Raw genomic sequence first — 54,826 nt, 5'->3', positions numbered from 1 at the left:
GCGCCCCACCCCCCCCCCCCCCCGCCGCCGGCGCCGCGGCGCCCCGCGGCCCCCCGGGGGGCCGCGGGCCGGGCCCCCCCCCCCCCGCGGGGGGGGGTCCCCCCCCGGACCCTAGCGGCGCAGCGCCGCCGGGTCGATGTCGAGCGTGATCGGGTCGTCGAGCGCGGTGGTCTCGCCGACCTGGACGACCCGGTTGACGTAGCCGCCGCGCTGGAGGCGGCCCAGGTGGAGGCGCGGGACGGGGTCGAGTTCGACGCGCCAGTAGTGCGGCACGCCGGCGGCCGCGTACAGGCTCGGCTTCAGCGCCTTGGCGACGGCCCGGGTCGAGGGCGAGGGGATCTCGATGGCGACCACCACGCCGCCGGCGTCGAGGGTGGCGGCGGATCCCGCCGCCGCGGCCGTGTCGGCCAGCACCAGGTCCGGGACGAGCAGGCCGTCCGGGACGGCGACCCTGGGCGATTCCAGCACCTCGAACAGCTGCGGTTCGCCGTCCGCGTCGATGGCGGCCCCCAGGAGCATGGCGAGGCGCAGGCCGGCCCACCGGTGCGGGACCTCGGGGGCAGGGCCGATCAGGAGGGATCCCCCGACGAGCTCGACCCGTCGGCCCGCGTCCTCGGGCAGGGCGAGGACGTCCTCGACGCTCCAGGGCCCGGTGTGATCCGCGCCGACAACTCCCACGACTGTCGTCCTCTCGTCCGGTGATGGTTCCCATCCTCCCCCGTGGACGGCCCCGGCGGGCACCGGCCCGCGACGGTCAGGGCGCGCCGACCACCTGGCCCGCCCAGGAGAGGCCTCCGCCGAAGCCGAGCAGGAGAACGGGGCCGCCGGTGGGGAGGGCGCCGCGTTCCACGAGCTTGGCGAGGGCGATCGGCACGGAGGCGGCCGAGGTGTTGCCGGAGTCGACGACGTCGCGGGCGACCACGGTGTGCTCGGGGAGGCCGAGGGGGCGCAGGGCCGCCTCGATGATGCGCAGGTTGGCCTGGTGGGTGACCACGCCGGCGAGGTCGGCCGGGGTGAGGCCGACGCGGGCGCAGGCTTCGCGGGCGAGGTCGGGCAGGGCGGTGGTGGCCCAGCGGAAGACGGTCTGGCCTTCCTGTTCGAAGGTGGGCTGCCACGCCCCCTGCAGGCGGACCGCGTCGCCGCGGGTCGGGTCGGAGCCCCACACCACCGGGCCGATCCCGAACCCTCCGGCGGCCGCTCCCCCGGCACTGAGCACGGCCGCCCCGGCCCCGTCGCCCAGCAGGACGCAGGTGCGCCGGTCGGTCCAGTCGGTGACGTCGGACATCTTCTCCGCGCCGATCACCAGGGCGTGCCGGGCCGCGCCGGCCCGCAGCGCGTGGTCGGCGACGGCGAGGGCCGTACAGAACCCGGCGCAGCCGTTGTTGAGGTCGAACGCCACGGCGGACGGGATCGCGAGCCGTCCGGCGACCTGGGCGGCGATCGACGGGCAGCGGTCGACCGCACTGCAGGTGGCGACGGTGACCAGGCCGATGTCGGCGGGGTCGAGTCCGGCGGCGGCGAGGGCCTTGGCGGCGGCGGCCGCGGCGAGGTCGGTGACCGATTCGTCGGGGGCGGCGATCCGGCGGGTGGTGATGCCGGTGCGCCGCCGGATCCACTCGTCGCTGGTGTCGACCATGGCCGCCAAGTCGTCATTGGTCAGGACGCGTTCGGGCTGGTGGTGGCCGAGGGCGCGGATTCGGGGTGCGGGCGTCGTGGTCACGGCGGGCTCCTTCTCGTCTGGTCCGCCGCGAATATAGCAACCGACCGGTCGGAAGCTAAAGAGCGGGCCGCGGACTAGGATGGTCCGCATGAGTCCCAGGAAGTCCGCCGCCGAAGCCCGCCGCACCCGCGAGCGGATCGTCGGCCGCTCGGTCGCGATCGCCTCCGTCGACGGCCTGGACGGACTCACCCTGGGCCGCCTCGCCGCCGACCTGGAGATGAGCAAGGCGGGCGTCCTCGGCCACTTCGGCACCAAGGAGGCCCTCCAGCTCGCAGCACTCACCGAGGCCTCGGCGATCTACACCCGCCTGGTCTGGGAGCCCGCCGCCGACCTGCCGCCCGGCCTCACCCGCCTGCGGGCGGTCTGCGAGCACTGGGTGGACTACCTGGAGACGGCGCGCGACGTCTTCCCCGGCGGCTGCCTCTTCACCACCGCCTCGGTCGAGTTCGACGCCAGGCCGGGCCCGCTGCACGACGCCGTCCGCCGCCTCCAACTCCGCTGGCGCCGCGTCCTGCTGACCGACCTGACCACCGCCGTCGTCAACGGCGAACTCCCCGCCGACACCGACCCCGAGCAGCTCTGCTTCGAACTCGTCGGCCTCTACCTCGGCCTCAACCAGTCCATCCAGCTCCTCGCCGACCCCCACGCCCCCACCCGCACCCGCCGCGCCCTCGACCGCCTCCTCACCCCACCGCCCCGCTGACCGCCGCTCACGGCGGGAGGTGGACGTGGACGGCCGGTCCGCCGTCCGGGTTCGAGTCGGCGGACGCGGTTGCGCCGGGGGCGCGGGCGATGGAGGCGACGATCGACAGCCCGAGGCCCACCGATCCCGCGTGGTGGCGGCTTCGAACACCGACTGGAGGACGTGCAGGAGCGAACCGCGCCCCGGCCGGTCATACTGACGGCGGCGCCCACTGCCGACCACCGAACGCACGGCCGAGGCCGCCGCTCCGCCGGGACGGACATCCCCCAGGGATCACGCGAAAGGCCGTGGGAGCCATGACCCATCTCGCAACCGAGTACCGACCGAAGCGCCAGGACCTCCGCAGCCCGGACGTGCTCGACGTCGTCGTCCCGCCGGACGGCCGGCAGATCACTCAACTACGAGCCATCACACGCGAGTTCGTGCGACGCAGCAGCACTGCGAGTGACACGCACGTCGAAGACGTCCTTCTCGTCGTCACCGAACTCGCGACCAACGTGCTGCGCCACACCGGCCGCCCCGGACGCCTGGTCGTCATCGATCGCACCGACGGGACGGAGATCCGCGTGAGCGACTCCAGCCGACACCTGCCGAGGCCTCAGCCTCGTTCCTTGCGGCTCACCTCGGGGCGGGGACTGGTCCTCGTCCAGAACGTCAGCACCCTCGTCGCGGTCACCCTGGACCCCGGCGGCGGGAAGACGATCAGCGTGCAGGTGGCCGACACCGGCCGCCGGGCTACCGCGGCCTGACGGCCGGGCCGGCCCCGCCCCACCCTGAAAGGCCCGCTCGACGTCACCGGCACGGCCACGATCCCCGACACGGGGTACTCCTCGCCGCGCATGGAGAACAGGGCGATGTCACCGCCGGTCGGAGCGGGTGAGCGCTCGCGCACCCCGTCGCCGGTGCCGCGCCGGAGCTGGGGGGTGCACGCCGTGGCTGTCGGTCGCGGTGTCCAGCGTCCGCCGGGACAGCCCGGTCAGCGGTGGTCGACGAGGCGCTTGAGCTTGCCGACCGAACGCTCCAGGGTCTCGGGGTCGACGATCTCGACGTCCGCGGTGACGCCGACGCCGTCCTTGATGCCCCGGGCGATCGCGGTCGCGGCGGCCTCGCGCTGGGGCGCGGAGGCGGCGTGGCGGGCTTCGACGCGGACGGTGAGGTGGTCCATCCGGCCGCGGCGGGTGAGCACGAGCTGGAAGTGGGGGGCGACGGCGGGCTCCCGCAGCACGATCTCTTCGATCTGGGTGGGGAAGAGGTTCACCCCGCGGAGGATGATCATGTCGTCGCTGCGGCCGGTGATCTTCTCCATCCGCCGGAAGGCGGGGCGGGCGGTGCCGGGGAGCAGGCGGGTGAGGTCGCGGGTCCGGTAGCGGACGACCGGCATGGCCTCCTTGGTGAGCGAGGTGAAGACGAGTTCGCCGGACTCGCCGTCGGGCAGCACCTCGCCGGTGATCGGGTCGACGACCTCCGGGTAGAAGTGGTCCTCCCAGATGTGCAGGCCGTCCTTGGTCTCCACGCACTCCTGGGCGACGCCGGGGCCGATCACCTCGGAGAGCCCGTAGATGTCGACCGCGTCGATGCCCATCCGCTCCTCGATCTCACGGCGCATCTCCTCGGTCCAGGGCTCGGCGCCGAAGATGCCGACGCGCAGCGAGGTGCTGCGCGGGTCGACGCCCTGCCGTTCGAACTCGTCGAGCAGGGTGAGCATGTAGGACGGGGTGACCATGATGATCTCCGGCTGGAAGTCCTGGATCAGCTGGACCTGGCGGGCGGTCATGCCGCCGGAGGCGGGGATGACGGTGCAGCCCGCCCGTTCGGCGCCGTAGTGGGCGCCGAGGCCGCCGGTGAACAGGCCGTAGCCGTACGAGATGTGGACCTTGTGGCCGGGGCGGCCGCCGGCCGCGCGGATGGAGCGGGCGACCACGTTGGCCCAGGTCTCCAGGTCGCCCTCGGTGTAGCCGACCACCGTGGGCTTGCCGGTGGTGCCGCTGGAGGCGTGCAGCCGGCGGACCTGGTCCATCGGCACGGCGAACATGCCGAAGGGGTAGTTGTCGCGCAGGTCGCGCTTGCCCGTGAACGGGAAGCGGGCGAGGTCGGCGAGGCTGCGGCAGTCGTCGGGGTGGACGCCGGCGGCGTCGAACGAGCGGCGGTAGAAGTCGACGTTGCGATAGGCGTGTTCGAGAGACCAGCGGAGTCGGGTGAGCTGGAGGTCGGCCAACTCGTCGCGGTTCATCTGCTCGCTGTCGTCCATGGTCACTCCCTGCAACCTGACCGAAAACCGACCGATCGTTCGGTAGCTGGCCACTCTAGGGTACGGCGCACCGGCATGCCAGGGTCGTGTGCGGAGTGCTGCCCCCGCGACCACCACCGGCCTGCCCCACCGCGGCCCGTCACGACGGGGACGGTGGGCCACCGAAGGGATGCGGCATACGGACGAGACCCCGTCGGCCGTCGGTCGATGCCGACGCCCACGGCGGTCCTGTCCTGCCACCCGCAGGGTCGGCCCCGGGATGGTGGCGTTGCGTGTTCAGGCGGCGGTGAGGGTGGTCAGCTTGCGCAGCGGGGAGAGGGCGGTGGGGATCCAGACGCAGGCCAGCACGGTGGCGGCGAGGGCGAGCGCACAGCGGGTGCCGGTGACGGCGGCAAGGACTCCTGCGGTGGCGGCGCCCAGGGCGACGGCGGCGGTGAACAGGACCCGCATGGTGCCGTTGACCCTGGCCATGAGGTGGGCGGGGGTGGCGTCCTGGCGGAACGTGGTCATCAGGACCGAGTCGAATCCCACCTTGAGGACGACCACGGCCCAGGCCGCGGCGGCGATCGGCGCCGGAACCGGGCGGCCGATCAGCGGCAGGACGAGGGCGAGGGGTGCCACGGCGAGGCCGACGAGCAGGGCGGCCCGGCCCGCTCCCAGCCTGGCGGCGAGCCGGACAGCGCCGAGCGCCCCGATCAGGCCGCCGACCCCGCCCGCCCCCAGGAACAGCCCCAACGTGCTTTCGCTCCAGTGGAGTTCGTTCAGGGCGAGGACCGGGAGCAGGGTGGTGGTCCCGGCGATGCCGATGTTGGCCAGGCACCCGGAGGCGAGGACGGCGCGCAGCACGGGCCGGCGGACGACGAAACGGACGCCGTCGGCGATCTCCCGGGCGAGTGACGCGCCCGGGGATGGTGCGGCGGGGCGCTCACGGACGCCGAGGGTGGCCAGCCACGCGGCGGACCACAGGTAGCCGGCCGTCATCGCCAGGAGCACGGTGGGCGGGGTCAGCAGGCCGGCGGCCCAGCCGGCCAGTGGCGGCCCGGCGATCAGCGCGGCCTGCGCGATGGTGGCCGATCGGGCGTTGGCCCCGGCGAGCAGCCGGCCAGGGGCGATGTCCTTGACGATGCTCTGGGCGGCCAGGTCGAAGAAGACGGTCGCGGTGCCCTGCAGGAGCACGACGGCCAGCAGGTGGGCCATGGTCAGGCGGTGCGCCCAGGCTGCCAGGGGAAGGGTGGCGAGTGCCACGGCGCGCACCAGGTCCGCACCGATCATGACGGGACGGCGCGGGACCCGGTCCAGCCAGGCCCCCACCGGGAGGCCCAGCAGGACGAACGGCAGCGTGAGCGCCGTCTTCAGGAGCGCGGTGCCCTGTGCGCCGGCGTGGAGCACCGTCACGGCGGTCAGCGGGACGGCGGCCTGTCCGATCTGCGAGCCCCACAGCGCGACGCCGGTGGCGGCGAGGTAGCGGGTGCGGTTCCGGTCCGGCGCGGCGGTGTCCGCGCAGCTCTCGGCAGCGGGGTGCGTGTCCGGGTCCGTAGTCGTGCCGCCGGCTGCGGCTGTGGTGCTGCGGCCGCGCGGTGCGCCGCGGCCGGTCTCGATCGTGTCCGTCATGGCGGGAAGCGTCGCGGACACCGTCCGGCCCCTCAACGGATTCGGCCTAGGATGAATCCTCGTGCCGACCGTCACCCTGTCCTTGGACGCCTCGGATCTGGCCCACCTGCGCTGGGCCGTCTCGCCGGCGTGGGAGCTGACGGCCTCGGTCCGGGCGCTCGCCAGGCCTGCGGACCGGGCCGTCCACATGCCCTGGCTGTCCGCTCACCGCGCCGACCCGCTGCTGACCGGGCGGTCCGCCGCGCGCGAGCTCACCGTGGCGTCCCCCGGCCACCTGCCGGGCTTCCTCGCCCCGACCCCGCACTCGCCGCTCACCGGGCTCGACGAGGAACTCGGCCAGGTCCGCGACACCCCCGCCGAAGTCGTCCGTCAGGACCTGACCGCCGTCTTCGGGGAGCTCCTCCCGGCGCGGCTGGTTCCGCTCGGACGCGCCCCACGACGCGAACTGGCTTCCGTGACGGACGAGTTGCGCCGCTACTGGGACCGTGCGCTGGCGCCGACCTGGCCGCGGATCCGCGCCCTCCTGGAATCCGACATCCACCACCGGGCCCGCGTCCTGACCGACCGCGGCCCCGCGGCCATGTTCGCCGACATCCACCCGGGCCTCGCGTTCGATCCGGCCGGCAGCACCCTGCGCATCGCCCTGCGCCGCTCCGTCCCGACGGACACCCACCACCGACTGAACGGGCGCGGCCTCGTCCTGGTGCCGTCCGCGTTCGCCTGGCCCGACCTGCACGTCAAGACCGCCCTGCCGTGGACGCCGGTGATCCGCTACCCCGTCCGCGGAGTCGGCACCCTGTGGGAGGCCGCGCCGGACGCCACCGACCTGGCGGCGGCCCTCGGCGCCACCCGCGCCAGGCTCCTCGACCTGCTGGACACCCCGGCCTCCACCCTCGAACTCGCCCACCGCACCGGCCTCGCAGCAGGCGGCGTGTCCGCCCACCTCCACCGCCTCGCCGCCGCCGGACTCGTCGCACCTCACCGCACCGGCCGCACCGTCCTTTACGCCCGGACCACGCGCGGCGAAGCCCTCTACCGCTGACCCGGCCGGTGCGTCCGGCCCGCACCGCCCCTGATGCGCGGGCCGCCGCACTCCCGCCGTCAGGAGGCGGACGCCCCACCGGAAGCGGCCGCCCCGTCGGGCCCCGCCCCGGCCGTGGCAGGGGTCTCCCCCCGTGCCAGGCGCAGCGTCCCCACGTACGAGACCACCACCGCGACGATCACGACCGGCATCACGGTCAGCCCCTCGACGCCGAGGAGCAGGGTGGCCAGCAGGACGCAGGTCATCGGGAGCCGGAGCATGGCCACGCCCATCGCTCCCACGCCGATGGCGAAACCGGTGGTGACGTCCAGGCCGGGCAGGTGGGACATGGCCAGTCCGCCCGCGCCGCCCACGAACAGGGACGGGAAGACCGGGCCCCCGCGGAAGGCGCTGAGCGATGCGCTGTAGGCGAGTGACTTGAGGACGACGAGGAGCAGCAGCGTGCCGACCGAGAACGTGGCCTGGTTGGCCAGGAGCGGACCGATCGTGGTCTCGCCCGAGAAGAGCACGCCGGAGATCGGCTTGCCGGAGATCGTGGTGTAGAGCAGGGCGATCGCCCCGATGAGGGCGCCCGTCAGCGCCGTGAGGGGCAGTCGGTGCCGCTGGATGTGCGGGCGCAGGCGCAGGGCCGTACGGCGGATCGCCGTGCCGAGGACCGGGGCGGCCAGGCCGACGAGGACCGCCCAGCAGAACGCGGCGACGGTGGGCCGGTCGGCGGCAGGCACGTGGGTCAGGGACAGGGAGTAGGTGCCGAGGCCGGTCCAGGAGTCGAGGCCGGTGAAGATCAGTGACCCGATGCCGGCCGCGAGCAGGCCGGGCACGAGGACGACGCCGAGCATCGGACCGGCCAGCCCGGAGGCCTCCATCAGCAGGAAGGCCCCGAGCACGGGGGATCCGAGGAGTTCGCTGATCGCGGCGAAGCTGCCGGCCGCGCCGATCACGGCGAGGGCGTTGGGCTGCGCGTCGCGTTTGATCAGCCGGACCGCGCCGACGGCCAGGCCGCCGCCGAGTGCGATCAGCGGGGCCTCCGGTCCGAGGACGACGCCGAGGCCGAGTGAGGCGATCGCGGCCAGGGCGACGGAGGGCACCGCGGCGATGGACGGCGTGCCGCCGGTCTTGAGCCCGTCGGCCGGCTCGTGTCCGCCTCGTCCGGGAAGGTACTGGATGGTGAGAGCGACCAGGACACCCGCGACGGCGAGCACGGGCACGGCCCACCAGTCGGGCGTGTCCTTGAAGCCCAGACCCTTGGGCAGGTCGTTGTAGACCAGGGACTGGAGTTCGGAGACGAGGGCGAGGAAGCCGTACGCGATGGCCGAGATCGGAACGCCCAGCACCCCGGCCATCACCAGCAGGCCGAGGTAGTTGCGGCTCCGGACGATCGCGAACGGATCCTGCGGGGCCACAGCGGGTTCGGCGGGCATGCGCATCGTCTCCTTGGCATCCGGCCCACCCGGGAACCGGTCGGCGGTCCTGGCCGCCGCGCGCCGCTGGCCAGGTGTCCCCCGATCATCGCCACGCCGCCGAGCCCCGGGGGAAGCGCCACGCCGGTGGGCCGCCTCCCGACCAGGTCGACCTCGCCTTCAGCATGCAGGTGTCGGCCGGCATCACCCGCAAGGTCCCTGCTGTCGCCTCCTGGGCACCGGAGCGGCTCGACGTGCTCGCCGTCGGCCTGGACGCCGCGATGTGGCACAAGGCCTGGGCCCAGCGGTGGCAGCCCGGCCAGAGCGAGGGAGAGCCGCTGGGCGGCGGCTTCAGCCAACCGCCCGCGGTGGCCTCCTGGGGACCCGACCGGGAGCTGGCGGGCGAGCCGGTCGCGCAGGTGCTGTCCGATTCGGGCACCGAGACGAGTACGCCGCTCGACGTCCGGGCTGAGCCGATCGGTCACGGCATGCCGGGCCAGGTCTGTACGGCGGCCTCCTGACCGGTCCGCGCGCCGGAGCCGAGGCCCGGCCCCGATCAGCCGGAGCGCAGTGGCCGGGGTCCCGTGAGGTGGGCTCACGGGACCCGACCGGTAGGAGGTCAGCAGCTCCGGGAAGTTGGTACGGCTGCTCTGCGCGGCTGCCCGGTGATTTCCGTGGGCCCACGGCGGCGGGGAGCCGGACCGCATGGGCGGTGCTGGGTAGACCTGCGGCTGCGGGACTTCGGCCGCCTGCAAGCCGTGTGCGGGAGGGTTGCGCTCGCCTGCGGCCACCTGCTGACGGGCTGTTCGGGCATCAGCGAAGCACCCGTTCCGGTACTACTGGCTCGTCAGACCGGCTCGCCATCGTCGCGCGGCTTCAGGCTGGTCTTCACGCGCGTGCGGAGCCGTCTCGATGGTGTGCAGAAGAGTCCAGGCCACACCGAAGCACAGGTCCTCGCCGAAGCACTCCGCCAGAGCGTGCGCCTCCTCATCGGTCACCGGGCGAGGGATGCGACCCAGCAGATCCGCGGCGTGGTCGATGGCAGCCTCGACAACCTCGTCCGGTCGGTCATCGTCCTCGGACGGGAGTTTCCCCAGCGCAATGAACTCGGCGACTTCCGGACGGATCACGGGACACCTTCCTGCCCTGGGGATGGAACCGGGGTGGCGGCCCCGCCGCACAGTGGTGGACGGGAGCTGTTCTCCTGCGTGATCACGATACGGCTGAAGTACCGAAGAGTCCCTCAGGGGCGGTCTGCCGTCCGGGCGCGGAGGAGGCCGTCGAGGAAGGGGCTGCCGAAGACGCGGTGGGGGTCGTGGCGGTCGAGGGCGGTGACGGCTTCGTCCCAGCCGGGGTGGCCGGGGGTGCGGAGGCTGTCGGGGATGGTGCGGGCAAGCATGTCGGGGTCGGACCAGGCGGCGGTGTCGGTGTAGGCCCAGCCCTTGGACCATTCGACGCGCAGGCCGGCCCGGGTGTCGTCGAAGGTGCGAAGGAGTGCCTGTTCGAGGTCGCGGCAGAAGCGGTGCAGGGCGGGCGTCCCGGGCAGGCTGAGGACGTCCAGCCAGAGGGCGGTGTCCCACTCGGGGTGGTCGGGGTGGGGGCGGAGCGCGGACAGGAGGGCAGGCTGCGCGCCGGGGATGCCGGTGGCGGCGGGGTCGTCCAGGCCGGTGGCCCGGATCTCGACGGCGCCGTTCACGGGGTACTCGCCGCGCTGCTGGTATTCGGTCAGCAGGCGTTCGTACTGGGCGGCGAACTCGCTGACCGCCCACTGGAGGTCGGCCCGCCGGAGGTGGATCGCGTAGCCGTTGGCAGTGACCCGCAGGGTGGTCGGGCGGACGTACTGGAGCAGCGCCCGGGAAGGGCCCCAGAGGTCGGAGCGCAGGCCGTCGGCGAGCAGGTGGGTGAGGACGTCACCGGTGAGCAGGCTGCGCAGCAGGCCGCTGGAGAGCAGGACGTCGGTGAGGTCGCCGGTGAGGCCGATCTTGGTGATCAGGAACTGGAGTTGGCCGAAGGTGGGAGCCAGCCCCCAGGCGCCGGAGACCAGTTGGCCGGCGAGGTCGGCCACGGGCTTGGGGATGTTGTCGGAGAACGGGTAGTTGTACGGCTCGGTGACGGTCCGGGCGGCGAACGGGCGGGTGGGGGTGACGCGCCAGGTCTTCAGCCAGGGGTGGGAGGTGAAGGCGTACCAGATCGCCTCGGCCCGGCCGTCCTGGTCGAGGAAGTCGGCGAAGGTGCGGTTGCCGGGCGCCCCGGGGGCGGCGAAGAGTTCGTCGGCGGGGATGTCGACGCGGCTGACGCAGCGCAGGTTGCGGTCGGCGCCGACCCGGAGCACCACGTCGGTGAGGAAGGCCCGGCCCAGTTGGACCAGGAGGGCGCCGCTGTCCGCCTCGGTGCGGTCGAACTCTCGCAGGACGTAGCGGCCCCGGGTCTCGTCCCAGACCGCGGCGGTGAGCGAGACGACCTGGTTGGAGAGCGAGCCGTAGCCGTGACCGGCGGGCGGGGTTTCGCCGGCGGCCGGGACGGCGGTGCCGTGGCCGCCGATGGCGAGGACGCCGCCGACGGTGAGGTCGCCGGGCGCGGGGCAGGCGGTGACGCCGAGGCCGTGGCCGGCCAGGTGGGCGAGCAGGTCCTCCATCGCCGCGCCGGTCTGCACCCGGACGGTCGGCGCCCCGGCCACCGAGCTTCCGGTCAAGGCGACGACGGTGAGGTGCTGGGTGGTGTCGACCAGCAGCACGTTGGCGGAGGCGGGGGTGCCCGGGGCGACGGTGAGCGGCGACCAACCGTGCCGGTGCCCCTGGGGGCGCAGCCGCCAGCCGGCGCGGCGGGCCCAGTCGGCCAGCGCCGGGACCTGCTCCGGGCCGGTCGGCGCGCAGACCCAGAGCGGGTCCGTCCGGATCTCGCCGGCCCAGTTCTCGTACACCCGCTGGTAGGGCGTCAGGCCGGCCGGGAGCCCTTCGGGCGCGGCGCCGATCGCCTGCGCGCTGTCCGGCCCCAGGGTGCCGCGCAGCACCCAGGCTGCGGCGCCCGCGCCGAGGGCGGCGAGGGTCTGGCGTCGGGTCGGTCGGTCGGTCACGCTGCGCTGTTGGTCCGTCACGCGACGACGCTACCAAGGGAGATCGAGTCCCGGCCCGGATTCCGCCGCGCCGAGGCCGGCCGTCCCGGTGCCCGGACGCTCGAGGGCGGGGAGGCAGGGTGGTCGCCGGGCGGGGTGTCAGCCGGACGCCGGTCGGCCGGTCGGCGGCGGTGTTCGAGGAACCGACTACGTGGACCTTGCCGGTCCGACCGCCCCTGGAACGTCCGAGCAGGGCAGCCTTCAAGCGGAGCTTTCGCCCGCGTCCAACACGCCGGCGCTCGTCCCGATCCGGAAGGAGGGCATGCGGGTCGGGTTGTGCGCAGGCCCGGTCAAGGTGGTGAAAAGAACTTGTAACGTTCGACCCCTTCCCCTCCTGAGTGAACATCTGACACATTGCGCCCACCCTTACTTGTCATGGGCGCGACCGAATGGTCTGCGCCATCTGGTCCTCGGAGGACGACGACTTGTTCTCGCTCATATCCAGCCGGCTGACCCGCTCGGCCGTGGCCGTCGCCGCGCTCGGCACGGCCGCGGCGCTGATCGCCCCCACGGCCGCGGCCGCACAGCCCGCCGCCGCCCCGGCGGCCCCCGCACCGGCCGCCGCCTGGGCGGCCGGCACCCGGGCCTACCTGGTCGTCACAGCGCCGGGTGACACCTCCGCCGTCCGCGCGGCCGTCGCCGGCAACGGCGGTTCGGTCTTCGCCTCCTACGACGCGATCGGCGTGATCGTCGCCCATTCGGCCTCCGCCACCTTCGCCGCGACCCTCCGTCAGGTCGCCGGCGTCCAGCAGGTGGGCGCGACCCGCACCTCCGACGTACCGGCCGACGCCTACAACCCGGCGCTGCCCGCCAACCCGGCCCAGACCTCCACCACCCTGACCGAGACCAACCGCTGGGACATGACCCGGATCAAGGCCGACCAGGCCTGGGCCGTCACCACGGGCTCGGCCGCCGTCAAGGTCGGCGTCCTGGACACCGGCGTCGACGACCAGCACCAGGACCTGGCGCCCAACTTCGACGCCGCCGACTCCGCCTCCTGCGCGTACGGCAAGGCCGACACCCGGACCGGCGCGTGGCGGGACGTGGACACCCACGGCACCCACGTCGCGGGCACCATCGCGGCGGCCAAGAACGGCAAGGGCGTCGTCGGCGTCGCACCGGGCGTGAAGATCGCCTCGGTCCGGATCGCCGAGCCGGGCACCACACTGTTCTTCGCGGAGAACACCGTGTGCGGGTTCATGTGGGCCGGCGACCACGGCTTCAAGGTGACCAACAACAGCTACTACACCGACCCGTGGCAGTTCAACTGCCCCGACAACGTCGACCAGGCCGCGATCATCGAGGGCGTCCGGCGGGCCGAGGCGTACGCCGAGAGCAAGGGCTCGCTCCAGGTCGCCGCCGCGGGCAACTCCAACTACGACCTGGCCAACAAGACCACCGACTCGGCGAGCCCCAACGACTCGACCCCCGGCACCCGCACCATCACCAACGCCTGCATCGACATCCCGACCGAGCTCCCCGGCGTGGTCACGGTCGCGGCGATGGGCAACGGCAACGTCAAGGCCTCCTACTCCAACTTCGGGCGCAACGTCATCGACGTCGCCGCGCCCGGCGGTGACGGCGCCGACGGCGTGTACTCCACCCTCCCGGGCGGCAAGTACGGCACCAAGAGCGGTACTTCGATGGCGTCCCCGCACGTCACCGGCGTCGCCGCGCTGATCGCCAGCACCAACCCCACACTCACCCCGGCCGACATCCGGTCCAGGCTCGCCGCCGACGCCACCGACACGCCCTGCCCGTCCGACAGCCGCTGCACCGGCACCACGGCCAACAACGCCTTCTTCGGCGACGGCCAGGTCGACGCGCTGAAGGCGGTCGGCGGCACCACCCCGCCCGCCGGCCCGTACTTCGAGAACCTCACCGACGTCGCCGTCACCGACAACGCCACCGTCGAGAGCCCGATCACCGTCACCGGCGTGACCGGCAACGCCCCCACCGCCCTCAAGGTCGGCGTGGACATCAAGCACACCTACCGCGGTGACCTGGTGGTCTCGCTGGTCGCCCCCGACGGCACCGTCTACCTGCTCGAGGACTTCCCCGACAGCGACAGCACCGACAACGTCCTCAAGACCTACACGGTCAACGCCTCCTCCGAAGCCGCCAACGGCACCTGGAAGCTGAGGGTCCGTGACATCGCGACCCAGGACACCGGCAAGATCGACGCCTGGAACCTCACCTTCTGAACCTGCCGAGCCTTCTGAACCGCCCCCTCCTGCCCGCCGGCACCGCCCGCCCGGCGCAGCACGAGGGGGCGGTGGGGTGCGGCGCGAGGGGGCGGGGGTGCTGAGGGCCGCAGCCGTGGGTCGCCCACCTCGCACAACACCCCGCAGGCCACCGACTGCCCGCCCCCGGCGTCGAGCGGCCCGTTCTTGCACTCCGTGACCACGCCCGCCTCGGAAAGTCGACCGGGACACGGGGCGTCATCAGCGGCATCCGCCTTGCGTCACCAGCCGTGACGACGCCGCGAAGCCACCGGCCGGTGCTGCTCCCCCGTGCGGTTGACGCCCCCAACGCTGTGGCTCAGATCGAGAGATGGGGCACGCCGCCTCTCCACCGTGCCCCTTGGTGCAGGTACCCACCGAGTGGCAGGAAGGGATGAGTTGGCCATGGAGGTCGTGCTCACCTGTCTCGGAAACGTCAAAGGGCCGCGTCTGCTGGACGGGCGGACCGGCGACGGGACGGTCGGCCTCGCCCCACCACCGACCCGCCGTTCACCAGCGCCCGGTGGCAGGTCGGCGTACCGTTCGGCGACGACAACGTCACCATCCCGGCCGACGGGTGACCGCACCACAGCCGTACGTCCCGTGAGGAGCCGGACGGTGGGTCCGTGATGAACGGTGGGTCCGGAACCGTTCCGGTGTTTGCGCCGGGCGGCCGACGGGACGAGCAGAACCTCGGCCTGGGACGCCCCTCGGTCCCACCAGGGGCGGCGGAGACCGTATCGTTCGACCAGCCGGACCAGGAGAGCCCGGAGACCGGTCAGCGTACTGGGCGGAGAACGCCCGAAGAGGAGACATCCATGTCCAGCGAGGCCGGGGACAAGTTCCTTGACCACGTCGAGGAGTACCTCGGCCCCCAGGCCGGCGAAATGCCCGCCGACGCCTTCGGCACCGACCGGGGCTTCGCCGTCAACCTGCACAACTCCGCCGACGGGGAGCTGGTGTCGGCCGTGACCAATGGGCTGCGCTTCCGGTCGGAGGTCGCCTCGCCGCTGCCGCAGGAGCTGGTGGTGACGCTCTACGCGGACCAGGAGGACGAGGCTCTGCACCTGGCCGGCAGCGCCGCCGAGCTGGCGATCTCGGTCGGCGAGGGCATGGAGTTCGACGAGGTGATCCCCTCCGAGGAGCCCCTCGTCCCGGACACCGAGATCTACGGCGTGATCGCGACCTCCCACCCGTACATCGAGGAGGACGACTTCGAGACGATGCCCGACGAGGACGGGAAGCCCACCCTGATGATCCTCACCCTCGTCCCGATCACCCGCGCGGAGATCGCTCTCATCGAAGCCGAGGGCACCGACGCCCTGTACGAGCGCTGGGAGTCGGAGGAGACCGACCTGCTCGACATCCACCGCGAGGACTGACGGCGGCGTGCTCGGCGGGTGGGCCACCACCCGGTCCCAGGTTGGATGCGCCGAGGCAGGGGCGGAGGCCGCGCAACGAGCCTCCGCCCACCTCCCCGCCCGCTGCCACCGACGGGTCGGCGACCGCATCCGCGCCGAGCAGTCCACCAGCGCTCTGCTGTCCGGCCCGGTGCCGGGCTCACCACGTGGTGAGGAGGAGTCCGGCCAGGACCGAGGCCGCGTTGGCGGTCACCGCGGTGGTGAGGGCCGGGGCCGGGGCCACCCGCGCGGGCCGAACGAGCTCCCGGACCAGGAGGGCCTCCACCACGCAGACCGCGGCCTCGGCAAGGGTGAAGGCCGTCCAGTAGGCTGCGGGCGCCCCGGCCGTGAAACGGCTGAGGAACCACCACAGCAGCGGGTGCGTCGCACAGTTGACCGCCGTCGCGGCCGCCACGGCGCGCCCGGCGGACACCCGCCCGAGGGCGGTGAGCGCGGCGGTGTACAGCGGCAGTTCGACGAGCAGGGTGAGGGCGAAGGCCAGCGGGTACGGCACGGTGGGAATCGTGCCACGGGGGACGGCGGAGGCGGCACGTGGCGACAGCTGCGGTGGGGGTGCGGCGGGCGGCGGACGGCACCGTGCCGCCGGCGGGGTTCGTCCTGGCGGCCGGACTGGCGCTGGTCGCAGCACTGCGGGCACCGGCGGGTCTGGCGGTGCTGGGCCTGGCGACGTTCGGCATCCTGCACAACGTGCTGGAACTGCGGTACGTCTCGGGCCGGTTCGAGCGGATCCTGACCGGCCGGTTCCTGGCCCTGCTGCTCGGGCTGATCAGTGGGATCGTCGTCTGCCGACTGCTTCCGCCCGGGCCGGGTCCGCGAGCCGCCGAGATCCTGCTCTGCTACGGGGTGCTGGCCGCGGCCTGCCTGCACGCGCTGCGCCGGCGTCCGGTGCTGCTCGGTGCCGCGCTGGTCGTCGTGCCGGCCGCCTCGGCGGCCTCACTGTCGTTTCCCGGGTACCACTTCGTGGTGCTGACCCATCTGCACAACCTGGTCCCGCTGCTCTTCCTCTGGGAGTGGTCACGCACGCTGCCGCGCGGCCGGGCTGTGTTCCTGGCGGTGCAGTGCGGCTGGGTGCTGGCGGTTCCGGCGCTGCTGCTCGGCGGCGTGCTGGACGGCTGGATGGCCCCCGGCACGGGGGCGACCGACCGGCTCGCCGGTGCCTACACGCCGCCCGCGTGGCTGCACACCTCGGCGGGGCTGCGCTTCGTCGCAGTGTTCGCCTTCCTGCAGACCATGCACTACGTGGTGTGGGTCTGGTTCCTGCCGCGCTACGCGCCGGAGGCGTCCGCCGCCTTCGAGCGGCGGGTGCCACTGCTGCGAGGCCCCCGGGCCTGGCTGCTCGGCGCGGCAGCCGGCGCCGCGCTCGCCGTGCTGTTCGCGAGCGACTACGCGCAGGGCAAGGCCCTGTACGCCGCCCTGGCGAGCTACCACGCCTACCTCGAATTCCCCGTCCTGCTGCTGCTCGTCCTGGGGATGGCCCCGGGCGGCGGACCTGCCGAAAGGAAATCCCGTGCTGCTCGCTGACATCGCTCCCGCGCCCGGTCCCGACTCCGTCGCCGGCATTGCCGTGGCCGCCGTGGTCGGCCTGCTGGTGCTGGCCGGCGTGGTGACGCTGATCCGGATGGCCCGGTCCCACCGGAAGGACTGAGCCCGCCTCGGAGCGCTCCTCCCGGCGGATCCCCCGGACCTCCTACGACCACACCTCCTGGGCCCAGGCCCGCGTCACGGTCGGCTGAAGGCTCCGTCCAGGGGCCAGGGGCAACACCGTCGGGAGTGCGTGCGACCGAAGGCCGCCGAGCGGTCGGATCACCGGGTGGTCGGACAGCGGCACCGAGCCAGGATGCGTCGTCCTCGTCGTCCTCGTTGTGCTCGTGCAGGCTCCGGAGGAGGCGCAGCAGTGCCTGTCGTACCCCGTCGGGCGCCAGGAACCGCAGCGGGGGTGGCGAGGCGGAGGGGTGCAGGGGGCCACGTCCTGTGGCAGCCGACCGACCGTCATCGCGCGCTTCACGCCCCCCCCCCGCAGGCAGGCTGGCAGAGTACGGCCATTGGCATGTTCTCGCCGAATCCGGCTGCTGTTGACGACCCGTCACCTCCGCTACCGTTCTGCCGCTGGGCGGCCACCGCCGCCCCGCACCCCCACGACTGTGGCAACCCCCGGCCACTGCGCCCGTTCACCTTGATCCGGTGGCAGCCGGGCACAGGCGACCTGTCACGGTCCGCTCTGCACGTGCGCGTGTTTCCCGTTCCCGGGCCGGCACCGAATCCAGGGCGACTCATGAGGCCGTTCCTGCGTGCCGTCCCCCATCCCCCAGGGAGGGCCGCCAGTTGCACACCCAGGCCAGAAAAGCCCGACGCCACAGCACAGTCCGCTCCGGCACATCGGTGCTCGCCGCCGCCGGGCTCGTGATCGCCGGTCTGACCGCCGCCGGCACGGCTGCCGTGGCAGCGCCGCCGCCCGCACCGGAATCCTCGCAGCAACTGGCCGTCCAGGGCGCCGACTCGCTGGTGGCCGCCCGTCCGGCCTTCCTGCTCGCCGGCCCCCAGGAGCAGTTCGTCCGGGGTCAGGTCGTCTCCTCGGGCGGGACGCAGTACGTGCCCTACGAGCGCACGTACTCGGGCGTGCCGGTGGTCGGCGGCGACTTCGTCGTGGTGACCGACGGCGCCGGGCACGTCACGTACAACTCGGTCGCCCAGCAGCACGCGATCGGCGCGCTGTCGACCAGCCCGAGCCTGAGCCCCGCCCAGGCCGAGAAGGTGGCGTCGGCGCAGCTGAAGTCGGTGTCCGAGGTTGAAGGCACCCGGCTGGTGGTGTACGCGCTGGGCGACGCTCCGGCCACCCTGGCCTGGGAGTCCACGGTGAACGGCGTCGGCGACGACGGTCACAGCCGGCTGAGCGTGGACGTCGACGCCCGCACCGGCGCCGTGCTGCGCACCCAGGAGCACGTCCTGCACGGCAGCGGCACCGGCGCCTGGAACGGCCCCGCGCCGCTCACCATCAACACCACGTCCTCCGGCGGCAAGTTCACGATGAGCCCCACCAACATCACGAACATGCCGTGCCAGGACGCCGCGAACAACACGACGTTCAGCAAGACCACCGACACCTGGGGCAACGGCGACGCCACCAGCAAGGAGACCGGCTGCGTCGACGCCGAGTACGTGGCGCAGGGCGAGTTCCGGATGCTCTCGCAGTGGCTGGGCCGCAACGGCATGGACGGCAGCGGCGGCGCCTGGCCGATCCGGGTGGGCCTGGCCGACGTCAACGCCTACTACGACGGCACTCAGGTCCAGATCGGGCACAACAATGCCAACCAGTGGATCAGCGCGGCCGACGTCCTCGCCCACGAGATGGGCCACGGCATCGACGACCACACCCCCGGCGGCATCTCCGGCGGCGGCACCCAGGAGTTCATCGCCGATGTGTACGGCGCGTCGACCGAGTTCTTCATGAACGAGCCCTCGCCGTACGCCGTGCCGGACTTCCTGGTCGGCAACCAGGTCAACCTGGTGGGCACCGGCCCGATCCGCAACATGTACAACCCGTCGCTGATCAAGAGCAACCCGAACTGCTACTCCAGCAGCATCCCGAGCACCGAGGTGCACGCCGCGGCCGGCCCCGGCAACCACTGGTTCTACCTGCTCGCGCAAGGCTCGAACCCGCCGGGCGGTCCGACCAGCCCCACCTGCAACGGCTCCGCCGTCACCGGCGGCGTCGGGGTGCAGAACGCGCTCAAGATCGTGTACAACGCCCAGCTCATGAAGACCAGCTCCAGCTCGTACCTGAAGTACCGCACGTGGACGCTGCAGGCGGCCAAGACCCTCGACCCGTCCTGCGGCCAGTTCAACACCGTCAAGGCTGCCTGGGACGCCGTCAGCGTCCCCGCCCAGTCGGGCGACCCGACCTGCGCGGTCGCCGGCAACGACTTCTCGATGGCGGTCTCGCCGAGCGCCGGTTCGGTCAACCCCGGCAGCTCGCTGACCGCCACCGTGTCCACCACGCTCACCAACGGCTCGGCACAGACCGTGAACCTGTCCGCCTCGGGCCTGCCCGCGGGCGCCACCGCGTCGTTCAACCCGGCCTCCGTCTCGACCGGCGGCACCTCCCAGCTGACCGTCAACACGGCTGCCTCGACGCCGCCCGGCACCTACCCGGTCACCATCACCGGCACCGGGACGTCGACCAGCCACACGGCCACCTTCTCGCTGACCGTCAACGGCACCTCCACCTGCACCCCGGCCCAGCTGCTCGGCAACGCGGGCTTCGAGACCGGCTCCGCCGCCCCGTGGACCGCCACCAGCGGCGTGGTCGACAACAGCGCCTCGCAGGCTGCCCACGGCGGCTCCTGGAAGGCCTGGCTGAACGGCTACGGCTCGGCCCACACCGACTCGGTGTCGCAGACCGTCTCGATCCCGGCCGGCTGCAAGGCGACCCTGAGCTACTGGCTGCACATCGACACCGCCGAGACCACCACCACGACCCAGTACGACAAGCTGACCGTGACCGTCAACGGCACCACGGTGGCCACGTACTCCAACCTCAACAAGGCGACCGGCTACGCCCAGAAGACCGTCGACCTGTCGGCCTACGCGGGCCAGACGATCACCCTGAAGTTCAACGGCGTGGAGGACTCCTCCCTCCAGACCAGCTTCGTGATCGACGACACCGCGATCCAGACCAGCTGAACCTGAACGGGTAGGACTCAAGGGCCTGGCGGCCGCAGCCGCCAGGCCCTCGTGCGGTCAGGGAACCCCTGGCTCCGGCAGTCGACACCCGCGCCCCGGCGCAGCGCGCCCGGCGTGGTGCCGCGCCTGCGGCGCACGAGCGGGCCCCGCGGATCACATGAGGTGGCCGCCCTCCGGCTGCGGTCCTACCTGACCGTATGCTCCGCAGACCTGCCCCGGAGCCGGGCAGAAGCCCGCGACCGTCATCGGGAGGTTGCCCGGTCACCGGTTGCGGACCCGGGTCGACTGCCCGCGCCGGGCCTTCACGGCGCGTCCCGACCGAGCGGCTGACTGCCCATGGGTCTTGTGGCGCGGGGGCGGTTGACGGCGGTGCGGCCGGACGCCGGTCGGGGAGAGCGCCGGATCCCCCTGCCGGTTGTCCGGACGCACCGCCCGAGATCCTCGGGGCCGTCGGGGGCCGCCGGCCCCGGGCGATCAGCAGGGTTTCCGGCGAGGGCCGGAATCACGGTTGCCGCGGCCCGTCCGAGCCGCGATGATCTCCGCCCGTGACACACTTCCTCACGCCCCTCGTCGTCCTCCTGGTCATCGTCGCGTTCCGCAGCATGCGAAGCGGTTCCGGCGGCGTCCCCTCCCGCTCGAAGTCCGGAGCCGTCCGCCGGGCGCCGGTGTCGTTCGACGCGGCCGCATACGGGCTGGTGCCGCGCGAGGCGCTGGACCCGCGCCGGTCGGGGCCGCCGCAGAGCGAGGCCGTGCTCAAGGAGTCGCAGGCGCTGGCGAGTACGGCCTGGGGCGGCGACTGGCGGGCCGCCGCCGAGCACATCAAGGCGGCCGGGACCGACTGGGACGAGCACTGGGACCGTTTCGAGCTGCTGCGGGCGATCGCCCGTGAGGACGACGCGTGGCTGAACACGTGGCGCAAGGCCGACCCGGACGACTGCAACGCGGCCGCTCTGGAGGCGGACCTGATGGTCCACCGCGCGTGGGCGATCAGGGGCTCGGGGTACGCCGGCGAGGTGCCGGCGGAGCGGATGGCCGAGTTCCGGGCGCTGCTCCCTGCGGCGATCGAGGCGGGGCACCGGGCCGCGCTGCTGGCTCCTGACAACCCTGCACCGTGGGTGGTGATGGTGACCGCGGCGCGCGGCGCGCAGTTCAAGCCGGACCGCTTCCAGCCGCTGTGGGACGGCCTGGTGGCCCGGGCGCCGCACCACTACGAGGGTCACTGGCAGGGGATGCAGTACTGGTGCGCCAAGTGGTACGGCTCCAACACGCAGATGATGGAGTTCGCCGAGCGGGCCATGGACACGGCCCCGGCCGGGAGCCCTCTCGCGGGCATCTACCTCCATGCCCTGACGGAGTTGCAGGAGCGCCGCTCCGCACTCCCGGCCGGCTCCGAGGCGCGGCACCGCTTGTGGGCGGTCGCGGACGCGCTGGCGCAGGTGCCTGCCGACAACGGCAAGGTGCCGGGCCTGCGGCAGCTGCTCGCCTACTTCCTCGGTGAGGCCGGCATGTACGAGGCGGCGGTGGAGCAGTTCCGGCTGATCGGCCGCTGGTGCGGGGCTTCGGTGTGGTCCGATCAGGGCGATCCGATCGAGGCGTTCCACGCCGCTCGCGCGGTGGCCGTGGAGAAGGCGAAGCTCAAGCCGCTCCCGCTGGAGGAACGGCCCATCAAGAACCTGGATGCTGCTCAGCACTGATTCGGGCGCCCCCGTCCGGGGCATCCGGGACTGTCGGCTGCACGGATCCATCGGGTTCGGACTGCCCGCTGGTTGCAGGACCGGGAAGCTTCGATGTGCCGCTGTGCCGTCGCGGCGGTCGGCGAACGCCCTTCCGTTCCGTGAACGGGACGCGCGTTTCCGGTTCCCCGCCCGCCGTGGTCGACAGCCAGGTGCGGTGCTGTCGCTCGCTCGTGATATGACATGCGTTCGAATGACGGTGGACGTACGCGATCCACTCTTTCGTCCGACGTTACCTGCACACATACGAACACGTGCCGCGACCGGAAAGCCCGCGGGCGGCACTGAGGGGGCTGCGCCATGTCGATTCTCGGACGCCTGCTCGGACGTCGGTCCGGCCGCGAGGTGGCACCCGTGGTCGACCCGGCCTGCGGTGACGAGGGCCTGCGACTGATGCTGGCCCAGGCCGAGGCCGGTGACTGGCCTGCGCTGCGCAGCGGCCTGGCCGCCGTCGAGGACCAGACCGACCTCACCTGGCTGCTGGACCGGATCGCCGGCACCTCCCGAAGCGAGGAGTGGCTGGCCGAGGCCGTCGCCGACGAGCCCGACTCCGCGCTGCCGCTGCTGCTCTCCGGCGCCCGCCATGTCTCCTGGGCCTGGGAGGCCCGCACCCGCGCCCGCGCCCAGTACGTCAGCCGCGAGCAGTGGCAGGTGTTCGGCGAGCGCCTGGAGATCGCCGAGCGGCAGCTTTTCGAGGTGGCCGAGCGTGAGCCGTCCTGGCTCGCCCCCTGGTACTTCCTGCAGATCAGCGGCCGGGGTGCCTCGCTGGGCCCGGACGTCGCGCGCTACCGGTTCGAGGCCGCGCTGCGCCGTGTTCCCGACCACCTCGGCTCGCACCAGCAGCGGCTCCAGCAGTTGTGCGCCAAGTGGGGCGGCTCGCACGAGGAGATGCATCGGTTCGCCAGGACTGCGATGCTCTCCGCGCCCGAGGGCAGCCCGCTGGGCGAGCTGGTGGCGCTCGCCTGCATCGAGCAGTGGCTCGACCTCGACAGCGGCGACGACCGCGCCTACATCGCCGGCCCGGCCACCCGTGAGCGTCTCCACGAGGCGGCCGAGCGGTCGGTGCTGCACCCCGCCTACGGCCGTCCGCGCGGCTGGCAGCGCGCGTTCAACACCTTCGCCATGGCGTTCTCGATCGCCGGCCAACCCGCCACGGCCCACCAGCTCTTCTGCCAACTCGGCGACACGGTGACCAAGTCCCCGTGGGACTACCTCGACAACTCTCCCGCCGAAGCCTTTGCGACCTACCGGAACGCCGCCGCCCGCACCGCATCCTGAGCTGCCCGGATCCGCCGCCCCGAGCCTCCTTTCCCCACCGAACCGAAAGAGCCCCGACCAGGTGTCACCGACCGACCGCACCCAGAACACCACCTCCGGCACGGCGCCCTCCACGCACACCTTCCAAGTCGACCTGCGCGGCGTGGTGGACCTGCTCTCCCACCACCTGTACTCCAGCCCCCGCGTCTACCTGCGGGAGCTGCTCCAGAATGCGGTGGACGCCATCTCCGCCCGCCGGGCACTCGACCCCGACGCCCCCGCCCGGATCACCATCCGGGCGGACGAGGACCTCACCGTCACCGACACCGGAGTCGGCCTCACCGAGGCCGACGTGCACACTTTCCTCGCCACCATCGGACGCAGTTCCAAGCGCACCGCCCAAGGCGGCTTCGACAACTCCGGTCTGTCGGCCGCCCGCGCCGACTTCATCGGCCAGTTCGGCATCGGCCTGCTCGCATGCTTCGTGGTGGCCGACGAGATCACGGTCGTCAGCCGCTCCGCCAAGTCTCCGGACGCCCCCGTCGTCGAGTGGCGCGGCCACTCGGACGGCCGTTACACGATCGCCACCCTGCCCTCCTCCGCGAAGCCCGAGCCGGGCACCACCGTTCGGCTCACCCCGCGCTCCGACGCCACCCAATGGACCAGGCACGGCCAGGTCGTCGAGCTCGCCCGGCACTACGGCAGCCTGCTGCGCCACGAGGTCACCGTCACCGACGCCCGGGGCGACGTCACGCACATCAACGCGCCCGCGCCGTGGGAGGTCCGGCACGGCTCGCCGCTCGCCCGCCGTGAAGCACTGAACGCCTACTGTCGCGACACCTTCGACTTCACCCCGCTCGACACCATCGAGCTCGACCTGCCGCTGGTCGGCCTGCGCGGCGCGGCGTACGTGCTGCCCGACGCCGCCCCGCCCTCCCGGCGGGCCGGCCATCGGGTCCACCTCAAGGGCATGCTGGTGTCGGACCAGGCCGACGACCTGCTGCCCGAATGGGCGTTCTTCGTGCGCTGCGTCGTCGACGCGGACGGGTTGCGTCCCACCGCCTCGCGTGAGGCCCTGTACGCGGACGACACCCTCGCCGCCGTCCGCGACGCGCTCGGCGCGCGGATCCGGGACTGGCTCACGGGCCTGTCCGCGAGCGACCCGGCCCTGCTGCACCGCTTCCTCGGCATCCACCACCTCGCCGTCAAGGCACTCGCCCGTTACGACGACGACCTGCTGCGGATGCTGCTGCCGTGGCTGCCGTTCGAGACCACCGACGGCAACGTCACCCTTGACGAGTTCGCCCGCGCCCACCCGGTGATCCTGGTGGCCCGCACCGTCGAGGAGTTCCGCCAGGTCGCGCCCGTCGCAGGCGCCGCCGGTCTCGGCGTCGTCAACGGCGGCTACACCTACGACAGCGATCTGGTGCACCGCCTGCCCGAGATCCGGCCCGGCACGTCCGTGGCCGACCTCGATCCCGGCACCGTGACGGCCCACCTCGACGCCGTCGACCCGTCCGCCGAGCTCGCCGCCGCCGCGTTCCTCGCCACCGCACGCGAGGTCGTCGGCCGCTTCGACTGCGACGTCGCCCTGCGCAGCTTCCACCCCGCGAGCGCCCCCGCCCTGCTGCTCGACAACCGAGATGCCCGGCACGAGCGCACCCGCGCCCGACTGGCCGACGAGGCCGACGGCCTGTGGGCGGACATCCTGGGCTCGCTGCGCGCCCAGGTGCCACGCGCGCAACTCGTCCTCAACCACCTCAACCCACTGGTCCGACGCGCCGCCTCGATCACCGACAAGGAACTCGCGGTCATCGCCGCCGAGGCGCTCTACGGGCAGGCCGTCCTGCTGACCCGCCGCCCGCTGACCGCCGGTGAGAGCGCCTTGCTCAACCGGTCCTTCATCGGCCTGCTCGACCACGCCATGCTCGGCCGCGAGACGGCCGACCCGCACAAGGAGTCCTGATGACGGACACCCCCGAGGCGCTCGCCGACGCGCTGCGCGCCAACGACGCCCGCCCCTACGGGCGCCCGCGCACCGTCACCGCCGAGGACCTCGCCGAAGCGGCCGAGCAGTTCCCCGACCGCCGCGACCTCCAGGTCCTGGCGCTGATGGACCTCATGGAGGCCTACGAGTACGACGGAGAGCCCCGCAAGGCCCCGGTCGTGTTCGCCCGCATCCTGAAGCTGTGGGACACCCACCCCGACGACTTCAGCGAGTGGGCCCGCGCGCAGGTGTTCTGGCGCTTCAAGTGGGTCGCCTCCGCCCTCGTCTCCACCCCGGACGTGCCGCTCGCGGCGATCGAACGCTGGCACGGAGAGATGCGTTCCCGGTACGAGGCCGCCGGACACGACCTGCAGCCGTACTACGCCCGGCTTTTCCGTCTCGCCTCGCACATCGGTGTGGGTGTCGAGGACGCCTTCGACCTGTGGGTGACCCGTCCGCGCTCGCAGATGAGCGACTGCACGGCCTGCGAGATCCGGGCCCGGGCCCGCCACCACGTGCGCCGCGGCGACGACGCCCGTGCGCTGGAGGAGTGGCAGCCCGTCCTGACCGGCGAAAGCACCTGCTCCGAGGAGCCCTGGACCAGCCACGCCGCCGCCCTCCTGCCGCTGCTGCGCCAGGGCCGGCTGGACGAGGCCCGTTCCAGCCACCTCGTGGGCTACCGCGCAGCCCGAGGCAAGTCCAGCACCGCGACCCAGATCGGCGAGCACCTGGAGTTCTGCGCGCTGTCCGGCAACGAGCCACGCGGGCTCGAGATCCTTGCCGAGAACCGTGCCCTGTTCGCCGGCCAGGGCGATCCGCTGTCCTTCCTCGGCCTCCTGACCGGCACGGAGCTCCTGACCGCGCGACTCACCGCACAGGGCCACGGCGAGCTGCCGGCCGCCGGCCCCGCCGGTCGTACCTGGACGGTCGCGTCCCTGCACGCCCATGTCCGGGCCGAGGCCGAGGCGCTCGCCGCCCGCTTCGACACCCGCAACGGCACCACCGCCGTAGGCGAGCAGCGGCTCGCCCGGCTCGCCCGTCAACCGCTGGTCGACCAGCCGCTCGCGCTCGGGGTTCGTACCGTCACCCAGGTGCCTGCCACCGCCGTCCCGGCACCCCGCCCCGAGGCCGAGCCCGTCCCGGAGGACTTCACCACCCTCGTGCTCCGCGCCCGCGAACTCGACCGCCTGGACCACCCGGACGCCCATACCCTGTGGGAACGCGTGGCCTCCGTGATCAGCGCCGACGGCTACATCCACGCCGAAACGCCGGAGGTCGGCCCGATCGAGCGGCTCCAGGGCGACCTGGCCGACGAGCGCGCCCAGCGGGCCTTCGAGCGCGAGGACTGGCGGGCCGCCCACCCCGAACTCCTCGCCGCCGCCGACCTGTACGAGCGGGCCGGGCTGCCCGGCCGGGCACTGGTGATGCGCACCCGGGCGCTCGTCGCCCACCTCGGGCACGAGGACGACGCCCGGCCCGACTGGCCCGCCCTCGACGAAGCTCTGCGCGACGCCGAACGGCTGGATGCCGAGGACCGCCTGGCAGTCATGCACAGCTTCACCTACGCGGCCTACCGAGAGCTCAGCGATGCGCTGCCCGAGCCGTCCGACGAGGTCGCCGCCCGGTTCGAGAAGGCCCTCGCGGCGTACCGCGACGAGAGCATCGCACTGGGCATCCCGCACCGGATCGCCACTGCCCGCCAGTACACCGCCGACATGGCGGCCCGCCAGGGGCGCCTCGACGAGGCCCGGACCGAACTCGTCGCAGCCCTGGATCAGCTGGAACAGAACGCGCTGCCGTGGCGGACGGCCCGCCCGCTGGGGCTGCTCGGCCAGGTCGAACTGGTCCGCGGCGAACCGGCCCGGGCGATCGAGGTCCTGAACCGGGCTCTGGCCACGGCCGCCCGCTGGCACGACACCGTCTTCCCCCACGGTCCGACGCACCTGATGCTTGGCCACGCATGCCAGCACACCGGCGACCCGGCAGGCGCCGCCCGATCCTTCACCGAAGCCGCTGCCCGCTTCGACCGCGACGGCGCGGCCGAGGAGGCGGCTGGCGCGCGCGTCCAACTCGCCTCGGTGCTGAACGAGAGCGGACGGGTCGCCGACGCCGTCGCCGTACTGGAGTCGGTGCTGCTGGAGGCCGAAGCCGCGAGCTTGGACGAGCGGCAGCGGGCGCAGGTCCGACTCGATCTGGCACGCGGGCTGATGGCACTGGAGGAGTACCGGGAGGCCGCCGAGGAGTACCTGCGGCTCGCCGAGCAGGTGTCCGCCTGGGAGGACGGCCAGGACATCCACACCATGGTCGCCTGCGAGGCCACGCTCGCTCTCGCCGAAGCCGGCCGCTGGGACGCCGCGGAGACCGCCTGCGAGCGTGCCCTCGCCGCCCACGCGCTGGCACCGCGCGCCGACCAGGTCTGCGGCATGCTCCAGCAGTTGGCCCGCCTGACCATGCAGGCTCGTGGCACCGACGGCCTGGAGGACACCCTGGCCCGTCTCGAGCTGGCCGACGAGGTGAACCGGCGTGCCGAGGCCGCCGGCCACGCGATCACCGCCTGGTACCAGCGCGGGGTGGGCCACTACGAGCGCGCCCGCGCCCTCGCCTTCGCCGACCGCTCCGAGGAAGCGCTGGCCCAGGCCGAGGCCGCGATCGCCGCCCACGAAGCCGGCGGCAAGGAGGGCGAGGAGCCCCGCGCCGAGGCACTGCGAATGGCCGCCCTGATCGAGGGCCGCAGTCTCGGCCGCACGGACGCCGCCCGGACCCGACTGGCCGCCGGCATACGGCGCTGTGAGCAGGCCGGACTGCCGGAGGCAGCACGCGTCCTCGCCGCCCTGAACGACCGCCTGGCCGAGGAGACCACGGACGGCTGAGCCGGTCCGCGGTAGCGGCACCACGACGACGGCCGGGGCCCCGTGGCGACCCCACCCGGGGACCCGGCCGGACAGCGCCGACCGTCACGCGACCAGGTCCCGGCCGCTACGACGACGACTCGGCGGAGACGATCGAGAAGATCTCGCGCAGGCGAGGCGGCCTCCCGGGCCGACCGGCTCCGGCGCGCCTCCCAGCGGCGCGCCTCCCACCGGGGCGATGCCGCCTCACGACGCGGCGGTCAGGCGGGATCGGCCACGGGGCATGGGTAAATCCTGGCCGGCACGGGAGCGCTCCCATCCAGGCACTCCGGACGGTCCGTCGAAGCTATCGAAATTGCCTCTGCACAAGGGATTACGTGAACGAGATCGGCTCGCTACGATCGGCCCCGGTCATGCGGGAGCGCTCCCACAGCGGTTCGTCCCTCGCCCTCGCCCCTGCTCCCCCGCGGACCACCCGATCCAGGCCCTCTCCCACCCGAGAGCAACACGGAGGACCCCAGTGAGCACCTCCCCCGGCATCCGCCGTGCCGCCCCTGCACCCGGCACGCACACCGCCCGCACCGCGCCCCGCCGGCGCGCCGCCGTCCTCGCCCTGGCAGCCGGCGCGACCGCCGCCGCCGTGGTGCTGACCGGCCAGACCGGTGCGACCGCCGCCGTCCAGGGCAGCCTGCCCGCGAGCACGCAGTTCTACAGGGACCCGACCTCCCAGGTCGTCAAGTGGGCAGCCGCGAACCCCAACGACTCCCGCACCCCAGTGATCTCCAAGCGGGTCGCCAGCCAGCCGCAGGGCATTTGGTTCGCCAACTACAGGCCGGACACCATCACCTCCGACGTCCGCACGGTCACCTCGGCCGCCGCCTCGGCCGGACAGGTGCCGGTGCTGGTCGCCTACATGATCCCCAACCGGGACTGCGGCGGTGCCTCCGCCGGCGGCGCCCCCGACCTCGCCGCGTACGACGCGTGGGTCACCAAGTTCGCCGCGGGCCTCGGCAGCGGCCGGTCCGTCGTCGTCCTGGAGCCCGACTCGATCGCGCTCACCACCTGCCTCTCCTCCTCCGAACTGGCCGGCCGCTACGCCTCGCTCTCCCGAGCGGGCGCCGCCATCCACGCCGCCGCGCCGAACGCGAAGGTCTACTACGACGCCGGCCACTCCGCCTGGAACAGCGCCTCCGAGCAGGCCAACCGCCTGCGCAGTGCGGGCGCCGTCACCAACGGCGACGGCTTCTTCAGCAACGTCTCCAACTTCAACGCCACCGGCAACGAGGTCGCCTTCGCGAAGAACGTCCTCTCGGCGCTCGGCAACCCGTCGACCATGCATGCCGTCATCGACACCAGCCGCAACGGCAACGGCCCCGCGGGCAGCCAGTGGTGCGACCCCTCCGGCCGAAAGATCGGCAACTACCCGACGGCCGCGACCAACGACACCGCGATCGACGCCTTCCTGTGGGTAAAGCCCCCGGGCGAGGCGGACGGCTGCGCGGCGGCGGCCGGCCAGTTCGTGCCGGACATCGCGTACCAGCTCGCCGTCAACGCCGCCGACCCGGTCGGCCAGCCGTCCACCCCGCCGACCTCGCAGCCGCCGACGTCCCAGCCACCGACCTCGCAGCCACCGACCTCGCAGCCCCCGACGTCCCAGCCCCCGACCTCACAGCCGCCCACGGGCACCGCGAGTTGCGCGATCACCTACAAGGCCAACTCCTGGACGGGAGGCTTCACCGCCGACGTGACCGTCAAGAACACCGGCACCGCCGCGCTCAGCGGCTGGACACTCAAGTGGACATACCCCGGTGACCAGAGAATCACCAGCGCCTGGAACGCGACCGTCACCCAGTCCGGCGCGGCCGTGACCGCAACGGACCTGGGCTACAACGGCGGCCTCGCCGCCGGTGGTTCCACCAGCTTCGGCTTCCAGGGCACCTTCGCCACCAGCAACGCCGCGCCGACCGCCTACACCCTGAACGGCGCCACCTGCACGACGGCCTGACGCGCCGCCGTACCGTCGCGGGCCGTCGGGTCACTGAGCCTTTCGGCGTTGAAGCTCGAGGTTACGCGGTCGCATTCCGCGAGGGTGCCGTGCTTGCGCAGGTACACGAGCGCGGCCAGGGCCCGCTGGGAAGGCCGGAGCTTGCAGCGACGGCCACCCTCCCGGGTGACGACCAGCATCGTGACCCATTCAACGAGCGCGTGCGACAGGTCCAGTGCGGCAGGACAGGTAACCAACGCCGACCGCCCGGCGTCACCCGATCGGCGCCCACCCTGAAAACGCTCATTGTGTGGTGCTGAACGACGAGCCGGAGTTGTTGGCCCTGTTCGCCGACGTGCCGGCCCTCGACGAGGACGTGGTCCCGGGCCGTCGACGTCGGCGACGACATGGCCGCACTGTGGATCAGCGTGTTGCTCGACCACGGCCAGCACCTCGTCCACATACCCGGCCTGGCCGTCAACCGGGCCCCGGTCGGCTACCGGGGAATGGGCAAGACCGATGCCAGGGATGCCGCGGTCATCGCCGACCAGGCGCGAATGCACCAGGACCTGACCGTCCTGCGGCCGGATGACGAGCACGCGGTTGTACTGCGGATCCTCACCGGCCGGCGGGCCGACCCGAACGCGGACCGCACCCGCCGGATCAACCGACTGCGCGGCCGACTCACCGGCATCTTCCCGGCCTTGGAGCGGACACTTGACCTGGGCAGCCACAGCCACAGCACAGGGAGTCAGTGGCTTTCGTGACGTTTCTTGATCGGTTCCGCCCGTGGCGTCGGACCCTATCGCTCTTGGTGCGGCGAGACCTGGTTCGGGACGGCGGCGGCCGAGCGTCGGGGGCGAGGGCCGCGGGGGCGGGTCGGGACGGGCGGGGCCTCGGGCAGCAGGGCACACAGTTCGGTGGCGGCGCGGATGATGCGCTCGGGGAGTTCGGGGCCCGCCCAGTCGGCCGGGGTGGCGTAGACGCTGGTGGGGGTGAGGCGGGCGCCGAGGGTGGTGAAGAGTGGGCGCAGGGCGTGATCGAGGACCAGGCAGTGGCGCAGGGAGCCGCCGGAGGCGGCGAGCAGCACGGGGCGGCCGGTGAACGCGCCGGGGGCGGCGGTGTCCAGGAAGGACTTGAACAGGCCGCCGAAGGAGGCGTGCAGGATCGGGGTGGCTGCGATCACCGCGTCGGACTCCGCGAGGTGGTCCAGTGTGTCGGCCAGCGCCGGGGTGTGCAGTCCGGTGAGCTGGTGGTCGGCCAGGTCGTGGGCGAGGTCGCGCAGCTCGACGGTGTGCGTCACGGCGGTCACACCGTCGGTGGCGAGCCGGTCCAGGACCGCGTCGGTGAGGCAGTCGGCCAGGCGGCGGGTGGAGGAGGAGCCGCTCAGGCCGCCGCTGAGGACGGTCAGCTGCCGGGCGGGGCCGGGCGGAACGCTGAACGGCGGCATGGGCGGGGCCTCTCTGTCGGGGTCAGACGCGCAGGTCGAGGTACGGCTCCGCGTAGCGGGTGCGACCGCAGACGGTGAGCAGGACCGGGTACTCCCCCGCGGGCAGGCCGAGGAGGCGGCCGACCAGGTGCTCGTCGAAGGAGCGGGCCGGCCGGGCGAACCGGCCTTGTGCGGCGGCTGCGAGGCCGAGCCCGTGGGCCACCCAGCCGGAGGCGAGTTGCAGCAGGCTCCAGGCGGCGGGCCCCTGCTGCTCGATCAGCTGCTGCACGTCCGCCGTGAGGAACCACAGGGAGGAGGCGTGCCGTACGCCGCTGTCGTTGCCGGGTGCGAGGGGGTAGCCGAATCCCGCCTCGAGTTCTGCGGGCAGACCCTCGGCCCGGCGGACCAGGGCGAGCCCGCCGTCCGGTGCGGCCCGGTAGTGGCCGTCGGGCAGTCCTGCGGTGTGCTGGAGCACCACGTGGACGGACAGCGCGTCGCGGACCGCCGTCAGCGGCCCCGACGGCACCGGGACGCCGGCCCACGCTGCCAGCGATTCCACCTCGGCGGCCGTGCTGCTGCTCGGGCGGACGGAGAAGCCGGTGAGTGGGAGCGGCACGCGGCCTGCGCTGCGGTTCCACAGCACCTCCGCCCAGGACACCGGCCCCTCGGCGGGCTTGGGGAGGGCGGCGGCGGGAACGGGGACGGCGGCGGGGGCGGTACGGCGCGTCGCGGTGATCGGCGCGGAGCCGGTCAGGCTGGGGTGCGCGGCGGAGTCGGTGAGCAGCGCGTCGAGTTCGGTGGCCAACGGGCGGCGGGTGCCGGTCGGGCCGAACGGACCCGGGCCCGGTAGGCCGTGCAGGGTCGTCACCACCGGTGTCGACCAGCAGCCCGGTCCGGAGTCGGCGACCAGCTGCTCGGCGGCGGCCGGTTCGGTGCCGGTGGTCTGTACCGTCGCCGGGCAGTCGAACAGCTCGGCGGCGGTGAGCAGGGCGCGCAGGTTGATGCCGAGTTCCAGCTCGCCCAGCGCCCGCCGCAGGATGCCGTACGGCGTGGGCAGGTCGGTCAGCCGGCCGGCCAGCACCACGCGTATCGCCGAGTCCGGTGGCCGCAGCTCCGGCGGCACTTCGGCGTCGAGGGCCACCAGGGCGTGCCGGTAGAGGTCGAGGTATCCGGCCGGGCCGTCGGTGCCGACCACCAGCGCGTGGACCGGGAACTTGCTGCGCACGGACGCCACCGTGCGGTGGTCGTTGGCCGGGTTCGACGGTTCGCGCCGCTGCATGCCGAGCGCGGCCACCAGCAGGTGCCCGAGCAGAGGCGCGTCCGCTGGTCGCTCCGCCCTCCGGCCGCCGCCGAACGGGAGGTCCTGCAGCAGCCGGAAGGTCCCGGCGGGCAGCGGGTGGAGCTCTTCGCCGCGGGCCGCCGCGGGCGGCAGGAGAGCGGTGGTGGCGATCCGCTCGTCCACCGCGATCGGGTCCAGCAGCAGCCCTCGGAGAGGGCCCTGGGCGAGCGCGAAGCGCAGCACCTCGGGTGCGGACGGGGGCTCGGGGGCGGAGGACATCCGGGGCTCCTCGGAGGTCGGGTCGGGGCGGGTCCGGGGCAGCGCGTCAGTGCAGGAGGAGCCGGGCGCAGGTCCACGGCAGTGGGCCGAGGACCGGGTCGGCGGTGAGGCTGCGCACCGTCACGCGGTGTTCGGCGAGCAGCCCGTTCAACGTGCGGGTCAGCGCCACCTCGGTGAGGTGTTCCACGCACCAGGTGCCGGTCGGCGGGTGGGTGCCGCCGGTGGTCTCGGCGGTGAACAGCGTCCCGAGGACGGCGTAGGCGGCCGACGCCGGGCTCGGGCCCCACTCGGCGGCGAGGAGGCCGCCGTACGGGGAGCGGGCGGTGGCAAGGTGCCATGCGCCGTCGCCCAGTTGGTGGAGCGCCAGGTCGAAGTGCCGTCCGTGGTAGTCGGTGAGGGCGCTGTACAGGGCGCGGGCGGTCGGATGTTCCAGGGCGGTCGGCGGGAGGGTCCGGCCGGGAGTGGCGAGGGTCAGCGGTGCCAGCGCGCGGAGCAGGCCGTCGAGGGTGGCGTGTGCGGGAGTGGTGCCGGCGCAGGCGCGTTCCGCCGGATCGCCGGTGGCTTCCTGCCCCGCGACGTCGACGTGGGAGCGCAGCAGGGCGAGCAGGGCGTGGCGGCGGGCAGCGGCTTCGTCCTCGCCCCAGCCGGTCAGCGGTGCAGCTGCAGGCGCGAGGACCGGTCGCAGGGTGACGGCGGCGATCGGTCGGCGGTGTTCCGGCCCGGCCGGGTCGAGCCACCGGCCCAGGCCGCGCCACGGCTCGGTCAGGACGGCCGGGTCGGTGTCCCCGGGCGGCTCGTCCGGATCGGTCGGCTGCCAGGAGGCCGTGGCCGTCCGGTCCGGGAGGGGTACGGCGGTGACCTCGGCGGTCGGTCCGTGCACCACCAGCATCCCGTCGACGGGCGCCAGGCCGGTGATCCGGTCGACCACGCGACGGGCGGCCAGCGAGCCGGCGAGGACCGCGCCCACGGGCATCGGCGCCGGCCCCTGCGGCAGCACCGCCAGCCAGCCCGCCACCCGTCGGACCGCCGCCCGGAACCCGGCGACCTGCGCGGGCTCGTCCAGCACCGGTCCGACGACGGCATGCCCGGACCCGACGGAGACGGGCAGCAGGGCGCCGGGCGCGCCGGCCCCATCGGCCGTCAGCGGCCCGATGCCGGGCTCCGGCGAACCCGCCGGCCGGTCGGGCGCCGGGGATCCGGTGGGGCCTGCCGCGGACGGCGCCACCTGTTCGGGAGGCGCTGGTGGGCCACCGGCGGCAGATCGGCGGACCGTCAGCGGTTCGCCGGTGCCCGGCCCGTGCGCCGCCTGCCCATCGGCCGTGAGGGGCCCGTCAGCGGTCGGGGCCACCGGCAGCGCCTGCTCGGCGTCCGTCAGGATCTGCACCGTGACATCCGCCGACCGGTCCTCCCCCGCGGCGGTGCCGACGGCGAGGCGGGTGAGCGAGCGGGTGGCGGCGTCCGCGGCCGGGCCGGTGCCGGTGACCGCCACGGGCGTGCGGCACAGGCGCCGGTACAGGTCGTACGGCTGATCGGCGTGCTCCTCCAGGTGCGCGACGATCTCCTCGTGCCGCGGGTCGGTCGGCGGCGGCCCGCCGGCCGCGTCCAGGTCGAGGAGCAGCCCCCGATCGGCCAGGACGCGGAGCAGCGGGACGAGCAGCGACCCGCCCGGTCCGCCGGCGAGCTCGGACGCCTCGACGCCGTCGGTCAGCGGGCCCAGTCGGCGGTCCAGTGCCTCGAACAGCAGGGCTGGGCCTTGCACCACGAAGGCGGCGCCGTGGAAGGAACAGTGCAGGCCCTGCGGGACCGGGGCGAAGTGGCAGCCGGGCCGGAGCTTCAGGCGGGTCACCTGGGTCGGCCCCCGCAGTCGATCAGCCAGGGCTCGGCGGTCGGGACGGCGGGGCCCAACAGGATGCGCCCGAGCCGGGGCCGTTCGGGGCGCTGGGCCGGCAGGTCGATGCGCAGGCGGGTGGCGCCGGAGAGCCAGGCGGCGATCTGGATCGGCGCGGGCAGCTGCCACGCCGGGCGCGCGGGCGGGCAGGGCACGGTGAGCGGTCGGCCGTCCTGGTCGGTGACGGTGAGGGTGTCGGTGTCCGGCCGGTGGCTGAGGCGGGCCTCGTACCAGCGGTACGGGGCTGGGTCGGCGGGTTCGCCCGCGGTGCCCGCGCCGAGGAGGAGGAGCGAGCCGTCCTGCGGGGCGGTCAGGAGCTGGTAGCCGCCGTCCGGTTCCCGGAATCGGGTCGGCAGCTCGGGGACGGGGCCCGGGGCGGCGCCGGAGAGCCGGGCGGCGAGGTCGGCGGTGGCGCGGGCGGCGAGCAGCGCGGCGAGGGAGCCGTCGGCGGGGCCGAACTCCTCGGCGCCGTCGGTGTCGAGCATGCCGGACCGGCGGTGCACGACGGTGAGCAGGTCGGCGGCGCAGTCGACCAGCGATGCCGTGCCCCCGTTGCCGTGGCGGTCGGTGAACGCGACGGTGAGCAGCGCCCGGATGTCGTGGCCGCGGTCGAGCAGGCCGAGCAGCGGGAGCAGTGCGGCGAGGTCGGCGAACGCCTCGGCATACCCCTCCGGCGGTGCGTCGAGCACGTGGCGCCGGGCGGGTGCAGGGTCGGCGCCGGGGTGGGCGTCGGCGGGGTGGCCGAGCAGCAGTCCGCTGCCGAGGCCCGCGGTGACGGCGGCCTCGGCACGGTCGGGCCCGAGCCGGCGGGCCAGTGCGGCGGTCAGCCGGTCGCGGTCGGCCGGGCCGAGGGCGCTGAACGCGACCAGGGTGCGGACGGTGGCGGTGGCGGTGACGGCGAGGCTGCGGGTCCGGTCCGGTGCGGCGACCCGGTAGCGGACCTGGCCGTCGCGGAGTACGGCGGTGGGGTTCAGCGCGACGGACTCGGCGGCGATCAGGCCGGCGGCGGTCGTCCCGTTCACGGCGGTCGTGGTGTTCACCGGGCAACCCCGGGGAACTGCGGGCGGACCTTCTCGACGAACAGTTCGGTGCTGCGCAGTGCAGCCGCGCCGCCGAAGTCGCCGAAGTCGGCCTGCCAGAGCAGTCCGTCGACGTTCATCCGCTCCTGGAAGCGGCCGATCTGCTCGGCCACGTGCTCGGGCGAGCCGACGATGGCGCTGCCGTTGGCGCGCAGGTCCTTGGCGGTGAGGGTGCGGATGGAAGCGGCCAGGCCGGTGTACTGGTGGTAGTCCTTGGAGACGGTCTCGTCCCACGGGTCGAGGGCCGAACTCCACACCTCCAGGTACCGGTTGAGGTGCGGGTCGGCGATGGCCCGGGCCTCCTGGTCGGTCTCGGCGACGACCAGCGGCAGGCTGGCCATCACGCGCGGCGCGGAGTCCGGGTGGTGCTCGGCGTAGGTCTTCCGGTACAGCTCGACCATGCTGTTGTCGAGTTCGCGGCCGGTGGGCGTGATCAGCAGGCCGTGGCCGAGTTCGGCGATCCGGCGGAAGCTCTCCGGGGACTGGACGGCGGCGATCCACAGCGGCGGGCCGTCCTGCTGGGTGGGGCGGGGCAGCACGGTGGCGTTGCGCAGGGTGAAGTACGGGGTCTGCTCGTCGACGCCCTCCTCCTTGAGCATCCGCGCGACGGCGGCGACCACCGCCTCGAAGCGGGCCCGGCTGCCGTCCATCGGCACGTCGAAGGCGTGGAACTCGTGCGGCAGGTAGGCCCGGGCGAAGCCGATCTCCAGCCGGCCGTGGCTGATCGCGTCCACCATGGTGATGTACGAGGCGAGTTGGACGGGGTGGTGGAAGACCGGGAGCACGCAGCCGGTGATCAGCCGGATGTCGGTGGTCTGCGCGGCGACGGCGGTGAGGAAGGTGAGCGGGCTGGGGCAGTAGCCGCCGTAGGGGTGCAGGTAGTGCTCGGTCATCTTCACGTAGTCCAGCCCGGCCCGGTCGCCGTACCGGGACAGGGCCAGCACCTCGTCGTAGTACGCGGCGGGCGACTTGGTCTGCGGGGTGGAGTCGGGCAGGAAGGACAGGCCGAAACGCACGGGGGTACCTCCGGGGGCGTGGGGTGAGGGTTCAGGGCTGCAGGACGATGCCGGTGAACGCGCCGGGATCGAGGTGGACGCGGGCCGCCTCGGCGACCTGGTCGACCGTCACCTGCGCGAGGGACGCGGGGAAGGCGGTCAGCCACGCCGGGTGCAGGCCGTGCACGGCGGCGTCGAGCAGGGCGTCGGCCAGGCCGATCTGGGTGGCCAGGGAGATCGACCGGATGCCCGCGCTGTACCCGGCGGCGGCCCGGACCTCGGCCGGGGTGGGCGGCCGGTCTCCGCTGAGCCGGGCGAGAACGGCGAAGGTGCGCTCCAGCGACTCGTCCCGGTGCCGGGGGTCGACGCCGAACTGGACCAGGTTGACGGCGGTGGTGCCGATCTCGTGGGCGGCGCAGCGGGCGCTGTACGCGTAGCCGGCCTCTTCGCGCAGCGAGCGGACCAGCCGGGAGGAGAAGTAGCCGGCGAAGACCAGTTCGGCCAGGTGCAGGGCGGCGAAGCCGGGGTCGGTCCGGGGCAGTGAGGGCGCGGCGAGCCGGGCCTCGGCCTGCCGCAGGCCGGGCATCCTGACGTCGGCGACCGGGCCGCCGGTGACCTGCGGCGGGCTTGCCATCTCGCGGGCCGGGCCGGGGCCGGTCCAGTCGGCGAGGGCCCGCGCGGCGGCGTCCAGGGCCTGCTCGGGCACCAGGTCGCCGACCAGGACGAGGGTGGAGCCCTCGGGGAGCAGGCCCTCGGCGCGGCGGCGGGTCAGGGTGTCCACGGTCACCGCGCGGACCGGCTCGGCGTCGGGGGTCTCCCGGGCGGCCGGGTGGTCGCCGAAGCAGTGCCGCAGCAGCGCGGAGCGGCCGGCGTACTGCGGCATCCGGCCGGCGAGTGCGACCCGCTGGAGCAGCCGGGCCCGTTCGGCCTCCACCTCGGCCGTCCGGAAGGCGGTGCCGGTGAGCAGGTCGGCGAGCAGGTCGAGCAGGGTCGGCAGGCCCTCGCTCAGCAGCCGGGCGGTGACCTTGAGTCGCTCCGGCCGGGCCTCGACCCGCAGGCTGCCGCCGTACTCGGCGAGCACCTCGTCCACGGCGGCGCGGTCGCGGCGGGCCGCGCCGCAGGTCAGTGCGGCGGCGAGCAGTTCGGCCTCGGCCGCGTGCTCGGCGCTGTCGCCGCCGAACGGCAGGGCAAGGCGGAGTTCGACCACCGGGACGGCGGCGCGCCGGGCGGCGAGCACCCGCAGGCCGTTGGGCAGGGTGAGCTCGCGGTACTCGATCGGCCGCGCGGCCGCCGGGGGCGGCACCACGGGGACGGCGGGCGCGGCGGTGTCGTGTCCGGACGTCATGGGGGCGGTGGTCACGGGCGGCCTCCGGCGGGTTCGACGGTGAGGACGGCCGGCGGGCAGGCGGCCAGGGCCTCGGCGGCGGCCCGGACCTGCCCGGCGTCGACGGTGGCGAGCAGCCTGGGCAGCTCGGTGACGAGTTCGGCCCGTCCGAGCAGTACGTCGAAGGCGGCGGCGCGCCGGGCCCGGGCGGCGACCGGGTCGGTCTCGCTGTACCAGGCGGCCCGCAGGCGCCGTACCGCGCGGGCGAGTTCGGCCTCGTTGAAGCCGTCCGGCACGGCGAGCAGGTCGAGCTGGTGCCGGATCAGGTCGGCGACCTGCCCGGGGGTGCTGCCGGGTGCGCAGACGGCGGTGGCGACCAGTGCTTCCGGGTCGCGGGCGTCGAAGGCCTGCCCGGTGAGCGAGGGGAGCACGGCGGCCTGGGCGGCGTGCCCGTCGCGGACCAGGGTGCGGCGCAGCCGGCCGTGCTGCGGGTCGCCGAGCAGGGCGGCGACCAGGAGGGCGGCCAGGTGCTCGGGGGTGCCGGGCGCGGGGCAGCGCCAGCCGACGGCGACCGCGGCGGCGGGGGCGAGCGGGTCGGTGAGGGTGTGGGTCCGCTCGGCGTCGGGCAGCCGTTCGGGGCAGTCGCGGCGCGGCGTACGGGGGCGGGCGGGCAGCGCGCCGAAGTGCTTCTCGGCCAGGTCGAGCGCGTGCTGCGGGTCGAAGGCGCCGCTGATCGCCAGGACCGCGCTGCCCGGCGTGTAGTGGTCGGCAAAGAACCGCTCGCACTCCTCGGGGGTGACGCCGCTGAGCGTGCCGGTGTCGCCGTAGCCGTTGTGAGCGTTGGCCTCCTCGTGGAAGAGCACCGGCGGCAGGGTGAACGCCGGGAAGCCCCCGTACGGGCGGCCGAGGAAGTTCTGGTTGATCTCCTCGGCGACCACCGCGACCTGGTTGGCGATGGTCTCCGGGGTGACCCGGGGGCCGCGCATCCGGTCGGCCTCCAGGAACAGCACCAGTTCCAGCGCCTCGGCGGGCACCACCTGGTAGTAGCAGGTGTGGTCGCGCTGGGTGACGGCGTTGAAGGCGCCGCCGGCGGCCTGCACCCGCTCGGCGTGGGCGAGCTTGGGCAGCGTGGAACTGCCCTGGAACATCAGGTGCTCGAAGAGGTGGGCGAAGCCGGGGCGGGCCTCGCTGCGGTAGCCGACGTCGTAGGCGACCGCGACGGCGACGGCCGGGACCTCGGGGTCGGGCAGCAGGACGACGGTGAGCCCGTTGCCGAGCCGGTGGCGCAGCAGTTGCCCGGGGGCGGGCGGCGCGGTGGTGCCGAGTGGCACGGGAGTCCCTCTCTGTCAGCAGTTCGGCTCTGCGGCGGTCCGGTCCGCCGGAAGGAGGCTCTGTCAGCGGTCGGCGGAGCGGACCGAGCGCAGCCCGAACCAGACGGTGAGCGCGGCCAGGCCGAGCGCGACCGCCGCGCCGGTCAGGGTGCCGCTGGAGGCGAGCCGCCCGTCGAACAGCTCGCGCACCCCGGTGACCACGTGGGTCAGCGGGTTGGCCCGGGAGAGCCCGGACAGCCAGCCGGGGGCGAGCGTCATCGGCAGCAGCACGCCGGAGAGCAGCAGCGTCGGCAGGGTGACCGCGTTGATCAGCTGCCCGAACACGTCCTCGGCGGGGATCCGCAGCGCCAGCCCGTACGACAGCGCGGACATCGCGAGGCCGAGTACGCACAGCAGCACGAACGAGAGCACCACGCCGGCGAGTGAGGCGCGCAGGCCGAGGCCGACGGCGCCGAGTACCAGCAGGCCGCCCTGGACGGCGTACACGACGGCGTCGCGCATCACCCGGCCGAGCAGCAGGCCGAGTTCGCCGGCGGCGGTGACCCGCATCCGGTCGAGGACGCCGGAGCGGATCTCGGCGATCACGCCGAAGCCGACGAAGGCGGAGGCGAAGACGCTCTGCTGGACCAGCAGGCCGGGGACGAACACCCGCCACGGGTTGGCGCCGAAGCCGGGCACAGCTGCGAGTTTGGCCAGCAGCGGGCCGAACAGCACCAGGTAGAGCAGCGGTTGGATGAGGCTCATGACCACCCAGGCGGGGTTGCGCAGGGTGAACCGCAGCGAGCGGCGGAAGATGATGAGGCTGGTGCGGAGGGTGTTCATCGGGCCACCGCCGAAGCGGCGACGGGGGCGGGACGGTCCTCGCGCAGTGAGCGGCCGGTGAGCCGGAGGAAGGCGTCCTCCAGGCTGGGCCGCTTGACCTCGACCGAGCTGAGCGCGACTCCGGCCGTGTCCAACGCCTTGAGCAGTTCGGGCAGTCGGCGCTGCGCGTCGGCGCAGTGCAGGTGGACGCGTTCGGCGGTCACGTCCGGCCGGCAGTCGGGCAGGACCCGGGCCGCGGCAGCGGCGCAGTCGCCGACCTGCTGCGTCTCCAGGATGATCACGTCGCCGCCGATCTGGTCCTTCAGCGCTTTGGCGGTGTCGGCGGCGACGATCTTCCCGCCGTCGATGACCAGGATCCGGTCGCAGAGCCCGTCGGCCTCCTCCAGGTAGTGCGTGGTGAGGAAGACGGTGAGGTTCTGTTCGGCGCGCAGGGCCCGCAGATGCTCCCACAGGTTGGCGCGGGACTGCGGGTCGAGTCCGGCGGTCGGCTCGTCGAGGAAGAGCACCTTCGGCCGGTGCACCAGGCCGAGGGCCAGGTCGAGGCGGCGGCGCTGGCCGCCGGAGAGCCGCCCGCACGGGCGGTCCAGCAGCTCGGTCAGTTCGAAGCGCTCGGCGCTCTCGGCGGCCCGCTCGGCGGCCTGCGCCGCCGTCATGCCCTGCAGCCTTGCCTGGGTGCGCAGTTCGTCACCCGCGCGGTGGTCGCCGCCGGATCCGCTCTGCCCGACGTAGCCGATCTGTCGGCGCACCTCCGCCCGCCGGCGCACCACGTCCAGCCCGGCGACGGTGGCGGTGCCGGAGGTGGGGCGCAGCAGGGTGCACAGCATCCGCACGGTGGTGGTCTTGCCGGCCCCGTTGGGGCCGAGGAAGCCGACGGCCTCGCCCTCGGCGACCGACAGGTCGACGCCGGCGACGGCCTCCATGGGGCCCGAGCGGGTGCGGAAGCTGCGGGTCAGTCCCTGGGCTTGGATCACGATGGCTCCGATTCTGAGCGGGGTGCCCGGCCGGATCGGCGGAAGGAGGGCCGCGGCCGCAGGTGCGCCGCCAGGCCGATCACCGACTCTGCGAGCTCGGCACCGATGCCGTCCAGAGCGGACGGGGACCCGGAGAGGTCGTTGGCAGCAAACTGCAAGCGGGAAATGACCGGTTTGCTCCGTTCCGGTTGCCGACGGCGCCCCCACGAACCGTCAAATCCGGTTCCTGATCGCGTCAAAACCCTTCATCGGACGGCAACTTGATGCCGCGCCAGCCGCTTGCCGGTTCGATCTCCCGAGCCGGAAGCTGATTGTCGTTGCGAGGACGATCGGCGTCCTCGAACGAACCGAGAGGAAATCGCCATGAGCATCGACTTCGGCGCCTTCGACGTCACCGAGCTCGAGGTCCTGGAGGCCGGCGACGGCGTCGCGCTGCCCGACATGGGCGCGTCCATCGTCATCATCTACCCGACCGTCACCCCCGACGGCGAGGAGGTCCTCGGCGAGGCCGACCTGAACGGCATCTCCGGCTCGCTGTCCACCTCCTGCTGCTGACCCGGCCCAACAGCTGAGGCGCTGACGATCCGTCAGGCGGAACGAATTCCGCACTGAGGACGGACGGGGACGGCGCCACCGAACAGCCCATCGGCCACCTGCGAACGACCGCGCGGTCTCAGCCGCACCGGTCGCCTCGCGTACCTCCGGGAGACACGCCATGGACACCATCGGCCCGGGCACGGCCGTACGTATCACCGACCATTCGGCGCAGCCGCGGGACCTGCTGCGCGCCCTGGACACGCCACTGAGGCAGCTCAGGGACGCGCAGCAGCTTCCCGTGGTGCACCTGCGCCGCGGCTGGCTGCACGGCTCGCACCTGCGGGTGCTGGTCCGCTCCTACCCGCACCGGCCGCCGGTGCTGGAGGAGTTCACCGAGCAGGCCGGCCGGGCCGCCTCCGCGCTCACCGCGCAGCCGCCCGCCGTGAACGACTACCTGCGCCGCGCCGAGCAGCTCGGCCGCTGGGAGAACCGCCGCGAGGACCCGCTGCCGCTGCACCCGCACGGCCACGTCGAGTCCGGACCCGACGAGGACGCGGCCCGCTTCTCCGCCCCGCTGCTGCTCACCCGCGACCTGATGGCCGACGCCTACCTGGACTCCGTCCTGGACACCGCCGCGCTGCCCGACGAGGACCTGCTGCCGCAGCTCGCCCGGATCCTCGCCCTGGTCGCCCGCTCCCACCCGCAGGGCTACCCCGTGGGCACCCTGGCCCTGCGCTCCCACGTCGAGGGCGTCTGCTCCGCCACCGGGAACCACACCGACCTGCGCGCGATCTACGCCCGGCGGTACCGGCAGGACGCGGAACGCTTCACCGAGGCACTCACCGGGCCGGTCGACAGCCCGCTGCTGGACGGCTGGGAGAAGGCACTGACCCGGATCTGGGGCACCGCCGAGGCGGCGTGCGCGCACGGCGTCCTCAACGAGGACGCCATCCACCAGGCCGTCGGCCCGATGGAGTACCCGCTCGGCAGGCCGGTGCGCAGCGAGTTCATCGCCGCGTACCTGGAGAACCGGCAGGCCGCCGAGCAGAACTACCGGCAGAACGCCTACCGGCTGCTGCTCAACACCCTCTACCCGACGCTGACCTGCTTCGGCATCACCCCCATGCAGCGCTACTACCTCTGCTACGGGATCGCCGAGGCGGCGGACGAGCTCACCGGGGCCACGTCGGTGGAACGGATGCGGGCCCGGCGCAGCCAGCTCGCCGCGTCCTGACCCCCTCCTGCCGGCGGCCACCGGCCCCGCTTCGCCTCCGTGCCCGCCCGCGCTCCGGTGCGGCCCGTCCCGGGCCCCGGACCCGCGGTCGGCGCCGCGCGCATCCGCCCGGCCCGCGCCGTCGCCAAGCCGCGTTCCCGCGCGCATCCGCGTTGCAGCGCGCCCCCGCGTTCCGTGGCGCACCCGCGTTCCGTAGCGCGCCCCCGCGCTCCGCAAGCGCACCCCGCTTTCCGTCGCGCAGCCGCGTTCCGCTCCCAGAGAGGCCGCTCCCGGTGCCCACCTTCGCCGTTCCCTCCCCCGCCGAACCCGCCGCGCCGCCTCGCCCGTCCGCGTCCGCCGGCGGCTGGGTGCTGGCCGACAGCGTGATGCTGCGGATCAACCCCACGCCCGGACGGCGGCTCGCCGCGCCCGAGCTGCGCACCGCGCTGACCGCGCTGGCAGAGTCCGAGCAGCGCTGCGCCCGGCTCGCCGACGCCGCGTGCGACAGCCTGTACAAGGCGATCGCGCACGCCGGGGGCACCGACCGGCACCGGCTGCTGCACCTGCGCCGTGCCGTGCACAACGACCGCGACCCCGGCCCCGGGCCGTGGCCCGAGCCGCTGCCCGAACCGGTCACCGCCTGGCTGGACGCCGACGACCGACGCCGGCTCGCCCGTACCGCCGTCCGGACCGGGCACGCCGCGTTCCTCACCCACGAGCGCGCCGCCTTCGCGGACGCGCTCGGCAGCGAGCCGTTCCAGCTCTCGCTGGCGCTGAACTCCCCGCAGGTCCTGGACGCGGTGCAGCGCTACCGCAAGGCCGCCGGTCGCACCTCGGCCCGCGACCGCAAGTCCGAGCGCGGACTGGTCCAGCACTGGACCCGGGCGGTGGTCCGGGTCAGCCCGCTCGCCCGGCTGACCGCCGTCGCCTTCGCCGAGTGGGCGGACAACGGTGTCCCCCTCGACCAGGCGCGCTTTGCCCGCCGGGACGCCCGCAGCGTGTTCGGGCTCGACCAGCCGCAGCTGTCCGGCCTGGTCAACGGCATCCTCCAGGCCCCCGAGCGGACCAGCCCGACCGTGCTCGCCCGCAATCCGATGCTGCGCGTCGAGGGCGACCGGATCCGCTTCCACCACCACAGCGACGGCCAGGGCCGCATGCTCGCCGCCGAGCTCAGCCGCGAGCTGACGGTGCTGCTCCGGCTCGCCGAGATGGGTCCGCTGACGCCGCAGGAGCTCGCCGCGGCCACCGCCGACCGTCTCGGCGTCCCCGTCGAGGCGGCCATCACGCTGATCACCGCCGCCGTCCGGGCGCAGATCCTGGTCCCCGCACCACTGCTGGACGAGCAGAGCACCACGCTGCTCGCCGACGCCACCGCCGCGCTCGCCACCGGCCACGGCCGGGCCGCCGAACTCCTCGACGGCATCGGCGCCGAACTCGCCCGCGCCGCCCGCGCCGCCGTGCCCGAACGGGTCGCCGCGCTCAGCCGGATCGAACGCGCCGGCCGCGAACTCAACACCCTCAGCGCCGTCCCGGTGCGGCTGCGGGTCAACGAGGACCACCTGCTGCCACCCACCCCGGTCAGCCCCGGCGGCCACGCCACTGCGCTCGGCGAACTGCCCACCGTCGGCCGCTTCCTGCACCTCTTCGACCGCCACCACGACGTACGCGCCCTGCTGGTCCGGGCCTTCACCGACCGCTTCGGCACCGGCGGGCAGGCCCCGCTGCTCGACCACGCCCCCGAGCTGGTCGCCGAGGTCCGGGCCCGGCAGCAGCGGGTGGAGACCGATCCGGCCGCCGCCGAGGGCGTCCTGGCACAGCTCCACCGCGCCCGCGCCCGCGCCGAGGGCGCCCTCACCGAGCTGCTGGAGCGATCCCGAGCCGACGGCCTGGCCGAGGCCCGGCTGACCGCCGCCGAACTGGCCGCCCTCGCCGACGGCCTGCCCGAGGAGTGCGCCGGGGACAGCCCTTCGTACGGCCTGCTGGTCCAGCCCGCCGGCGCGGGCCGGCTGGTGGTCAACGCCTGCTACCCCGGGTCCGGGCAGCTCACCACCCGCTTCCTGGACACCGCCGACCAGGACGGCGTTTTCCGCGACCGGCTGCGCGAGCGGCTCCACCGGCTGCACTCCGGGCGCGGCGAACAGCCGGTCGAGGACCACGGCCTGCACGGCAGCAACCTCAACCACCGCCTGCCGCTGCTGGAGCGCCGCCTCACCCCGCAGGACTGGGTCCGCGCCCGGCTGGTCCACGACCCCGCCACCGACCGGCTCGTCCTGCTGGACGGCGACGGGCAGCCGATCCGGGTGCTCTCGCTCGGCATGAAGTGGATCGACGCGCAGCCAGCCCCGCTGTTGGTCGCCGCCTGGCTGCACGGGCCCAGCCTGGTCGCCTTCGACCCGGTCGAGCGTGCCCACCGTACCGCCGCCCGCCCGCTCGGCGACACCGCCCCGACCGTGCGCTACCCCCGGCTGGTGGCCGGCGACTGCATCCTGCAGCGCCGCCGCTGGTACCCGGGCGAGGACCTGCCCGCGCCCACCACCCCGGTCGACGAGGTCGCCGACCTGCTCGCCCTCACCGCCTGGCGGGCCCGGCACGAGGTGCCCGAGCAGATCGTGGTCAAGACCCCGCTGTGGCGGCTGCCCGGAATGGCCCGCCCCGGCGAGGAGTCCGCCGCGCCGAAAATCGAGCAGATCATCGCCGCCCGCCGCCGCGAGAAGCCCCAGTACCTGGACCTCGCCAGCGCCCTGATGGTCCGGGTGCTGCCCCGGCTGATGGAGCGCCGCCACCGCGGCTGGTTCGAGGAAGCGCTGCCCGAGGTCCGCAACGGCGCGAACGCCTTCGAATGGGCGGTCGAGGTCGACCGGGAGGCCACCGCCCGATGAGAGTCAAGCTGCGGCCCGACACGCACTACGCGCCCGTCCCGCAGGGCCTGTACGTCGCACGGGGCGGCCGCGAGTTCGTCCTCGCCGGCCCGCCCGCCCTGTACGAACTGGTCGACGGCCTGCTCGGCCCGCTCACCGAGGGCGCCGACCTCGACCGGCTGACCGCCGCCACCGGCGACCCGGCAGCCCGGCCCGTCCTCGCCCACGTGCTGGGCCGGCTGCTCCGCCAGGACGTCCTGATCGACCTGGACGCCCTCACCGTCCCAGCGCCCGACCCGCGCACCTCGGCCGAGTACGCCGACGTACTCGCCCACCTGGAGACCCGCAGCGCCGACCCCTACCGGGACTTCGCCGTCCTGCTCGCCGCCACCGTCACCGTCCTCGGCGCCGGCCCGGCCACCCGCACCGCCGTCCGCACCCTGTGCAGCTCGGGTGTCACCGACCTGCCCGCGCAGGACGCCGACGGGCCCGCCCTCACCCTGCGCTCCGCCGGCTGGGCGGTCACCGTCCACACCGAGGACCGCTACGCCCTGCTCGGCGACGGCACGGAACCTGGCGCGCTCACCGGACGGATCGCCGCCTGGCTCGACGCCCGGCCGCACGAGGCCGCGCCCACCCCGCTCAGCGCCACCCTCGCCGGATCGCTGGCCGCCCACACCGCCCTCGACCGGCTGCTCGGCGGCCCCGGCCGCCCCGGCCCGCTGCTGATCCACGGCCCCCACCTGACGACCAGCCAACTCCCGCCCCTGCCCGCGCGGACCGGCCCCGAGTGGACCGTCCTGACCGAACCGCCCCGCAGCGCGGAGCCCTCCGGCGTCGCCGACACCGCCGTGCCGGACGCCGCCGCCGTCCTCGGCACGCTCGCCCCGCTCACCGCTCCCTGGACCGGACTCGTCGTCCCTGGCGACGACGGCCCACTGCCCCAACTGCCCGTCTCCCTCGCCACCGTTCGCCCGCTCGGCGGCGACCTGCTCGCGGCCTGGGGCCGCACCCGCGCCGCCGCCGTCCTGGGCGCCGTCCTGCACGCCCTGCGCGCCCTCGCCGACCGCGACTGCCCGCCCGGGACTCAGCACCCCACGTACTCCGTCCCCGCAGCCGGCAGCAGCCCGACCCGCTTCCTGCTGGACGGCGCGCTGCGCCTCCTGCACCCCGCCCTCGCTGCGCCCGCACCGGTCGCCTGGGAGGAGCTGGACAGCGCCCGGCAGCGCTCGATGTGGAGCGTGCTGGACGAGTGGTTCCACCGCGACACCACGCTGACCGTCCGCCGGCTCGACGGCACCGACTGGCAGCTCGCCGAGGTCACCGACACCGCCGGGGACTTGCGCGCCGCCGCCTGGGGGTGCGACCGCTCCACCGCTCTGGAGGCCGCCCTGACCGCCGCCGTCGCCCAGGCCCAGGCCGACCCGGAGACCCGCGCCCGGCTCGCCGCCGCCGGACCGGCCACCCCCGCCGAGGAGCTCACCGGCGCCCAGGCCGAGGCCGCGCTCGCGCAGCTCACCGCCCGGCTCGCCGCGCACAGCCACGCGCTGCGCGCCGTGGTCCGTACCCACGACCCGGTGCTCGGCCCGCTGCCCGCCACCGCCGGACGGGTGTGGTGCGCATGACCACCGCCCTGCACCCGACTCCCCTGCTCGGCCCCGGACTGCCCACCTCCTGGCCCTGGCAGCACTGGGCCGACACCCTCGGCCCCGGCATCCTGCTCGCCGCCCGCTCCGGCCACGACACCGACTGGGAGCGCGCCGCCCTCGACCGCGCCCGCGCCGAGGACCGCGCCCTGCTCTCCGTCCGGCTCACCGCCCAGGAGATCCTGATCGGCCCGCTGTGGACGCCCGGCACCGAGCGCGGCTGCGCGGGCTGCGCCGAACGAGCCGACCGGGCCCGCCGATCGGAGCCCGAGCAGCGCTTCGTCCGGCAGCGCGCCGACCGCGAGGCCCCCACGCCCCGCCCGGCCGCCGCCACCCGCGAAGCCCGCGCCCTCCCGCCCTGGCTGGCCGCCACCGTCGAGGCCCTGCTGGCCAACCTCGCCGCCCGCGACGCCGAACCCGGCGCGGCCACCGCCGTCACCGCCGACGGCCGGATCAGCCGCCACCGGGTCGCCCGCGACCACGGCTGCACCGTCTGCGGCGACCCCGCAGCCGCGCTGCTCACCGACACCGCACCGCCGCCCGCCCGGCCCACCGCACCACGGCCCACCCCCGCCCGGCTGCCGCTGCGCGGACCGGCCGCCCCCTTCGGCCTCGACCCGGCCCGGATGCGCGCCGCGCTCGCCGACCCGCGCTTCGGCCCGATCACCCGCACCACCCGCCACGCCGCCGGTACGTACCCGATCACCGAGACCGAGCTGCTCGCCGGCACCCCCGCGGGCATGGGCCGCGCCGGATCCTTCCGCGAGGCCGAGGCGATCTCCGTCCTGGAGGCGTACGAGCGCACCGCCGGGTATCCGCACCACACCCCGCTGCTGCCCGGCCGCACCCACCGCGAACTCGGCGCCCTGGCCCTCGACCCGGCGACCCTCGGCCACCACACCGACACCCAACTCGCCTCCCCGCACAGCCGGCTGCGCCGCTGGACCCCGGACACCCGGCTGGACTGGGTCTGGTCCCACCCGCTCGACGGCGGGGCACCCCGGCTCGTCCCCGCCGAGATCGGCTTCTTCCGCTACCGGTACGACCTGCGCCCGTACGGCGAAGGCCCGGACGCCGGCCGCAACTGCTTCCTGGAGTCCTCCAGCGGCAGCGCCCTCGGCTCCGGCTACGAGGAAGCCGCGCTGCACGCCCTGCTCGAACTCGCCGAGCGCGACGCCTTCCTGCTCGCCTGGCACCGCGCCCGGCCACTGCCCGCGCTCGACCCGGCGGCCGTCCGCGACCCCGCCAGCCGGATGATGCTCCGGCTCGCCGACGAGCACGGCTACGACGTCCACCTGCTCGTCATCACCGACCGGTTGGCACTGCCCGCCGTGTGGGCGCTGGCCGTCAACCGCCGCCGCGCGCTGCCCGCCAGCTTCAGCACCGCGGGCTGCCACCCCGACCCGGAGCAAGCCGTCCGCGCCGCGCTGTGGGAGCTCACCCAGATGGTCAGCGGCGGCCTGGCCTGGGACCCGGACGAGTACCGGCACACCGTCGACGATCCCTGGTCCATCCAGACCATCGCCGAGCACTGGCGGCGCTACACCTTCCCCGAGCTGCTCCCCCGCGTGGAGCGCGTCCTGGGCGGACCGACCACCACCCCCGCCGAGGCCTTCCCGGACTGGCCGCACACCCTGGTACGGGCCGCCCGCGGCGACGTCCGCGGCGCCCTCGACCACGTCGCCGGGCTCTACGAGGCCGCCGGGCTGCGGCAGATCCTGATCGTCGACCAGTCCACGCCCGAGCACCTCGCCCACGGCATGACCGCCGTCAAGGCCGTGGTCCCCGGCATCGTCCCGATGTGCTTCGGCCACGCCCAACAGCGGCTGGCCGGACTGCCCCGGCTGCTCGACACCCTGGACGCCGACGAACGCGACCTCCCCTTCGACCCCCACCCGTTCCCGTGACCGCCCACCCGGCGCCAGGCCCCGCCAACGGCGCTGCAGTCGGCACCGCGGCCGGCCCGACACTCGACGCGGCACTCAGCCCGGTGCCCGGACCAGCGGTCAGCCCAACCGTCGGCCCGTGGCCCGGCCCCGCAATCGGACCGGCCGGAGGCCCCCCGTTCGGCCGGGTGCCCGGCCCCGCAGGCGACCCTGCCGTCAGCCCGGCGGAGGCGCTCGCGTTCAGCTACCGGCAGGGGCCGGGCAAGCGACTGCTCGGCGAGCAGCGTGCCATCAACGACGCCGCCCCGACCACCGCGTTCCAGCCGCCTCCGGACGCACGCGGCGGCACGGGCACTCCGTTGCCCGGCGACCTGCACGAGCTGCTCGCCGCCACCCCGTTCCCGGCGCCGCTGCACCACCCCGCCGACCCGCTCGGCGCGGCGCTGGCCACCGCCTTCGGCCTGCAGCGCCGCGAGCCCGACCACCAGTTCCCCGACCACCGGGCCACCGCCTCCGGCCGGGCCCGCCACCCCGTGCACGCCCTGCTCGGCGGCCCCGGCGTCCGCCGCTACCTCGACCCGTACCGCCGGGCCCTGGTCGACCTCACCTCGCCGCCGCCCCGCCGAACGGCCGACGACCGTACCCGGCTGGTGCTCGCCGCGCGCTACTCCGATCTGCCCGCCGGGTACGGCAGTCTGCGGTTCGCCGTCTGCGAGGCCGAACTCGGCGTCAACCTGCGAGCGTGGGCGGTCACCGCCGAGGCCTTCGGCGTCCCCAGCCGCCTGGAGGCCGGGTCCGCGCCCGCCGAGCAGCTGCTCACCGACGCCGGTCCGGGCCACTGGAGTGCACCGCTGTCCGTCGCACTGACCGCCCACCGGCCCGCACCCGCCCACCCGCTGCCCGGGACGCCGCCCGCGCCCGCCGACTGCGCCCGGTTCACGGCCGACGACCCGGACGCCGAGGACTGCCGGGCCCTCAGCCGCTGCCGGACCAGCTCGCCCGCCGGTCCGCTGACCGGCACCCCGGCGCACGCCACCGCCCCCGGTCCCAGCTGGGCCGATGTCCTGTGGCGGCGCTCCGCGGGCCGGGTGCCCGGCCGCCGGTACGGTTTCGCGCTGCGCCCCGCGCCCGTCGCCGAACCCGCCCTGCGCGACCTGCTGGCCTGGGCGGCGGTCCCGCCGCCGGACACCCTGCTGGCGGCCATCGCCGAACGGATCCGCCGTACCGTCGTCCTCCAGGGCGTCGCCGGCCTCCCCGACGGCGCCTACCGCCTGGCCGGCGGCCGACTCACCGCACACCGCCCCGGCCCCGACCTGCCCGCCCGCCTCGAACCGGGTTTCGGCCGGCCCGACGGCCCGGACACCGGCATCGCCCTGCGGCACGCCTCGGTGCTGTACGTCCACAGTGCCGAACCAGCCGCCCTGGTCGAGGAGTTCGGCCCCGCCGCACCTGCTCTCACCGCCCAGTGGTGCGGCTGGGCCGCGCACGGCCTGTGCCTGGCCGCCGCCGCTCACGGCCTGGTCGCCCGGCCGGCCCGCTCCTACGACGAACACCACCTGCAGCCCCTGCTGGGGCTCGACCGCAAGGAGGTCCCGGTCTTCATGACTGTCTGCGGCACCCCCCGGTACACCGGGCCGCTCTGGGACCTGCGCGGATGAGCGGCGAACTGCGCTGGCGCAGCTGGCACCTGCACGTCCCCACCGCCGACCCGGCAGTGCTGGACCGAGTCCTGCTGGCGTGCGTACCCGGTGCCGTCCGGACAGCCGGCCCGTCCGCCGACGGCACGCCCCGCCCCTGGTTCTACCTCCGCTACTGGCAGCGCGGCCCCCATGTGCGCCTGCGCATATCCGATCTGACCGATCATCAGGCCGACGAGGTGGAAGCCGGACTGACGAGCAGCCTGGCGGACGTCGAGGCCTCTCTCCCCGTCGACGGCCGCCTCACCCCGGCCGGTTACGCCGAGCTGGCCGCACCGCTGGCCGCGCTCGGCGAGTACGGCTCCAGCCTCCCGGCCGGTGAGCTGCTCGCCCCCGGCGTCCACCGCGCCGCGTACGAGCCGGAGGTGGAGCGCTACGGCGGCCCGGACGCGATGGCTGCCGCCGAGCAGCTGTTCCACGTCTCCAGCGTGGTCTGCCTGCGCGCCTGCGCCGCCCGAGCAGGGCAGTCCGGGCGCGGCCGGACCTTGCTGGACGGGCTCGAACTGCTCGCCGCGGCGCTGCCCGCCTGGCCCGACCAGGAGGAGTTCCTGCACGCCAACACCGCAGGCTGGCGCGCCCTGCTCAACACCACGCCGCCCGACCCGGCCGCTCTCGAGGCCAAGGCCGAGGCGCTGCTGCCGTGCGCCCCGGCGCTGCGGCGGCTCGCCGCCGGGGAGTCGGGCCGCTGGTCGCCGTTCACCCGGCGGCTCGCCGCGGCCACCGTCGCCCTCACCGCCGAACTCGGCGCCGGGCGGGCCCGCCAGATCCTCGCCTCGCACCTGCACATGGCCCACAACCGGCTCGGCCTCGGCCTCGCCACGGAGGCGCAACTTGCCATGATTTTGCTTTCCCTTGGGGTAGTTGACTGTACGTCAGGCCTGCCCGGAGCCGTCGCCCGAACCTAGACTTTCCCCGCCGTACCCGGAGGCGTCCGGGGCCGGTCGCACCGGAGGAGCCGGCCTTCCCGCCGGAGCAGCAGCACGTGAAACCCGGGGATGCCCACAAGGCAGAAAGGTGTCACATGACCCTGTACTCCAGTGGAATCGTGCAGCCGACACCAATCACGGCTGCCCGAACCTCCACGACGGTCCGCGCGGCGGCGGACCGGTTCGCCCAGTACGAGAGCGCCACCGGAAAACGCGCGGTCAGCGCCACCCTCGCCGACCTGCTGCGCAGCGCCCGGACCGCAGTGATCTGGCAGCGCAGTCCGGGTGCGGCGGCTCTCGACCTGTGGGACTTCGCGCTCGCCTGGCACGACTTCGACCGTCGCGCGCTGTTCGACCCGGAGGCTCTGGACAGCTGCCGAGAGCTGCTCGGCGGCCACCCGCTCGCCGAACACGTCCGGGTCGCCGAGACCGGAGGAGAACTCGACCGGCAGCTCGACGCAGTCCTGGTGGTGGACCGGCGGGTCGCCGCGATGCTGCCCCGCACCCTTGAGAACGACCCGCCCACCCTGGTGATCGGGGACGCCGTGGTCGCCGAGGCGGTCGCCGCCGCCTTCGACCTGGTCTGGCCGTCCGCCCGCTGCCTGCGGCCCGCCAACCCGATCGACGAGATGCTGGAGAGCAACCTGAAGCGCGAGATCATCCGCCGGCTGGCGGAGGGCGAGAAGGACGAGGCCATCGCCCGCAGCCTGAACGTGTCCCTGCGCACCTGCCGCCGCCACATCGCGGACATCATGAGCGCCACCGACGCGGTCAGCCGCTTCCAGGCGGGTTTCCGGATCGGTCAGGACACCCGGGTGGTGGCGTGGTGAGCGGTGGCTCCCGCGGCGTCGCAGTGAGCGGTCTCCGCCTGGACGACGTCGCCAAGTCCTTCGGCGAGGTCCGCGCCGTCGACGGGATCAGCCTCGATCTGAAGCCCGGCGAGGTCACCGCCCTGCTCGGCCCGAACGGCGCGGGCAAGACGACGGTGATGGACCTGATCCTCGGCCTGCAGACCCCCGACCGGGGCACCGTCACCGTCCTCGACGGCACCCCTGCCGAGGCTGCTGCCCGCGGCGAGGTCGGCGCCGTCCTCCAGGACGGCGGCCTGCTGCACGACCTCACCGCCACCGAGACGCTGCGCTACTTCGCCTCGCTGCACCACGACCCGCTGCCGCTCGACGAGGCCCTCGACCTGGCAGGCCTGCGGGGGGTCGCCCGCCGCCGGGTCGGCGCCTGCTCGGGCGGCGAACGGCGCCGGCTGCACTTCGCGCTGGCGCTGCTGGGGCGCCCCCGCCTGCTGGTCCTCGACGAGCCGACCGCCGGCCTGGACGTCACCGGCCGCCGCCAGTTCTGGGACGCCGTCGGCCGGATCCCGAGCCGGCCCACCGTCCTGTTCGCCACCCACCACCTCGACGAGGCCGAGCAGTACGCGGAGCGCGTGGTGGTGATGGCCGCCGGACGGATCGCCGCCGACGGCACCCCGGCCGAGATCCGTGGCCACGCCGCCGGGCGGGTGGTGAGCGCCCACTGGCCGGACGCCGACCTGGCCGCCCTGCGCGCGCTGCCCGCCGTCGACCGGGTCGAGCAGCGCGGCCCCACCGTCACCGTCCACACCCAGGACTCCGACCTGGTGGTGCGCCACCTCGCCGGTACCGCGGCCCGCGAGATCGAGGTGAGCTCCTCCGGACTGGAGGAGGCCTTCCTCGCCCTGGCCGCTGCCGTCCCGCCGTCGCCCGCTGCCGTCCCGCCGTCGCCCGCTGCCGTTCCTCCGCCCACCCGTACCCAGGACTGAGAGGCACCCGTGTCCCTGCCGCTCCCCATCGGCTCGCCGCTGCGCGGCTGCAACCGGACCGTCCTCGCTCTGGAGATCCGCCGGGTCCTGCGCAACGTGCGCACGGTGGTGCTGGTGATCGCGATGCCGACGTCCTTCTTCCTGCTCTACGGGCTGCCCAGCCGCGCGTCCGGCGGGCGGCCGCTGGCCCAGGTGATGGTCTCGATGGCCGCGTACGGCGCGATGGTCGGCGCGGCCGGCTGCGGCGCCGGCATCGCGGTCGAGCGGGCTCTCGGCTGGCAGCGGCAGCTGCGGCTCACCCCGATGCGTCCGCTCGGCCAGGTCGCCGTCAAGGCGATCACCGCGATGGTGCTCGGACTCGTTTCGGTGGCAGCCCAGTTCGCGCTCGGCGCGGCCTTCGGCGTCCGGCTCGGCTGGGACGAGTGGCTGCTCGCCGCCGCTGCGGCCTGGCTGCCCTCGCTGCTGTTCGCGGTCCTCGGCCTGCTGTGCGGGCTGCTGCTGCCGTCCGAGAACGTGATGCAGCTGGCCGGCCCCGGCCTCGCCCTGCTCGCCGTCTTCGGCGGCCTGTTCATCCCGCTCGAGGTGCTACCCCGAGTCCTGCGCGATCTGGCGCCGTTCACCCCGGCGTACGGCTCGGGCGCGCTCGCCCGCGCCGCGGTCTCCGGCGGCGAGGTCCTGGTGCCGGTGGCCGGCCTGGCCACGTGGACGGTCCTGTTCGGGGCCCTCGCGGTGTGGCGCCTGCGCCGCGACATCCGCCGCGTCTGACGCGCCGCCTCCACCGAAGGGGGGGGGGGGGGGGGGGGGGGGGGGGGGCGCGCGCGGCCCCCCCCCCCCGCCCCCCCCCCCCCCCCCCCGCCCCCCCCCCCCCCCCCCCCCCCCCCCCCCCCGCCCCCCCCCCGCCGCCC

The 54,826-nt window shown here is 74.3% G+C and carries 42 protein-coding genes and 1 pseudogene; 25 read left to right on the top strand and 18 right to left on the bottom strand.

The window, feature by feature from the left end:
• Positions 1 to 111: 111 nt before the first annotated feature.
• Both ACGFX4_RS35950 and ACGFX4_RS35945 read right to left on the bottom strand, forming a co-directional pair.
• Entirely contained in the window at positions 112 to 678 is a 567-nt protein-coding gene (locus ACGFX4_RS35950) for a Uma2 family endonuclease (RefSeq protein WP_393083963.1), read from the bottom strand.
• 76 nt (positions 679 to 754) lie between these two features.
• Positions 755 to 1,720, bottom strand: coding sequence for a beta-ketoacyl-ACP synthase 3 (locus ACGFX4_RS35945; protein ID WP_393083960.1), 966 nt, complete (start codon positions 1,718 to 1,720; stop codon positions 755 to 757).
• 88 nt (positions 1,721 to 1,808) lie between these two features.
• Between ACGFX4_RS35945 and ACGFX4_RS35940 the strand changes: the two genes are divergently transcribed.
• Together ACGFX4_RS35940 and ACGFX4_RS35935 are read left to right on the top strand one after the other, a co-directional pair.
• Complete coding sequence (locus ACGFX4_RS35940; protein WP_393083958.1) at positions 1,809 to 2,423, top strand: TetR/AcrR family transcriptional regulator; 615 nt, start codon at positions 1,809 to 1,811, stop codon at positions 2,421 to 2,423.
• 296 nt (positions 2,424 to 2,719) lie between these two features.
• Positions 2,720 to 3,172, top strand: coding sequence for an ATP-binding protein (locus ACGFX4_RS35935; RefSeq protein ID WP_393083968.1), 453 nt, complete (start codon positions 2,720 to 2,722; stop codon positions 3,170 to 3,172).
• A gap of 227 nt (positions 3,173 to 3,399) precedes the next feature.
• Here ACGFX4_RS35935 and paaK read toward each other — a convergent pair whose 3' ends face one another.
• The gene (gene paaK, locus ACGFX4_RS35930; protein WP_393083955.1) at positions 3,400 to 4,671 is read right to left on the bottom strand and encodes a phenylacetate--CoA ligase PaaK; all 1,272 of its coding nucleotides are present in this window, start codon (positions 4,669 to 4,671) and stop codon (positions 3,400 to 3,402) included.
• Between the two features lie 276 nt (positions 4,672 to 4,947).
• Complete coding sequence (locus tag ACGFX4_RS35925; protein WP_393083952.1) at positions 4,948 to 6,282, bottom strand: MFS transporter; 1,335 nt, start codon at positions 6,280 to 6,282, stop codon at positions 4,948 to 4,950.
• Between the two features lie 61 nt (positions 6,283 to 6,343).
• Here ACGFX4_RS35925 and ACGFX4_RS35920 point away from each other — a divergent pair, with 61 nt between their 5' ends.
• Positions 6,344 to 7,324 carry a DUF5937 family protein gene (locus ACGFX4_RS35920; protein WP_393083949.1) on the top strand — a complete coding sequence of 327 codons (981 nt, stop codon included), beginning with the start codon at positions 6,344 to 6,346 and terminating at the stop codon, positions 7,322 to 7,324.
• A gap of 59 nt (positions 7,325 to 7,383) precedes the next feature.
• Here the strand turns inward: ACGFX4_RS35920 and ACGFX4_RS35915 are convergent, their stop codons facing one another.
• The gene (locus ACGFX4_RS35915) at positions 7,384 to 8,745 is read right to left on the bottom strand and encodes a chloride channel protein (RefSeq protein ID WP_393083946.1); all 1,362 of its coding nucleotides are present in this window, start codon (positions 8,743 to 8,745) and stop codon (positions 7,384 to 7,386) included.
• Between the two features lie 74 nt (positions 8,746 to 8,819).
• Here ACGFX4_RS35915 and ACGFX4_RS35910 point away from each other — a divergent pair, with 74 nt between their 5' ends.
• The gene (locus tag ACGFX4_RS35910; RefSeq protein ID WP_393083944.1) at positions 8,820 to 9,245 is read left to right on the top strand and encodes a hypothetical protein; all 426 of its coding nucleotides are present in this window, start codon (positions 8,820 to 8,822) and stop codon (positions 9,243 to 9,245) included.
• A gap of 315 nt (positions 9,246 to 9,560) precedes the next feature.
• Here ACGFX4_RS35910 and ACGFX4_RS35905 read toward each other — a convergent pair whose 3' ends face one another.
• Positions 9,561 to 9,854, bottom strand: a complete 294-nt coding sequence (locus ACGFX4_RS35905) for a hypothetical protein (protein WP_393083941.1) — start codon at positions 9,852 to 9,854, stop codon at positions 9,561 to 9,563.
• A 113-nt stretch (positions 9,855 to 9,967) separates the two neighbouring features.
• Complete coding sequence (locus tag ACGFX4_RS35900; RefSeq protein ID WP_393083938.1) at positions 9,968 to 11,818, bottom strand: cholesterol oxidase substrate-binding domain-containing protein; 1,851 nt, start codon at positions 11,816 to 11,818, stop codon at positions 9,968 to 9,970.
• A 482-nt stretch (positions 11,819 to 12,300) separates the two neighbouring features.
• On the opposite strand from ACGFX4_RS35900, the gene ACGFX4_RS35895 reads away from it, so the two are divergent.
• Both ACGFX4_RS35895 and ACGFX4_RS35890 read left to right on the top strand, forming a co-directional pair.
• Complete coding sequence (locus ACGFX4_RS35895; RefSeq protein ID WP_393083965.1) at positions 12,301 to 14,040, top strand: S8 family serine peptidase; 1,740 nt, start codon at positions 12,301 to 12,303, stop codon at positions 14,038 to 14,040.
• A gap of 836 nt (positions 14,041 to 14,876) precedes the next feature.
• Positions 14,877 to 15,440 carry a suppressor of fused domain protein gene (locus ACGFX4_RS35890; RefSeq protein WP_393083935.1) on the top strand — a complete coding sequence of 188 codons (564 nt, stop codon included), beginning with the start codon at positions 14,877 to 14,879 and terminating at the stop codon, positions 15,438 to 15,440.
• A gap of 178 nt (positions 15,441 to 15,618) precedes the next feature.
• Here ACGFX4_RS35890 and ACGFX4_RS35885 read toward each other — a convergent pair whose 3' ends face one another.
• Entirely contained in the window at positions 15,619 to 15,972 is a 354-nt protein-coding gene (locus ACGFX4_RS35885) for a hypothetical protein (RefSeq protein WP_393083932.1), read from the bottom strand.
• A gap of 38 nt (positions 15,973 to 16,010) precedes the next feature.
• Here ACGFX4_RS35885 and ACGFX4_RS35880 point away from each other — a divergent pair, with 38 nt between their 5' ends.
• From ACGFX4_RS35880 to ACGFX4_RS35845, 8 genes are all read left to right on the top strand, one after another.
• The gene (locus tag ACGFX4_RS35880; RefSeq protein ID WP_393083930.1) at positions 16,011 to 17,000 is read left to right on the top strand and encodes a hypothetical protein; all 990 of its coding nucleotides are present in this window, start codon (positions 16,011 to 16,013) and stop codon (positions 16,998 to 17,000) included.
• A complete protein-coding gene (locus ACGFX4_RS35875) occupies positions 16,987 to 17,124 on the top strand; it encodes a hypothetical protein (RefSeq protein ID WP_393083927.1) in 138 nt (45 codons plus the stop codon). Before ACGFX4_RS35880 ends, ACGFX4_RS35875 begins: the two co-directional genes overlap by 14 nt.
• Before the next feature lie 677 nt (positions 17,125 to 17,801).
• Positions 17,802 to 20,159 (top strand): M4 family metallopeptidase, encoded by a 2,358-nt coding sequence (locus tag ACGFX4_RS35870; RefSeq protein WP_393083924.1) that lies wholly within the window; start codon positions 17,802 to 17,804, stop codon positions 20,157 to 20,159.
• A 545-nt stretch (positions 20,160 to 20,704) separates the two neighbouring features.
• Positions 20,705 to 21,853 (top strand): hypothetical protein, encoded by a 1,149-nt coding sequence (locus ACGFX4_RS35865; protein ID WP_393083921.1) that lies wholly within the window; start codon positions 20,705 to 20,707, stop codon positions 21,851 to 21,853.
• 339 nt (positions 21,854 to 22,192) lie between these two features.
• Complete coding sequence (locus ACGFX4_RS35860) at positions 22,193 to 23,170, top strand: hypothetical protein (protein WP_393083918.1); 978 nt, start codon at positions 22,193 to 22,195, stop codon at positions 23,168 to 23,170.
• A gap of 61 nt (positions 23,171 to 23,231) precedes the next feature.
• Positions 23,232 to 25,115, top strand: a complete 1,884-nt coding sequence (locus tag ACGFX4_RS35855; RefSeq protein WP_393083915.1) for an HSP90 family protein — start codon at positions 23,232 to 23,234, stop codon at positions 25,113 to 25,115.
• Positions 25,115 to 28,006, top strand: a complete 2,892-nt coding sequence (locus tag ACGFX4_RS35850) for a hypothetical protein (protein ID WP_393083912.1) — start codon at positions 25,115 to 25,117, stop codon at positions 28,004 to 28,006. Before ACGFX4_RS35855 ends, ACGFX4_RS35850 begins: the two co-directional genes overlap by 1 nt.
• A gap of 499 nt (positions 28,007 to 28,505) precedes the next feature.
• Positions 28,506 to 29,990 carry a glycoside hydrolase family 6 protein gene (locus tag ACGFX4_RS35845; protein WP_393083909.1) on the top strand — a complete coding sequence of 495 codons (1,485 nt, stop codon included), beginning with the start codon at positions 28,506 to 28,508 and terminating at the stop codon, positions 29,988 to 29,990.
• A gap of 74 nt (positions 29,991 to 30,064) precedes the next feature.
• Here ACGFX4_RS35845 and ACGFX4_RS35840 read toward each other — a convergent pair.
• Positions 30,065 to 30,226, bottom strand: a pseudogene (locus tag ACGFX4_RS35840) (IS5/IS1182 family transposase); the annotation flags it as partial.
• Between the two features lie 150 nt (positions 30,227 to 30,376).
• On the opposite strand from ACGFX4_RS35840, the gene ACGFX4_RS35835 reads away from it, so the two are divergent.
• Positions 30,377 to 30,736 (top strand): transposase, encoded by a 360-nt coding sequence (locus tag ACGFX4_RS35835; RefSeq protein WP_393083906.1) that lies wholly within the window; start codon positions 30,377 to 30,379, stop codon positions 30,734 to 30,736.
• 35 nt (positions 30,737 to 30,771) lie between these two features.
• On the opposite strand, the gene ACGFX4_RS35830 is transcribed toward ACGFX4_RS35835, so the two are convergent.
• The 9 genes from ACGFX4_RS35830 to ACGFX4_RS35790 form a co-directional block, all read right to left on the bottom strand.
• Complete coding sequence (locus ACGFX4_RS35830; RefSeq protein WP_393083903.1) at positions 30,772 to 31,419, bottom strand: CE1759 family FMN reductase; 648 nt, start codon at positions 31,417 to 31,419, stop codon at positions 30,772 to 30,774.
• Positions 31,420 to 31,441: 22 nt separating this feature from the next.
• The gene (locus ACGFX4_RS35825) at positions 31,442 to 32,956 is read right to left on the bottom strand and encodes a hypothetical protein (protein WP_393083900.1); all 1,515 of its coding nucleotides are present in this window, start codon (positions 32,954 to 32,956) and stop codon (positions 31,442 to 31,444) included.
• Between the two features lie 46 nt (positions 32,957 to 33,002).
• Positions 33,003 to 34,802 (bottom strand): hypothetical protein, encoded by a 1,800-nt coding sequence (locus ACGFX4_RS35820; protein ID WP_393083897.1) that lies wholly within the window; start codon positions 34,800 to 34,802, stop codon positions 33,003 to 33,005.
• A complete protein-coding gene (locus ACGFX4_RS35815; RefSeq protein WP_393083894.1) occupies positions 34,799 to 35,884 on the bottom strand; it encodes a hypothetical protein in 1,086 nt (361 codons plus the stop codon). The genes ACGFX4_RS35820 and ACGFX4_RS35815 overlap by 4 nt, the downstream gene beginning before the upstream one ends.
• The gene (locus ACGFX4_RS35810) at positions 35,881 to 36,939 is read right to left on the bottom strand and encodes an LLM class flavin-dependent oxidoreductase (RefSeq protein ID WP_393083891.1); all 1,059 of its coding nucleotides are present in this window, start codon (positions 36,937 to 36,939) and stop codon (positions 35,881 to 35,883) included. Before ACGFX4_RS35810 ends, ACGFX4_RS35815 begins: the two co-directional genes overlap by 4 nt.
• A gap of 31 nt (positions 36,940 to 36,970) precedes the next feature.
• A complete protein-coding gene (locus tag ACGFX4_RS35805; protein ID WP_393083888.1) occupies positions 36,971 to 38,278 on the bottom strand; it encodes a M16 family metallopeptidase in 1,308 nt (435 codons plus the stop codon).
• Complete coding sequence (locus ACGFX4_RS35800; RefSeq protein ID WP_393083885.1) at positions 38,275 to 39,573, bottom strand: M16 family metallopeptidase; 1,299 nt, start codon at positions 39,571 to 39,573, stop codon at positions 38,275 to 38,277. The genes ACGFX4_RS35805 and ACGFX4_RS35800 overlap by 4 nt, the downstream gene beginning before the upstream one ends.
• Positions 39,574 to 39,636: 63 nt before the next feature.
• Positions 39,637 to 40,395, bottom strand: a complete 759-nt coding sequence (locus ACGFX4_RS35795) for an ABC transporter permease (RefSeq protein ID WP_393083882.1) — start codon at positions 40,393 to 40,395, stop codon at positions 39,637 to 39,639.
• Positions 40,392 to 41,366, bottom strand: coding sequence for an ATP-binding cassette domain-containing protein (locus ACGFX4_RS35790; RefSeq protein WP_393083879.1), 975 nt, complete (start codon positions 41,364 to 41,366; stop codon positions 40,392 to 40,394). Before ACGFX4_RS35790 ends, ACGFX4_RS35795 begins: the two co-directional genes overlap by 4 nt.
• Positions 41,367 to 41,729: 363 nt before the next feature.
• On the opposite strand from ACGFX4_RS35790, the gene ACGFX4_RS35785 reads away from it, so the two are divergent.
• The 10 genes from ACGFX4_RS35785 (at position 41,730) to ACGFX4_RS35740 (ending at position 54,686) form a co-directional block, all read left to right on the top strand.
• Positions 41,730 to 41,921, top strand: coding sequence for a hypothetical protein (locus tag ACGFX4_RS35785; RefSeq protein WP_345695806.1), 192 nt, complete (start codon positions 41,730 to 41,732; stop codon positions 41,919 to 41,921).
• Between the two features lie 160 nt (positions 41,922 to 42,081).
• Positions 42,082 to 43,137: a hypothetical protein gene (locus ACGFX4_RS35780; protein WP_393083875.1), complete on the top strand. Its 1,056-nt coding sequence runs from the start codon at positions 42,082 to 42,084 to the stop codon at positions 43,135 to 43,137.
• A gap of 272 nt (positions 43,138 to 43,409) precedes the next feature.
• Entirely contained in the window at positions 43,410 to 45,995 is a 2,586-nt protein-coding gene (locus ACGFX4_RS35775) for a hypothetical protein (protein WP_393083872.1), read from the top strand.
• On the top strand, positions 45,992 to 47,599 hold the full coding sequence (locus ACGFX4_RS35770) for a hypothetical protein (protein ID WP_393083869.1): 1,608 nt from the start codon (positions 45,992 to 45,994) through the stop codon (positions 47,597 to 47,599). Before ACGFX4_RS35775 ends, ACGFX4_RS35770 begins: the two co-directional genes overlap by 4 nt.
• Positions 47,596 to 49,527: a TOMM precursor leader peptide-binding protein gene (locus ACGFX4_RS35765; protein ID WP_393083866.1), complete on the top strand. Its 1,932-nt coding sequence runs from the start codon at positions 47,596 to 47,598 to the stop codon at positions 49,525 to 49,527. The genes ACGFX4_RS35770 and ACGFX4_RS35765 overlap by 4 nt, the downstream gene beginning before the upstream one ends.
• Before the next feature lie 167 nt (positions 49,528 to 49,694).
• Entirely contained in the window at positions 49,695 to 51,164 is a 1,470-nt protein-coding gene (locus ACGFX4_RS35760) for a hypothetical protein (RefSeq protein ID WP_393083863.1), read from the top strand.
• Positions 51,161 to 52,108: a thiopeptide-type bacteriocin biosynthesis protein gene (locus tag ACGFX4_RS35755; RefSeq protein WP_393083860.1), complete on the top strand. Its 948-nt coding sequence runs from the start codon at positions 51,161 to 51,163 to the stop codon at positions 52,106 to 52,108. Before ACGFX4_RS35760 ends, ACGFX4_RS35755 begins: the two co-directional genes overlap by 4 nt.
• Before the next feature lie 116 nt (positions 52,109 to 52,224).
• On the top strand, positions 52,225 to 52,959 hold the full coding sequence (locus ACGFX4_RS35750) for a LuxR C-terminal-related transcriptional regulator (RefSeq protein ID WP_393083857.1): 735 nt from the start codon (positions 52,225 to 52,227) through the stop codon (positions 52,957 to 52,959).
• Between the two features lie 23 nt (positions 52,960 to 52,982).
• On the top strand, positions 52,983 to 53,921 hold the full coding sequence (locus ACGFX4_RS35745) for an ABC transporter ATP-binding protein (protein ID WP_393083854.1): 939 nt from the start codon (positions 52,983 to 52,985) through the stop codon (positions 53,919 to 53,921).
• 9 nt (positions 53,922 to 53,930) lie between these two features.
• Positions 53,931 to 54,686, top strand: coding sequence for an ABC transporter permease (locus ACGFX4_RS35740; RefSeq protein ID WP_393083851.1), 756 nt, complete (start codon positions 53,931 to 53,933; stop codon positions 54,684 to 54,686).
• The last annotated feature ends 140 nt before the right edge of the window (positions 54,687 to 54,826 follow it).

Origin of the sequence: Kitasatospora sp. NPDC048365, assembly GCF_043200835.1 — a bacterium.
Lineage (GTDB): Bacteria > Actinomycetota > Actinomycetes > Streptomycetales > Streptomycetaceae > Kitasatospora > Kitasatospora terrestris.
The sequence above is the reverse complement of the archived record's forward strand: the minus strand, read 5'-3'. Positions and strand labels throughout refer to the sequence as shown.

Excerpts from the sequence above, each read along its gene's own strand:
- ACGFX4_RS35940 (WP_393083958.1), top strand. The coding sequence starts at position 1,809 with ATGAGTCCCAGGAAGTCCGCCGCCGAAGCCCGCCGCACCCGCGAGCGG.
- ACGFX4_RS35935 (WP_393083968.1), top strand. The coding sequence starts at position 2,720 with ATGACCCATCTCGCAACCGAGTACCGACCGAAGCGCCAGGACCTCCGC.
- paaK (WP_393083955.1), bottom strand. The coding sequence starts at position 4,671 with ATGGACGACAGCGAGCAGATGAACCGCGACGAGTTGGCCGACCTCCAG.
- ACGFX4_RS35925 (WP_393083952.1), bottom strand. The coding sequence starts at position 6,282 with ATGACGGACACGATCGAGACCGGCCGCGGCGCACCGCGCGGCCGCAGC.
- ACGFX4_RS35915 (WP_393083946.1), bottom strand. The coding sequence starts at position 8,745 with ATGCCCGCCGAACCCGCTGTGGCCCCGCAGGATCCGTTCGCGATCGTC.
- ACGFX4_RS35890 (WP_393083935.1), top strand. The coding sequence starts at position 14,877 with ATGTCCAGCGAGGCCGGGGACAAGTTCCTTGACCACGTCGAGGAGTAC.
- ACGFX4_RS35860 (WP_393083918.1), top strand. The coding sequence starts at position 22,193 with ATGTCGATTCTCGGACGCCTGCTCGGACGTCGGTCCGGCCGCGAGGTG.
- ACGFX4_RS35850 (WP_393083912.1), top strand. The coding sequence starts at position 25,115 with ATGACGGACACCCCCGAGGCGCTCGCCGACGCGCTGCGCGCCAACGAC.
- ACGFX4_RS35835 (WP_393083906.1), top strand. The coding sequence starts at position 30,377 with ATGGCCGCACTGTGGATCAGCGTGTTGCTCGACCACGGCCAGCACCTC.
- ACGFX4_RS35830 (WP_393083903.1), bottom strand. The coding sequence starts at position 31,419 with ATGCCGCCGTTCAGCGTTCCGCCCGGCCCCGCCCGGCAGCTGACCGTC.
- ACGFX4_RS35825 (WP_393083900.1), bottom strand. The coding sequence starts at position 32,956 with ATGTCCTCCGCCCCCGAGCCCCCGTCCGCACCCGAGGTGCTGCGCTTC.
- ACGFX4_RS35795 (WP_393083882.1), bottom strand. The coding sequence starts at position 40,395 with ATGAACACCCTCCGCACCAGCCTCATCATCTTCCGCCGCTCGCTGCGG.
- ACGFX4_RS35785 (WP_345695806.1), top strand. The coding sequence starts at position 41,730 with ATGAGCATCGACTTCGGCGCCTTCGACGTCACCGAGCTCGAGGTCCTG.
- ACGFX4_RS35780 (WP_393083875.1), top strand. The coding sequence starts at position 42,082 with ATGGACACCATCGGCCCGGGCACGGCCGTACGTATCACCGACCATTCG.
- ACGFX4_RS35770 (WP_393083869.1), top strand. The coding sequence starts at position 45,992 with ATGAGAGTCAAGCTGCGGCCCGACACGCACTACGCGCCCGTCCCGCAG.
- ACGFX4_RS35765 (WP_393083866.1), top strand. The coding sequence starts at position 47,596 with ATGACCACCGCCCTGCACCCGACTCCCCTGCTCGGCCCCGGACTGCCC.
- ACGFX4_RS35755 (WP_393083860.1), top strand. The coding sequence starts at position 51,161 with ATGAGCGGCGAACTGCGCTGGCGCAGCTGGCACCTGCACGTCCCCACC.
- ACGFX4_RS35750 (WP_393083857.1), top strand. The coding sequence starts at position 52,225 with ATGACCCTGTACTCCAGTGGAATCGTGCAGCCGACACCAATCACGGCT.